At 55.5% G+C, this 57,671-nt stretch carries 37 protein-coding genes (1 of these 37 running past the window's edge); 14 read left to right on the top strand and 23 right to left on the bottom strand.

Features of this window, described 5'->3' with window-relative positions; translation table 11 throughout:
* From AABZ39_08150 to AABZ39_08090, 13 genes are all read right to left on the bottom strand, one after another.
* On the bottom strand, window positions 1–220 hold the 5' portion of the coding sequence (locus AABZ39_08150; protein MEK6794732.1) for a M55 family metallopeptidase. Its footprint begins 581 nt before the window's first position; 220 of the gene's 801 nt are visible here — the first part of the coding sequence; it begins with the start codon at window positions 218–220; its stop codon lies beyond the left edge, outside the window.
* Window positions 221–222: 2 nt separating this feature from the next.
* Window positions 223–1,536 carry a Gfo/Idh/MocA family oxidoreductase gene (locus AABZ39_08145; protein MEK6794731.1) on the bottom strand — a complete coding sequence of 438 codons (1,314 nt, stop codon included), beginning with the start codon at window positions 1,534–1,536 and terminating at the stop codon, window positions 223–225.
* 184 nt (window positions 1,537–1,720) lie between these two features.
* Window positions 1,721–1,933 (bottom strand): hypothetical protein, encoded by a 213-nt coding sequence (locus AABZ39_08140; GenBank protein MEK6794730.1) that lies wholly within the window; start codon window positions 1,931–1,933, stop codon window positions 1,721–1,723.
* Window positions 1,934–1,983: 50 nt separating this feature from the next.
* The gene (locus AABZ39_08135) at window positions 1,984–4,791 is read right to left on the bottom strand and encodes a DUF6259 domain-containing protein (GenBank protein ID MEK6794729.1); all 2,808 of its coding nucleotides are present in this window, start codon (window positions 4,789–4,791) and stop codon (window positions 1,984–1,986) included.
* Window positions 4,792–4,804: 13 nt separating this feature from the next.
* The gene (locus tag AABZ39_08130) at window positions 4,805–5,857 is read right to left on the bottom strand and encodes a beta-galactosidase (protein ID MEK6794728.1); all 1,053 of its coding nucleotides are present in this window, start codon (window positions 5,855–5,857) and stop codon (window positions 4,805–4,807) included.
* Window positions 5,854–6,657 carry an alpha/beta hydrolase gene (locus AABZ39_08125; protein ID MEK6794727.1) on the bottom strand — a complete coding sequence of 268 codons (804 nt, stop codon included), beginning with the start codon at window positions 6,655–6,657 and terminating at the stop codon, window positions 5,854–5,856. The genes AABZ39_08130 and AABZ39_08125 overlap by 4 nt, the downstream gene beginning before the upstream one ends.
* Window positions 6,658–6,664: 7 nt before the next feature.
* Window positions 6,665–9,289 (bottom strand): hypothetical protein, encoded by a 2,625-nt coding sequence (locus AABZ39_08120; protein MEK6794726.1) that lies wholly within the window; start codon window positions 9,287–9,289, stop codon window positions 6,665–6,667.
* A 24-nt stretch (window positions 9,290–9,313) separates the two neighbouring features.
* Entirely contained in the window at window positions 9,314–10,891 is a 1,578-nt protein-coding gene (locus AABZ39_08115) for a hypothetical protein (protein MEK6794725.1), read from the bottom strand.
* Between the two features lie 10 nt (window positions 10,892–10,901).
* Complete coding sequence (locus AABZ39_08110) at window positions 10,902–11,957, bottom strand: GntR family transcriptional regulator (GenBank protein ID MEK6794724.1); 1,056 nt, start codon at window positions 11,955–11,957, stop codon at window positions 10,902–10,904.
* A 355-nt stretch (window positions 11,958–12,312) separates the two neighbouring features.
* Window positions 12,313–14,682, bottom strand: a complete 2,370-nt coding sequence (locus AABZ39_08105) for a kelch repeat-containing protein (protein ID MEK6794723.1) — start codon at window positions 14,680–14,682, stop codon at window positions 12,313–12,315.
* Between the two features lie 2 nt (window positions 14,683–14,684).
* A complete protein-coding gene (locus AABZ39_08100; GenBank protein MEK6794722.1) occupies window positions 14,685–15,503 on the bottom strand; it encodes a zf-HC2 domain-containing protein in 819 nt (272 codons plus the stop codon).
* The gene (locus tag AABZ39_08095) at window positions 15,500–16,006 is read right to left on the bottom strand and encodes a sigma-70 family RNA polymerase sigma factor (GenBank protein MEK6794721.1); all 507 of its coding nucleotides are present in this window, start codon (window positions 16,004–16,006) and stop codon (window positions 15,500–15,502) included. The genes AABZ39_08100 and AABZ39_08095 overlap by 4 nt, the downstream gene beginning before the upstream one ends.
* 100 nt (window positions 16,007–16,106) lie before the next feature.
* On the bottom strand, window positions 16,107–16,736 hold the full coding sequence (locus AABZ39_08090; protein MEK6794720.1) for an HD domain-containing phosphohydrolase: 630 nt from the start codon (window positions 16,734–16,736) through the stop codon (window positions 16,107–16,109).
* Window positions 16,737–16,923: 187 nt separating this feature from the next.
* On the opposite strand from AABZ39_08090, the gene AABZ39_08085 reads away from it, so the two are divergent.
* The 12 genes from AABZ39_08085 (at window position 16,924) to AABZ39_08030 (ending at window position 38,284) form a co-directional block, all read left to right on the top strand.
* Window positions 16,924–19,830, top strand: coding sequence for a carbohydrate binding domain-containing protein (locus AABZ39_08085; protein MEK6794719.1), 2,907 nt, complete (start codon window positions 16,924–16,926; stop codon window positions 19,828–19,830).
* 2 nt (window positions 19,831–19,832) lie between these two features.
* Window positions 19,833–20,771, top strand: a complete 939-nt coding sequence (locus AABZ39_08080; protein ID MEK6794718.1) for a hypothetical protein — start codon at window positions 19,833–19,835, stop codon at window positions 20,769–20,771.
* On the top strand, window positions 20,768–21,817 hold the full coding sequence (locus AABZ39_08075; GenBank protein MEK6794717.1) for a substrate-binding domain-containing protein: 1,050 nt from the start codon (window positions 20,768–20,770) through the stop codon (window positions 21,815–21,817). Before AABZ39_08080 ends, AABZ39_08075 begins: the two co-directional genes overlap by 4 nt.
* 420 nt (window positions 21,818–22,237) lie before the next feature.
* The gene (locus AABZ39_08070; protein ID MEK6794716.1) at window positions 22,238–23,443 is read left to right on the top strand and encodes a hypothetical protein; all 1,206 of its coding nucleotides are present in this window, start codon (window positions 22,238–22,240) and stop codon (window positions 23,441–23,443) included.
* Window positions 23,444–23,490: 47 nt separating this feature from the next.
* Window positions 23,491–25,425, top strand: coding sequence for a glycoside hydrolase family 36 protein (locus AABZ39_08065; GenBank protein MEK6794715.1), 1,935 nt, complete (start codon window positions 23,491–23,493; stop codon window positions 25,423–25,425).
* A 24-nt stretch (window positions 25,426–25,449) separates the two neighbouring features.
* A complete protein-coding gene (locus AABZ39_08060) occupies window positions 25,450–26,241 on the top strand; it encodes an alpha/beta hydrolase (protein MEK6794714.1) in 792 nt (263 codons plus the stop codon).
* Between the two features lie 546 nt (window positions 26,242–26,787).
* Window positions 26,788–28,032, top strand: a complete 1,245-nt coding sequence (locus AABZ39_08055) for a transposase (GenBank protein ID MEK6794713.1) — start codon at window positions 26,788–26,790, stop codon at window positions 28,030–28,032.
* Between the two features lie 468 nt (window positions 28,033–28,500).
* Window positions 28,501–29,310 (top strand): AraC family transcriptional regulator, encoded by an 810-nt coding sequence (locus tag AABZ39_08050; GenBank protein ID MEK6794712.1) that lies wholly within the window; start codon window positions 28,501–28,503, stop codon window positions 29,308–29,310.
* 88 nt (window positions 29,311–29,398) lie between these two features.
* On the top strand, window positions 29,399–30,823 hold the full coding sequence (locus AABZ39_08045; GenBank protein MEK6794711.1) for a polysaccharide pyruvyl transferase family protein: 1,425 nt from the start codon (window positions 29,399–29,401) through the stop codon (window positions 30,821–30,823).
* A 95-nt stretch (window positions 30,824–30,918) separates the two neighbouring features.
* Window positions 30,919–33,915, top strand: coding sequence for a DUF4838 domain-containing protein (locus tag AABZ39_08040; protein MEK6794710.1), 2,997 nt, complete (start codon window positions 30,919–30,921; stop codon window positions 33,913–33,915).
* A 117-nt stretch (window positions 33,916–34,032) separates the two neighbouring features.
* Entirely contained in the window at window positions 34,033–35,262 is a 1,230-nt protein-coding gene (locus tag AABZ39_08035; GenBank protein MEK6794709.1) for a hypothetical protein, read from the top strand.
* A gap of 499 nt (window positions 35,263–35,761) precedes the next feature.
* Window positions 35,762–38,284, top strand: a complete 2,523-nt coding sequence (locus AABZ39_08030) for a hypothetical protein (GenBank protein ID MEK6794708.1) — start codon at window positions 35,762–35,764, stop codon at window positions 38,282–38,284.
* A 22-nt stretch (window positions 38,285–38,306) separates the two neighbouring features.
* On the opposite strand, the gene AABZ39_08025 is transcribed toward AABZ39_08030, so the two are convergent.
* From AABZ39_08025 to AABZ39_07980, 10 genes are all read right to left on the bottom strand, one after another.
* Window positions 38,307–39,137, bottom strand: a complete 831-nt coding sequence (locus AABZ39_08025; protein ID MEK6794707.1) for an AraC family transcriptional regulator — start codon at window positions 39,135–39,137, stop codon at window positions 38,307–38,309.
* A gap of 178 nt (window positions 39,138–39,315) precedes the next feature.
* Window positions 39,316–40,467 carry a Gfo/Idh/MocA family oxidoreductase gene (locus AABZ39_08020; GenBank protein ID MEK6794706.1) on the bottom strand — a complete coding sequence of 384 codons (1,152 nt, stop codon included), beginning with the start codon at window positions 40,465–40,467 and terminating at the stop codon, window positions 39,316–39,318.
* A 60-nt stretch (window positions 40,468–40,527) separates the two neighbouring features.
* A complete protein-coding gene (locus AABZ39_08015) occupies window positions 40,528–41,883 on the bottom strand; it encodes an enolase C-terminal domain-like protein (GenBank protein ID MEK6794705.1) in 1,356 nt (451 codons plus the stop codon).
* A gap of 220 nt (window positions 41,884–42,103) precedes the next feature.
* Window positions 42,104–43,042: a Gfo/Idh/MocA family oxidoreductase gene (locus tag AABZ39_08010; protein MEK6794704.1), complete on the bottom strand. Its 939-nt coding sequence runs from the start codon at window positions 43,040–43,042 to the stop codon at window positions 42,104–42,106.
* Window positions 43,043–43,180: 138 nt separating this feature from the next.
* Window positions 43,181–44,101, bottom strand: coding sequence for a sulfatase (locus AABZ39_08005; GenBank protein MEK6794703.1), 921 nt, complete (start codon window positions 44,099–44,101; stop codon window positions 43,181–43,183).
* 82 nt (window positions 44,102–44,183) lie between these two features.
* The gene (locus tag AABZ39_08000) at window positions 44,184–45,260 is read right to left on the bottom strand and encodes a uroporphyrinogen decarboxylase family protein (protein ID MEK6794702.1); all 1,077 of its coding nucleotides are present in this window, start codon (window positions 45,258–45,260) and stop codon (window positions 44,184–44,186) included.
* 25 nt (window positions 45,261–45,285) lie between these two features.
* Window positions 45,286–46,422: a Gfo/Idh/MocA family oxidoreductase gene (locus AABZ39_07995; GenBank protein MEK6794701.1), complete on the bottom strand. Its 1,137-nt coding sequence runs from the start codon at window positions 46,420–46,422 to the stop codon at window positions 45,286–45,288.
* 22 nt (window positions 46,423–46,444) lie between these two features.
* On the bottom strand, window positions 46,445–48,682 hold the full coding sequence (locus AABZ39_07990) for a right-handed parallel beta-helix repeat-containing protein (GenBank protein ID MEK6794700.1): 2,238 nt from the start codon (window positions 48,680–48,682) through the stop codon (window positions 46,445–46,447).
* Complete coding sequence (locus tag AABZ39_07985; GenBank protein ID MEK6794699.1) at window positions 48,679–49,686, bottom strand: Gfo/Idh/MocA family oxidoreductase; 1,008 nt, start codon at window positions 49,684–49,686, stop codon at window positions 48,679–48,681. The genes AABZ39_07990 and AABZ39_07985 overlap by 4 nt, the downstream gene beginning before the upstream one ends.
* A 105-nt stretch (window positions 49,687–49,791) precedes the next feature.
* The gene (locus AABZ39_07980) at window positions 49,792–50,781 is read right to left on the bottom strand and encodes a hypothetical protein (GenBank protein ID MEK6794698.1); all 990 of its coding nucleotides are present in this window, start codon (window positions 50,779–50,781) and stop codon (window positions 49,792–49,794) included.
* A 130-nt stretch (window positions 50,782–50,911) separates the two neighbouring features.
* Here AABZ39_07980 and AABZ39_07975 point away from each other — a divergent pair, with 130 nt between their 5' ends.
* On the top strand, window positions 50,912–53,809 hold the full coding sequence (locus AABZ39_07975) for an AAA family ATPase (GenBank protein ID MEK6794697.1): 2,898 nt from the start codon (window positions 50,912–50,914) through the stop codon (window positions 53,807–53,809).
* 98 nt (window positions 53,810–53,907) lie between these two features.
* Window positions 53,908–57,671, top strand: a 3,764-nt coding sequence (locus AABZ39_07970; GenBank protein ID MEK6794696.1) for a protein kinase, incomplete at its 3' end; no start/stop codon positions are given.

Below are 57,671 nucleotides of genomic sequence, written 5' to 3'. Positions count from 1 at the left end.
CCTCGATGAGTAGCGTGTTCCCTTTCCCGTGAGAATCCCAAATGACCACTTCATCCGCCCCGGCGGCAAATGCCCCGTTCGCAGCGGCGGAAACCTCGGCACTGGCTATTTTCATCATTCTGTGGGTACGTTCAAGCACCGTAGGTATGTTTCTGTCCTCTGTATCGCGAATAACAAAGCCGGCAATGCCTTCAAAATCGAACTGTATGTATGCTTTCATGCTTACCGTAGCGGCGGCATGGCTAGCTGTCGCTTCTCTTCCATCGATCTATCTGCGTAAAAACCCGTGAGATGTCCGTTGACGGAATCCTCGATGCCGGTATACGAGTAACTCGGCTTTTCGCCGTTCATGACGCGGACGAAGTCCATGATGAGCCGCGCGTCACCGCCGCCGTGCGCACCGGCAATGCCGCTGAAATCGCCGGCGATGTTCGTATCGACGAGTTCCTGCGAATATTCCTTATCGGAACGCGGATCGATGCGGTTGATCTCGAATTTTCCCGACTCGAAATCACCGCGTATCTCGCCCTTCGTCCCGATGATCTGTATGCTCCGTCCGCCCTTCGCGGCGCCGGAAACGAGGTTGTGGGTCGCGGTCGCGCCGTCGGCGAATTCGACGACGACGGACTGATGATCGATGATATCCGCTTCCGTTTTCCATACGCAGCGTCCGTAGGGGAATGACGGGTCCTTGAGCTTCTTTTCGCGCTCAGCGGCATCGGGCAGTTTCTGTCCCTGGAATTTATCGTTGATGTCCCAGACGTAGAACAGCCACCAGTTGTGATCGATGTAATGCTTTTTCGCCGAGTAAAGGCAATTCGATTCGACCGCCGCGGGGCAGTCTATCATGCAGTGTGTGCCGGATCCGGCAGGGGCCTTTTCCGGTTTGAAATACATGCGGCTTCCCATGCTGGACACGCGAACGGGCGGTATGCCGCTCTTCAGCCACGTTATCATATCGAGATCGTGGCAGCATTTCGCCATGAGGAAGGACGATCCCCCGTACTTCTTTGTCCCCCATTTTCCGCGTATGAACGCCGCGGCGACGTGATGATAGCTCACGTTCTCCGTCGTCTGCATGTTCATGATATCGCCGATGGCGCCGTCGAGTATCGTCTTCTTTATCCCGGCATAGAACGGCGCATAGCGAAGCACATGGCATATCGCGATGCGCCGCCCGAGCTTCTTCGCTGTCTTCACCAGTTCGAGCATCTCTTTCTCGTTCGTGGCGAACGGCTTCTCGAGGAGTATATCGTACCCCGCTTTCAGGAGCGCCATGGATGTCGGCACATGGAGCTTGTCCATGGTCCCGTTTATCGCGAAGTCGGCGAATTTCGGGACAGCGGCTAATTCCTCCGCGGTGCGGTAGCATCGGTCGGCGGGCACCGAGTGGACCTTCGCCGCATGCGCGCGCTTTTCGTCATCGGGCTCGGCAACGCCGACTATCGCAAGTTCATCCGGCTTTACCAAAGCGTGTTCGGCGTAGAGGAGCGAGCGATGCCCCGCCCCGATGATGACGGCTGTCGACTTTTTCACAAGTCCTCCGAGGTGCTTGAAGTATGCGAATATGATAGCGACAGGCGGCGGAAAGTGAATGTACTTTCCTGCAAAAATACTGGATATTTCAGCATGCCGAAATAATGCTCTGCTTGTCCGATCCAGCGCCGCAGACAGGTGCGGAAGCACATCGGCGCTTCCAGTATGGCACGCCTGCGTCCCATCAAAACGGCCCCTGTCGGCCGGGCAATGGGTCCATGGTGAAGATGCGCGCATCGAAACAGCGTCTGATCATGTCGTAGCGAACGTCGGCGAACGAGGGGTCGTCCCAGCGGTTCTCGAATTCGCCGGGATCATGTTCAAGATCATAGAGCTCTCCCATCGGCATGCCGTGATGCTCGGCGCATATCCAGAGTATGTTCGGCTGTGCTTTCATGTTGAGCTCCGTTGCATTACAGCGACCGGCATTCCCTTCAGCTGGGATCCCTATTTTCCCGCAATGAACGCGCGCAGAGAGAACGGCCTCATCGTGACCGTGCATTGACCGCTGTACGGTACCGTTCCCCCGTCGATGTCGGCGAGCGTTCCGCCTTGGATATCAGCGGACGCCAGTGTTACGGTGACCGCTTTGTCGCCGCTGTTCGAAACGAAAAACATCGCCTTTTTCCCGTCGAGCGAACGCCAGCACGATGCTTCAACGACAGGGCGAACCGCCTTCACCGTCTTCGTCCCCGACGCGTCCTGATAATAAGATACTTCATGCCAGGGGCTTCCTGTGACGACAGGGTCGGCGAGGCGTTCGCCGTAGCAGAACGTATCCATGGTGGCGAGCATGATCTTCACCGCCTGTTTGAAATACGGCAGCGCGAACCGCTCCTGCTCGGGCGAGATGAGCTTCAGATACGGTTCGAGCGTCGCAAAGCCGATCTTATATCCGTAGTGCAGCATGAGCGATACCGCCGCGGTCAGATCGTTCATGTTCGCGAACGAGGGCGGCGTTATATCCCACGCCATGTGCGAAATGTAACCGTGATACACCGTCTGGAAGAGCGGTATGAGCTTCGCGCGGTGGAATTCCGGCATCTGACAATGCGCTTCCTCGACGGCACCGATAAAATATTCGCAGATCGCTTCGCCCTTGAGCGCCTTGCCGCGGTTCTTCTCATGAATGCCCGTGAAGAAAGCGCGTGTACCATTGAGATGGTTCGTACCGAAACCCGGCGCATGCCCGTGATCGGTCGACCAGCAGGCGAACATGCCGCCCACCGATGACTGATCGAGATACTGTCCGTCCGTACCGTAACCCGTGAGGTTCTGCGACGCAAGTCCGATGAAGTATTCACGCCAGCGCACATCGGCGCGGCAGAGCGGTTTGAATTCGTTCTTCACCCGTATCGCATCGATGACAGACGCATCCCTGCCCCACGCATGGGTGAGCTTTTTCACGAGCGCTTCTTTCTCATACGAGTATATCGTCATCCAGTCCGAGCGTATCTGCGTAATGATGCTCTCGTCCACAGGGCCATTCCACGCGGTACGGAGCATCTGTTTGAGCTCCTCGGTCTTCTTTCCATCGCGTCCCCAGAACTCCTGATAGTTCACGTAATGGGGCACCGACGCCGCCGATTCGCTCGACATCAGCACGGCTGAACACGGCTGTGCGAACGACGCCTTGAATTTCGAGAGCGCATTGTTATTGGCGTCATGATCGAACGAATTATCGAACGCGATCATGTTCATGTACGGGAAGAAATGCATCCTGTTCTTCTGAAGCGAGATGAGTCGGCGATACCCCTCCTCGTTCTTCGGCGGGAAGTAATCGGGGTTGCCGGTATCGAAAGGCCAGCGCTGCCACTGCGTGAGAAATACGGAGAATTCGACACCAGGGAAAAGCTCCGTGTATTTCGCGAGCATGTCATAGGTGTTCTCATTGATGGCGATGAGCCAGAACGGATTATTCGCGAGCCACGCGGAAAGTTCGCCGCGTTTTACACGATCGAGAATGCCGCCGCCCGCGCACCACGTCTGCGTGAGGGCCCAGTCGCGGTATATCTTTGCGGCCCGCTGCCAGCCGTTATGATAGCGTGTTGTCACTACCGGATACGGCGACGTCCACGATGTCCTCGCGGCTCCGGTGTTGGCGGGATAGTGGTGCACGGATGCGCGTATGCCGTCCCCGGGATATGATGCGGCGATGTTCAACGATACTTCAAAATCCTTTATGTATCCCTCGCCGTCCTTCGCCCAAAGCATGATGCCGTCGGAGCCGTTCTCATAGAGCACGCACTGCATCGACTGCGCCGTCGTTCCGTAGGTCCCGTACCAGATATATTTCCCGAACCGATGCGGCGATCCGCGTCCGCTCTTTTCGGCACTGAACGGATCATCGATGATGACGCCGGACTGATTGGGCACGATGAGACGATCATGCGCTGCACCGGATATCGGTTTCAGCACGAGCAGAGGATATTCCACTTCGAAGACGCCGTATCCGGCATTCGGCGTTACCTTTATCTCATATGAAACATCATCGCCGTTTGTGCGTATGCGTACGGCCACTTCCGCTTCCGCATGTTTCCGCCGCCCGCCTGTCATCCCCGCGATGCCGCCCTCGACGGCGAAACGCCCGGCGATATCGCCGTTCTTCGTGAGCGTGATCCGGTAGAGGAGCCCGTCGTTGTCGATGATGTCACCGGAAAATCTCGGTGTTCGTACCGCAGGGGCATCGACATATTTCGTTGCATGCGCTTTCAGCGCTTCGCGGTGCACATCGTCGTCGCTCCTCGTGTCATAGTATACGGAGACGTTATCAAGAACGAGTTCGCTCTGCGCCTGCGAGAGCAAAAAATACGGCTTCATCATCACGCCCATGCTTCCGACGGAAAGCGCGATGGAATATTCTTTCCATTCGGGCGTAAGCGTGATAGAGAGCGGTGCTATCGTCATGATGCCCGGCGTGTTCACGCCTTTTTTTGCTGCGTCGAAAAGGAGCTGATAGAAATTGAGCGGTCCCTTTCCCTTCGCTCGGAACGTGACGACAAGACGCCGATGCGTGAGCGGTATCTCGGTGTTGTTATAGAAAAAATAGTTCGCCGCTGTCGTCTTCACTGAAAGACATGGCCCGCCGTCCTCTACCGTCGTCATCTCGCCGCGTTCGCTGTAGACAGCCGTCCACTCCTTGACGCCGTTGTCGAATCCGCCGTTCCTGACCGATGCTTCCGATAGATATGACGGTATGTCGGCTGCCAGGGAGCAAAATGCAAAGATCAGAAAGGCGATATAGTTCCGGAACATGTATGAGCGCTCCTTATCGTTTTTTCTGAGCATACGCTGCATCAATGGCATCGCGGAGCGATCGTGTCGTAGCCGTCGTAGCCCCGTCTATGTACCAGACCTCAAGATATTCCGCTTCGGCGTTCACGTAATTGCTTATCGTCTGCATCATATCCCCCTGACGTCCATCCGCTGTCGAACACGGCGGCGTGAGACAGGATACGTTCTGAAAACCGTTCTTCACGTCCTTGTATTCGCAGATGATGCGATACGTCGGATTGCGCGTATTGTCGTTCTTACCGCTCAGCTGATTGTTCTGCAGGGATATCGATGACGGATACCGCGTTACCGCATGTGCAATTGAATCCCTGAGGGCCTGTTCCATGCCGCTGAAGGGCACGGCGATCTCGTAGCAGAGCGCCTGCCGCGGGAACAGCGTCGCGAAAAGGTCCACGTAATAGATGAGCGACTCGCGCACCTTCGCTTCGACATTATCGTATTTTTTCCACTGCGCGACGTTCTTGGGCAGATGCGTCTCGCTGTAGCGATGCGAAACACCGGTTATCGCAGTTGCTGCGAATTTCTCATCGCTTCCATAGCGGTCAGCGATCGCACTGAGCACGCGAACGAAATTGGTCCGGAATATCGGGTCCCAGGGGAGGGGTATGCGGTCTTCGCGGTTCTGCTTCTTTCCCGGCTGCTTCGATTGTTCCTCGTCGGATATGACGAACGCGGTAGCCCCCTCGTCATACACATAGTCGGGGGTATCGACGCCCGGATCGAGGACAAGTTTGTAGAAACGGTCCGCTTTCCGTACACAGTCGATCACGCTGTCCAGGCGGTCCCATTTGTAGTCACCCTTCGTCGGCTCAAAGTCATCCCAGCGCAATGCGATGTACACGCCGTCGATGTACGTGTTCGATGCGAGCGTCCCGGTAACGAACGGCAGATGCCGCTCAAGGGACGTTGCATCGCCGAACCGGTCGGTGAAACCGGCAAGCCAGATGATGCCGTGAAGGCGGTGTGCGGGGACCTCGGCACACAAGGTGAAAACGGCCGTCAACGCTGCGACTATGACATGTCTCATGATAAGCCTCCGATGTAGCCAAGCATATCATGGAACACCTCTTTCTGCTGGCGGCGCGTCACATCATAGAAGAACCCGTGTTCCGTATTCGCATACGTTCTTATTTCGACATGCTTTCCGAACGATGTCATCTTTTCTTCGAAGCGCATGAGATTCTCGTACGGGAACATATGCTCGTTCTGTGCATGCGACACGAACACCGGCGGCGTATCTGCACCGACATACATTATCGGCGAGAAGCGTTCGTACCGCGCGGGGTCATCTGCGAATGAAGCACCGGCGATGTCCTGCATGCTCGCCCATATGCCGGGGAAAATATCGTCCCACGGCGTAAAGAACGGCGTGAACGCGGAAAGCATTGTCGCGGCGGGAGGTGTCCATGCATTGACGGGAGAATAGCCCCGGAACGAGAGTGATTCCCCGCATGCTCCCGGCTTGGCGAACGAGAGCAGTGCCGCAAGATGCGCACCTGCCGAACCGCCATAGGTGATGATGCACGGAGCGATGTTCATTCGCTTCAATTCGCTCACGAAAACATCATAGCCGTGACGGATATCGGTGAGCTGATCGATGAGCGTCACGCCGGACAATCGATAATCCGTACCCGCGCAGATGAAGCCTTCGGCGTTGAACGCACGCATGATCGCGTGATACCCGGAGCGCGAACCCGCGCGCCAGCCGCCGCCGTGCACGAAGAAGAGCGCGGCATTCCGCGACACCTTCTTCGGCATGAACACATCGATCGCGCGCAAGGGCTCTATCGGGTCGTCGAAATAGATCGAGGTGAACGGGTACGGCATCGTTCCCTCAGCGGTAATTGAGCGATCGTATCGCCTGAATGATAGCCGTGCGCTGTGCACCGAGATCGATGTATGCGCCATTGCCGAAGCGGCTTGTGACGTACTCATCGCCGTTGCCGGAATCGTTGAAGGCTTTGAGGATGCCGTCGAGCACACTTTGCGCGGCAGCAGCTTTTGCATCGTCTTTTGCATTTGCCGCAACAATGGCTTTTCTGAGCGTTGCGACATAACGCATGTCATCCATCCCCTCGCGATAGCCGATGAACGGTACGGTGTTCACCACACCGTCGGCGGTCGGATACGCGAACACATGGTCCTTGTACGTAAAATCGTCGAAATCATCCCAGATATTCCCGAAAGAATGCTGATACGCATAGTCCATCGCTCCGTCGATGCCGTACGCAGCGAGCATGATGCCGTAATTCTTCCGATAGATATACGGGTCTTCGACGCCTATCTGCGGGTCATTGTACGACACAAGTCGATTGCCGTTCTTGTGGAAAAGCGACACCTCATCGCGGTCAATGCCCGCGCCGGCAGCGAACGCGCTCACGCAGACATTCAATGCATGCGCGACGCCCTTCATGCCGCCCGGGTATCCGGCGACGAACACTTTTATCCCGAGCTTATTTAGCTCTTCCCATACCTTAAGCTGTTTCATCACGCGATCGCCGACGGCTTCATCAATGCCGTACACAAAGAATTCTTTGCATCCGTACTTAGCGGCTATTTCCCGTCCGCGTATCGCCCCCTCGATGATGGACTTGTCGCCCGCTTCGGTGCCCGCAGCGCCTGTCGTCACACCGAGCGAGAATATCACGGAGTTGTCGATGCCGGCCTTGGCGCGGAGCATGAGCGCCTTCTCGAATGGCGCGGGATCGGGCATGAATTTCTCGTACACGGTGGGGTTATCGATGCCGTACGCGGCCATATTGCTCATATCGATGAAGTACTGCTGCTCGCTTTTACTCTCGGAGGACACTGTCCCCTTGTCCGTCGGATCGAGCCGTGCGACATAGTAAGCGGAAGAGATAAAGTTCTCCTGCTTCACGAGCGAAAAGTCGAGCATGGTCAATGCTACGTTCAGTACTTTCTTCACGCTTCCCGCCGAGAGCGTGAGTGTTCCTTTGTACATGCCCGCAGGAGTATCGGCCGGGCGGAAGGTGATGATGAATTGCTGATTCTTTCCCTGTGGAATGGTCACCGGTTTCAGCACGGCGCTGTCGCGAACCGGGTACTCATCGACCGACGGCGTCCATCTCCCGAGCGCGCCGAATTTCCGTGTCGACACGAGCTGATAGTCACTTCCTATGCGCAGGTGATTGTTCGATGATACGGTATCGACCTTTACGAGCGCATCGTCGTTGAGGAGAAGCTCGGGATAGAGCGCCGCTGTCTTCGGGCGGGCACTTATCGGCGAGAGCGGGTCATAGGCCACCTGATACCAGCATTTCACGAGCTTGATATCCGCCTTCGATGCGGGATACACCGCAGGTCCGTTGAGATCGGATAGTGATACACTCAGGTCAGAAAGCTCATCGAGCGCAGTAACGACGAAACTCGCCGATTCAAATTCATTTTTGCACATGACAGCGCTTACCTGTGCGCTTATCGTGCCGTGAATGATCTTCGTGTCCGGAAGTACCATGTATTGGCCGGCAGGATCGACCATGTGTATCACCATGCCGGATGCCTCTTTCGCGGAAAGCCGCCTGAGATTTTCCTTTATCTCCGGTGCGGCGGTCATGAGAAAACGGATGCGCGGTTCAATATCGAACGATACCGTATCGCGCGCGATCATATCGGCAACGATGCCTGACACCGCGGCAAGCTCGCTGAGCACGGCAGCCTTATACGATTCGCCGTATCCCGGTTTGACCGGAACATCGAAGAGCGGCTTAAGCGCAGTAAGATCGGACTGCCAGCGCGCGGCACGTTCGCGCGATTCCACTTTCCCTGAGGCGATACGTGATTCATAGATCTTCTTGTATGCCGCTGGGTCGGGCACGGTACCATGCAGCTCCACCTCGTCGATGTACGCGATGATGCGTTTTCCGGGTGCCCCGCCGGTTATCATGATGCCGATGAGGTCTATCACTTTGCCGCCGGTATCAGGGTTAAGCCCGGGCGTATTCGCCTTGCGGAAGAACGAGAGCGAGCTTTTTTTTGCCCCACTGACTGCCCCCTCGTCGCGATAATGCATCCATGCATTCACCGTATCCTTTTCCTGGCAGCGGTACACGCCGGAATCCTTCGTCGGCGGGAATTGGAAATCGAGGCCGGGTATGGCGCGTACCGTGCTCGCTTTATCGATGTATAGTGAGCATTTGAAGACGATGTCGCCTTCGCAGGGAACATTGAGCGGCAGCGATACGTAGTAATATGAGCCGGAATTGAACGTGATATCGATCTTAAAGCTTTTTTTTCCGCCCGCTGATCTTTCATCGGTCACGCCCATGAAATTCACGGTGACATCGCTGTTCTTCGCCCATTGTTTGAACGATGCATCTTCCGCTTCCTCGAAACCGTTGTAGTAGCGGTAATGGATGAAGCCTTCTTTCGCCGCGGGCTTTTTCTCTTCAAGCCCGAAACACATTGCTGACAGAAGCATCATCAGAAATACGTTTCTCATTGCTGACTCCCGTGAATTTATTTTCTATAGACCGAACTGCTTGCGCAAACGTTTATCTTCATCATTCGAGCGCGGCGAAATGAAGAGCAGATCGGCACCTCCCGGTTCGACGGAAAGTGTCAGTGCGCCGTTACTGTCCGAGACGATCTCCCCCGTGCGAAGGTCAACACAGCCAAAGCTGTCGGCAGCGGCAGCGCGGATGGTCCGTGCTGCAGTATTCGGCGTATAGTCAATAACTTCCCCCTTCTCGTCGATCCGGAATGTATCGGCTGCTGACAATTGGTCGGGAGAACGCCCGCTGCACCAGGTCCCGACCGCGGTATTCACGATAATAATGACCTTTCCGGTGTATCCGCTCACGGTGAAAGAACGCCATACGACATCGGTTTCCTGCACCGTGATGACCGGGGACGTCGGTCGTTCCGTGGTCACCGTTTCATGCCCCGCAGGCGTACCGATGATGCGCGTCGTTTCCTTTTTCAAGGCACGTAACAGCGGTGCGTAGCGTTGTATCTCGCGGGCAAATGCACTGTACTCATTGAGCGCGGAAGTGCCGGACATATCCCATCCTGAGATGGGTGTAATATACTCACGCTGCTGTGATGCGTTCGAGCTCCGGTGCGCAAAATTCCGCATATCCTCGCGCAGCGGACCGTAGGACCACGACGATATCGAGCGTGCACCTTCCATTACGGAGAGCCATGCCATGGCACGAACACAGTTCTCCGGCGGGCGATAGTATTTCCAGTACCCGACGATATCTTCGCTTATCCGATAAAAGCCCTGATCCGTCGAATTCGCCAATTTCAGTACCCGTTCGAACAAAGTCTGTCTCGTGTCCTCTGCGATGGATGACGGATAGAACATCGTACGGACCTTGTTCGTCGTTCGGAATCCTTCAAGCGTATTTGCCGTGAATACCGCGTGGAATTCCGCGTTCTGTTGGGCGCTGCTCTGGTAGAACGCATCCATCTGCGTATGGAACCACCGAAGCGCTGAGCGGGGCGTGGCGCGGTTGCCTGCCGTACCCCATTCCCACCAGAAGCAGTAGCGGTCGGTTCCCGAGATGCGCGGATACGGCGGCTTCATCTGCTGTATCGCAGGAAGGGAGTTGTGCAGGAGCATGAGGGGAGCATCGGGCACTTCGCGAAGTACAATCGTATAGTACTCTTTGATAGCGGGAAGATAGTCCGGCGAGGGCTCTTCCTTCACGCTGAATGCAGCGACAGACGGATGATCCTTGTATTTTTTGATGAATTCTGCGGCCAATGCTGCACGTGCAGGCACTTTGCTCACATCCGGAGACGATATATATGCGAAGTCAAGCTGCGGGATAATGGATATCCTGTGGGCATCACATATTTCCAGCATGGTATTCCAAAGAGCATTATCCTTCACGCCGCCGAGATACACGTAGGTGAATCCGAGCGATGCGAGCTTTTTGACGGCGATAGAAAGGTCCTGCACCTGCGCATTGGTATTCTGCTCCCACACATAGGTGTAGAGATAGCAGCCGACCGGGAAGTGTGAATCCCAGTGCTTGCCGGCACCGAATATCGTCGAAACGACGAACATACCTGCGAGAATGGCATTTCGATACATGCTTCCTCCGTTATCGCGTGGTCTTTCTTGGTATGAATGACGATGATACCGTTCTTGTTATAACGTCGTTCCCGGAGATAAGCCCGACGACCATTTCGGCCGCCGCCGCGCCGCTTTCGAATGCCGGTGAGTTGATCGTGCTCACCATGCGCTCATGCTCCGGTATGCCCATTTTCTCCTCGACATTGCCGAAACCGATAATGCCGTATTCCGCCGTTCTCTTTTCCGAAGCCTCGCGGAGCACCGTGAAATGATACGCGACCTCATCGGTAGAGAAGAAATAGAGCGAGGGATGCGATGCCTTCGCCTTGAGATGATCAAGGACGTTCATTGCCGGTTTGATATGGGATACATTGTACCAGGGCATCGGCGGCAGCATGAAGGTGTGCTCTTCCGATATCGACCGTCCGTGTTCCGCGAGGAGTTCGTTGAAGCGCAGATAGCGCTCAGGATAGGTGCCGATGAAGCCGAACGAATCGTACCCTTTCGCGATGCAGTATTCCACGGCTTCTTTTGCGCCGGGGGCTTCGTCGGTAAGTACATAGGGGATATCGTCATAACGAGGCGTTGCTCCGCCGCTTACGCCGATGAGCGGGATGCCTTTCTCCGTAAGCAGGCGCTTCAACCGCGGCGATATCGTATTGCCGAGATCGAGCACGCCGTCCGGAGTCATGCGCTCCAGGTCGCAGTAATCATCATGCTCGCTGTCGACGACGATGAGCGATGCTGTATGCCCCGCTTTCGACAGCACGCTCCGCATTCCTTCCATGCGTGCATTGATGTATACATTGGTACCGATGAACGGCGCATCCCTCGGTCTGTCGAATATAAGACCGATCGTGTAGATTGAGCGCTTTCTTCTGCTTCCTTTCACGAAAGTCCCGCGTCCTTTCTCGCGGTAGATGATTCCGCTTTTCTCAAGGCTGTTATAGGCAAGCCGCACGGTAGAGCGTGAGATATCGTATTTCCCGCACAATTCCTCTTCCGTGGGAAGTACATCATCGGTATGATATTTCCCCGAGGAAATGGCCGCGGTTATCGTTTTTTCAAGGTCTTTATATTTCATAATACAAATATGATACAACAATTATAATACAATATGAACATATTGTCAAATACCCGAGAAACGCAGCATTCCTTTGATTGACGGCATCATCGAAGGCGTTATACTGACCGTAACCTGGTGGTGGAGCATGAAACTCGATATTCCGGCAGCAAACCCGAAGAAGGAATGTGCGCGCATCGAAGTCTTTATCCGGCAGACAATGAAAAGGCTCGGCAGGACCGGCATTGTCGTCGGTGTGAGCGGCGGTTTTGATTCATACTCTCGCTTATTTCGCTTTCAGCACCGATGCGCGAGGCGCCGTATATCCTGCGGTGATATTCCGCATTGTCCGATCACTGCCGTGTTCAACCGCGTTTTACTTCGACAAAGACCAGACATCATTGAGCGCTTCCTCGTACGAATCGTCGGTGACGCCGCCGATGACCCATATACTTCCATTGAATGCGACGGCTTCATGCAGGAATCTCCCGGTGAACGGAGGCGCCGCTTCCGCGGTCCAGGTAACGCCGTCGACAGACCGCCAGATATCGTTCATGCCGTTCTTCCCGTCGCATCCGCCGATGAGATACACGGCTGTGCCGATGACCACCGTGCGCGCCCCGAAGCGCGGTGAGAACGGCCCCGTCCCTCGCGTCCATTGCTTCCCGTCCCTCGTCTTCCATATATCGTTCATCGCATTTCCATCTTCTCCGATACCACCGGCGATATAGAGCGAATCGCCCAGGACGAACGAGGTGTGTTCATTGCGTGCCGAGAACGGCGCGTTGCTGTTTACGGTCAGCCAATTGCTGCCGCTGTCCGAGCGTATCACATCATTGACGTTCTCGCGGAAGGCGAAACCGCCGATAACCCAGAGCGCATTTTTGAACGGCACAAGCGTGTGCCCTTCGCGAACGGTAAATCCGGTACTGCGCATGAATTGGCTCCAGTTCGTACCGTCGGTCGAACGCCACACATCGTTCATCGAGCCGTTGAAGCCGCCGGAGTTCGCCTGGAAACCGCCGACTATCCAGAGCGCACTATTGAACACCGCTGACGCATGGCGGTTGCGGTCCCAGAAATTCGCTTTCCGGTTCGCGAGCTGCCAATTGGTCCCGTCCGATGTCGACCAGACATCACGGAGCGTTTTCTTCGTCGCAGGCTCGTATCCGCCGAAGAGCCAAATCCTTCCGTTCCATGCAAGTGCGGTGAAGCCGCTTCGTGCCGAGAACGGAGCGTTCTCCCGTGCGGCCGCCCACGCCGGCTGCACCGCGGCGACCGCTGTCGTACTTTCGGCATCGACCGCAAGCCGCTTCAACAGATCGGCGAGCACGGTCGTGCTCTCATCGAGCGACTTCATGCTCACGCGTTCGCTTTTCACGATGCGTGATGTTTCAACATCGATAATACCGGCGCTTACATAGTAGAGATTACCCATCTTCATGAGATTGCCGAAGAACATGTAATCAACGTTCAGTATCTTCCCTATCTGCACGGCGCAGGTATTCTCCGTGCAGCCGCTTTTCACGAATTCCTGCTCCTTGAGTATCATATCCATATTGTTGCGGTCAAGGACATCATAGCGCTTACCGTTCACCAGTTCCGTCCGGAACAGTTCCGTTATCACGTTCGCATCGGCACGTGCGGCATTCCCTTTCGATACAAAATCGAGCACCGCTACACGGTACACTGCCGGTCCGCCCTTCGCCGCAGCCGTGCGCACTCGTATCTGCCTGAACGCATTTCGCCCGAGCGTCGACGCCTTCGCTTTCGACACCTCGGACCTCGCCTCGTACCAGCGGCCGTCCTTTTCCAGGGTAATGACATACTTCCCGTCGGGAACGGCTATTGTCATTGCTTTTCCTTCCTGCTTCGTCATCTCCGCGATGAGCCTGCTGTTCTCACCGCGGACATAGGCATGGCCTGCAACATTATCCGCAAGCGAAATGGACGATGAAAGCTTGCCGAGCGCGGTCATGACCACATCACCGGAGCCTTTGACACGCATGCTGTAGCTTGGATGCTGCACGCCGCCGGTGGTATGCTCGGTCTTTTTGCGTGTTTCCTGCGATGCGAACTGCCGAAGTTCATCAAGCGTCACCCGTCCGTCGGCGACGGTATCCGCTGCCCCGCGAAGTCCCGAAATAAGCGCATGCGTGAAGAACGAACCACCGAGCGTGTCCGACTCCTGCGAATACTCGGTAGAACGAGAGGAGGTGAGAAAGGCATAGCCTTCCATATCGATGGTGCTGTCAAAAAGGAATGGCGGTCGCGCGCTCGATCCTTTGAGCGTCGTAAGCGTACCCGACATGCAGGAATCGAGAATAAGGATGCGCATATCGGCCGCTATCCCTTCGGTGTCCTTTTTGAGGTCCTCATAGCGATAGACCTCGTCACCGAGGAGAAGGCCCGTCTTATCGGAATGCCCCGAATAATAGAATATCATCTCAACACGGAATTTCTCTTTCTTCGCGGCGGCCACTTTTGCCTTGAGCGCAGCTATATCGTTCCTGAGATCGGCGAGTGTGGGATTGGCAAGCACGGTCGTATCACGCTCATCGAATCCGCCGAGCGTGACGAACACCTCGGAAAGCGACTTTGCATCGCTCAATGGATAGATGAGCTCAGGGAGCGTGCCCCCGCGGCTTGCGCCGGCGAATATGCCGAATCGCCGCATACCGCTCTCGGCCTGAGCGAAGCATGCGTACACAATGACGGTCAATGCGAGGGCTTTTTTCATGTTCATGGTTATTGCTTCCTCAGTGTGAACGTTGTAACGGAATAATTACTGAGCACGGACAGTACCGATGCATCGATATCATGCGTGCGGCGAGCCGCTATTTTCGCAGCATTGATGACCGATGCGCTATCCATCGCCCGTGGCGCAACGGCAAGGAAGAACTTTTCATACCGGGGCGCATCATCGAGCTCATTCGCACGGTCAAGGCAGGTCTCTCTGTTCCTGATGAGCTCGGTCGATCCGTCCGCCCTCGACGGATGATGGAGCGTTACACCGCCGCGACCATCGACCGAGAAAAGTACGCCGTGGGAACCATTGTTGGCGATGTAGCATATCTGAAAAATATCGCCTTTCTGCGCGAGCGATCCGTTCGTAAGACGGCTCTGTGAATCACCGTTCTTTCGGTAGATGAATATCGCATTCGTTCCCTTGATGCGTGTCGCGTCCGAGAGCCGCGGCAGCGAGCGATCGCCGATGCGGGACGGGAGCACTGCTATCGCGATGACCGCCGCCGCGACTGCAGCAGCTGCGGTCAGGTACTGCGGCATACGGAGCGTTGCAAGCCGTGTGCGTATCGTATCGAACGGTACACGCGGCTTCTTTTGCTGCAACGGCTCGGCCATAGATGTTCGAAGCTCAGGCAGTATGGACGGGGCCGCATCGGTGCGTGCCGAGGAGATGACGCCGCGAAGCGCATGTATGCCTGCAAGCCTCTTTGAACATTCGGCGCATCCGTTGAGGTGTGCCTCTACGAGCGAACGCTCTTTTACGGCGAGCTCATCCGTTGCGTACCGGTCGAGGAGAAGAGCGGTCTTTCGGCATGTCATACGGCACCTCCCGCGGGGAATATATGCGACAGCGTTTTCGAGAGCATTTCACGGGCGCGATAGAGACGGACGTCGAGCGCTGATACACTGACATGCAGAACTTCCGATATTTCTTTGCTCGACTTGCCCTCCATGTACCGCAGTATCACCGGCGCGCGATACTGTTCCGGCAAAGAGGCTATCGCCGTCTGTACCTCACGGCGCGTCTCCGCCGCCTCGGGACTTTCCGTATCCGCCGCGGACGCGTCGTCCATCTGCTCATGCCGGCGTTTGCGGTTCTTTCTCCAATGATCGCATGATGCGTTTATCGTCATGCGGTAGAACAATGAAGAGTACGCCCCTGATGGCTCGGCATCGCGGTAGCGCCTGAAGAATTTGATGAACACTTCCTGCATAACATCCTTTGCGTCATCGTCATTGCCGAGATAATTCGCCGCTACACGGAACACCATCGGGCCGAATTTTCCGGTCAGCTGTGCGAATACTGCCTCAGTACGGTCCATAGCTCCTCATTCTCTCACATGCTTCGCTTATGATGCGATACGACGATCATACCTTCGTCAGTATACGCATAGCACCCCTCCTGTCAACATCGGTACGCGGTCATGGCGCATCGAAATCGAAAGAAGGCCTGCTCCCGCTGTCGGTATTCGTCGATGCGACGTACTCATGCAGGGCCCCCACGACATCCTCGTCGAACTGTCTGCCGCTCGACCGGTGTATCTGATTAAGCGCTATCTCGGGCTTGAACGCGGGGCGATATGCGCGCTTCTCGGTGAGCGCCTCGTAGGCGTCCGCCACTGCAGCGATGCGCGGCAGGAGCGGAATGCTCGTGCCCCCGATACGGTACGGATATCCTTTTCCATCGATACGTTCGTGATGATATTTCACGATATCGATGACATCGGGGTTCTCGATGTGCCGGGAAACGAAGTAGTGCCCGAAATCCACATGGCGGTGTATCTTCACTTTTTCGTGCAGCGCGAGCGTTCGGGGCGACTGGAATATCGCTTTTGGCACCCAGAGATAGCCGATATCGTGGATAAGGCAGCCATGGAGCAATGACTTGCATTGATTCGCGGCAACGCCCATCGTCTTCCCGATATTGACCGCATAGGTCGCTACGCGCATGGAATGGCGCATGATATCCGTATTATGTGCGCTTATGTGTTTTATCATCGCTTTGATGCTGTTGTCGGATATCGCATCATGCGGGTCTTTCGTCTCGATCATTGGCCGCTCTCCTTGTCTTGTGTCATTTGAACTACATCTATGGAACGCACAGAAGGGAAAAATCTTACAGGGATCGTCCGCGGTTATTTCTGCTTCCTTGACAAACAACGGAGAATCGATTATATTGTACGTACATATAATCAAGTTATACGTATAACTTGATATTTCCCCGATACGAGGTTGTCATATGAAACAGTGCATCACCATCCTGATCTTTGCAGCAGCAACGGTATTTCCGCAGGCGAATATGTTGAAAAACCCCGGTTTTGAAGCACTTGATGGCGGTAAACCGGCCGGCTGGCAGTACACCGAGGCGTCCGGCGAAGAAGCCGCGGTTCTGGCCGACAATGCGCAATTCCGCACCGGAAAGAACGGCGTGCGTATCGCCCATAAGAACACTTCCAGCTATTCACAGATACGGCAGAACATCGAGCTGAAGCCGGATACCGATTATATCGCCAGTGTCTGGGTCAAAGGCGATACCGTAGTGCTTTCGGAAAAAGGCCTCGGCGTTAAGCTCTACCTCGGGCGTAAGGACGGCGGTACTCTGAAGGCATCGGAAACACTGAAGGGCACGTTCGCATGGAAGCGGATATCACTCCCGTTCAACTCCGGATCGCAGACGATGACAACGGTGATATTGTATCTCCACCAGGGATCGGGTACCGTGTGGTTCGATGATGTGGAGGTGCGCGAGGGGAAAGAAGTTCCCGTTGCCACCGCAGCGCCGACGGGAACAAAAGCCCTTTCCGGAGTGAACCTCGCGCTCGAAAAAAAATATACGATGTCGAAAAAACCGAACTATTCGCTGTGCATGGACGCCGACGACGACAAGCAGCTTACCGACGGCGCGTTCACGGAGGGATATTTCTGGACACAGAAGTCGACGGTCGGCTGGGTGAATGCCGGGCGGGTGGAGATCATCGTCGATCTCGGTACCACACAGCCGATACGCGAGCTTGCGGTCAACACTGCGGGCGGCGCGAAAGCGGCATCGGTAAATTTTCCCGACGCGGTATTTTTCGTGAGCGAGGACGGAAAGAATTTCTATCACGCGGGACGCCGGTTCGGAACGCTCATGCCTGATAAGAACGGCGAGTGGTATGCGGCACGGTATCATCTCAACGACTTGAGGACGAAAGGACGCTATATCGCCGTTTCGCTTGTCGCGAACGGCAGCTATATGTTCGCCGATGAGATTGAGGTCATCAAGGGCGATTTCCCTCCTTCGTCGGTAGCGCTTACCGGCACGACGTATACGACCGACATGCTCGGTTCGGCGATATTCGATATGCGCAAATCAGCGCGCGAGAAAGCGGCGCTGCTCGGTGAACTCAGGCCGCTCAAGGAATTCCTTGCAAAGAACGATGCCGCACTCGCCGAAGAGATCGGCGGTATCGAAAAGGAAGCACAGAACGCAGCCGATCGGGGAGCGCTCACGGCGCTTCGCGACAAAGCGGGCATCGTCAATGCAAAGGCGGCGGCGATACGTTTCCCGGGAAAATCGATGGTCGTGCATGCGGGGAGCGGATGGAACGATTTCGGCGCATTCGATCTTCCGCCGGAAGGGGCATCCGATTGCAAGTCACTTTCACTTGTCATGGGCGCCGATGAATATGAGTCGATATCGTTCGCCGTGTTCAATGCCGGTGATAGTGTCCGGAACGTTATGATCAACGCGACCGATCTGGCCGGCACGGGCGCATCGATACCGAAAAAGAACATTGTACTGCGGTTCGCTGAGAACGTTGAATGTAATGACGGGCTCCTCCGCCCCGATGCGCTTCCGCTTGCGGACGGAACTGTGCCGATAGCGCCGGGCAACAATCGTGCGTTCTGGGTGCAGGTGAAGACCGATAATACGCCGGCGGGGGAGTACAGCGGGACACTATCGCTCTCGACCGGGAAGGGCGCGTATACGATAGCCCTTTCGGTGAAAGTGCTCCCTGTCATGCTCCCGCGGCCGATACCGGTCTCGACCTATAACTGGGCATATATCAATTTTGCTCCGGTAGCCGCGGATGTGAAGGCAGCGGTGGCCGATCTAGCCGCGCATTACATCGATACGGCGGTCATTCATCCGGCACAGATGCCGAAATTCACCTTTGATGACGGCGGGAATGTCACGGCGGTCGATTTCTCAAAGCTGGATGACGTGATAAAACTTCATCGCGATGCCGGGATAAAAAAATTCTTTTTCTTCTGCTATTTCGGCGATATCGGGAACGGTATCAATAAACCGCTCGGTGATTTCACTGCCGGAAAGACGTTCAAGCTCGGCTCGGCGGAATGGAAATCGGCAATGAAGTCGCTTACGGCACAGGTGGTCTCGCATTGCGCATCGCTCGGGCTTACCTATGCGGATTATGCGATGTACCCCATCGATGAGCCGAATGACAAGCTCATCAATGCCGGCGGCCGAGAAATATGGGCGATGTTCAAAGAGGCCGATCCGAACCTGCGTATCTTCGTTGATCCGACGCAGGCGACCACGGTGGCGGCGAGCAGATCGATCGCGCCGCTCGTCGACGTCTGGTGCCCGCATCTTGTCGCCGGACGCCTCGATGAGGAACGCATCCGGTTCTTCACCGAAGAAAAGAACGCAGGCAAGCAGTTTTATACCTATAACTGCGAAGGACCGGACAAGACATTCCATCCCCTCGGGCATTACCGTCGTATGCTCTGGCAGTCATGGCAGTATGGCATCACCGGTGCCGGCCATTGGGATTACGCGGATACCGGCTGGACGAAAGGAGAGAACAGCGCATGGACGGATTTTGACGGCGCACGCATCGACTTTTCCATCATTTACGATGCAGCGACCGCACCGGCGCATGTGACGAAAAAAGAGGTTCAGATACCGAGCCGCCGCTGGGAAGCCTGGCGCGACGGCGTGGAAGAATACGCATATCTCTGGCTCCTCAAGGAATCAATAGTCAAAGCTCGCCGAGCGGGAAAAGAAGCGGCTGCCGTTTCCGCGGAAAAGGTGCTCAAGAACACGGTCGATGTCATCATATCGCAGACAAAGGATACCGGCGCGTTCGCATCGGCGCACAGGACCGTGCTTGAGACGATAGCGGCTTTGGGGAAATAGCGTTGCTGAGCATACCAGGACAATGGATCGGCGACCCGTGGTTCTTCATCGATGGCGCGCGCGCGCATTGTTTTTTCCTGACCGCATCGAGCGATAATCCGCCTGCCGCGCGGCATATGAATTGGGATATCGGTCATGCGGTGAGCGGAGATCTGCGGTCATGGACGTATGAAGGCATCGTTCTCAGAGCGGGGCCGGGCGATTGGGACGGTCATCATCTTGCCACCGGGTCGATCATCCGTTATAAAGACCGATTCTGGATGGCCTATACCGGTCATCCGCGCAATGAGGAATCGACGATACAGCGTGTCGGCCTCGCGGTTTCCGACGATCTGCATGTATGGGAAAAGCATGCGGGTAATCCAGTTACCGAAGTTGACGAACGCTACTATGAACGAACCACGAGCGGCCAGCGTCCGTTCATGCATTGGCGCGATCCCGCGATGTTCACAGCAGATGGAGCGGTCTATCACGTTGTGTGCGCGCGAAAACATGACGGCGACACTGCATCACGGGGAAGCGTCGGGGTCGCACGGACGAGTGATATGATCTCCTGGGAAGTACTTCCGCCACTCGAGATCGAGCCGTTCGCGGAGGAGCTTGAATGCCCATCCATCATCATGCTCAGCGGACGATGGTATCTCATATTCTCGACGCATCGACACCTCATTGCGCCGGCATGGCGTTCAAAAATAAGTGAACGCGATCTCCGATCGGGGACATACGCGATGGTGTCGGATTCCCCGTTCGGTCCGTACCGCTTCTGCGGCATGATAGAACGGTCACCATCGCCGGTCTATGCAGGACAGATCGTCGCGTGGAAAGGCGGGATATATCTCATGGGTACGTGCAGCGACAAGAAAGATACGGTATCCGATCCGATACCGGTGGAGGCCGATGAGAACGGCATCCATACGCGCCCGGCGGGAGAGCATCGATGAGAACACCGCATGCGAAAAAGAAGAATGCTGCGCCAGCATACCGTACGATCTTTGAATCCCTTACCTCCCGTGCGGACAGCGGCGATGTGAATGTGAGCGAGACATCGATAATGGAAGAATTCGATGTGAGCCGCGATACAGCGCGCAAGGCGCTCGATCTCCTCGAACGTGAAGGTTTCGCCCGGCGCATACGCGGGCGTGGCACCGTGCTCATGCACAAAAGCGAGGCTTCGGTCATGCGCGTGCAGGTGCTCGTCAATGAGAACTTCTTCCGCTCATCAGCCTCGATCACGCTTAGGCATAAATTCTACGGCATCATGGACGGCGTCATCGGTGCCCCGGGGGCTGCCGAGCGTTCAGTGTCGATAACGCTTGTGCGCAATGAGGATACGCTCTCGCAGAAAGTGAAGAAGATAGTAGCCGAGGGCGGCGGCGTGCTCATATTCTCAAGCTCGGGCATGGAGGATATCATACAAGCGCTCGCCTCCGAGCAGTTCCCGCACATGGTTCATGCGCCTGCCGACACGGACATGAATAGTGTGGCTACCGATGCACGGGCGAGCGTTCATAAAGCAGCGACCATCATGCTTCGTTCGCACAAGCGCATCCTTTTCCTCACCGAGGACAGTGCGTCGGCATGGGCGTGGCCGATGATAGAAGCGCTGCGGACTGCCTGTACTGAAGGAAAAGTCATATTCGATGATACCTCCGTCATAAGCTGCGGGAGCGACGGTACAGTACCCGACCGTGCGCGTGATGCGATCGCGTCGAATGCATACGACGGCGTCATCGTATCGACATCGGAACTTGCACGTGCCGTACAGCCGACCATCATGCACCGGACGCCGAAGGAGATATCGTTCCTCTCCTGCGAGGACCATCCCGACCTTGCGCGCATGACCCCCGCCGTATCCGCTATCCGCGTTCCCTATGCCGATATCGGGCGTTCGCTTGTTACCGAGCTCGCCGCGCAGATACGCTTTGGCTACCGTCCGGGCATGCGCATCATCCTGCCGGAAGAGCTCATTATCCGCGATACGCTGTGAAAGGAGATGCACGCATGAAGCACCTACTATTGGCCGTACTCGCCGCGGGGGTATTGTCGGCGGATAATATCGCGCGCGGGAAGAAGTACACGATGAGCGCGCTCCCGGCAAAGACCTGGGAGAAGAGTCTCAAGGCGATACCCGACTACGATACGATACTCACCGACGGTGAAACGGAAAGCGGCGCATTCTTCTGGGTGTCATCGAAGTGCGCGAATTTCATCGGCGTACAATTCATGGATATTGTTGTCGATCTCGGTTCGATAGAGCCGATCGGCGAGATTGCGGCGAATCACGGGGCGCGCACTGCATCCGGCGTGTTCTACCCGAGCCGTGAGGAATATTTCGTGAGCGATGACGGCGTCGTCTTCTTCAAAGCGGGCGAATACAGCAATGCCATGGATCCCGCGGGGCTTTACAATGCCGATGTTGCGAAGGGAACGTTCAGGCCGCACCGTGCTCAAGGAACGCATTACGAAGACGCTTGCCGAGGCGCATCATATCTATGCGAACTGGGAGCCCTACATGTTCCAGAAGCTCGGCTGTGTCTGCGACCGCTGCCGTGAGGAATACAAAGCGTTCACGAAGAAGAGCGAAAGCGAGATGGTGAACTGGACGGATGCCGTTACGAATAAAGAGAGCGATGAGCATAACCGCTTTTCATCATATCAGTACGCGAACATCATACGCCGCATTCAGTCGCTCACGCGCGAGGCAGGCGATGAGATGAAGCTCGACTACAAGCCGGACTTCGTCATCGCCTATGAACCGAGCTATGTGACACCGGGCCATTCCTGGGCGCGTGCGCATGACCATCAGGCGTTCTACAAGGATATCGAATCAGCGATCGCATGGTCGTATCCGAACACGGTGTATCTCACATCGTTCAGCCGCGCGGGTATCATCGGCAATACGCTCACGCCGCTCATTGCAGACTTCGCGAACATCAACCGCGTGCGACGCGAGTCGGGACATGCCGGGGGGCCTCGGATGCCGCGGACGCTTTTTATGGCGACAGAATATTTCGATGAGCAGGCGGTATTGCCGCGTGATTTCTATATGACGGCGCTCCTGTGTTTCTTTGACGGGTTGGAAGGATACGGGACATGGCAGTATCATTTCATGCAGGATGGACGGTATATCGCACTGAAGGCGAGAGCGAACGGGATCATCAGTGCGCTCGAAGATGCGGTGCTCGACGGACAGAGGACCGATGCCGCGAACGCGGTCATCGTCTCGCCTGTACCGAAGACCATCGGCGGAAAAGAAGTGACGCTGTCGATCACACGTTCGTTCCTGTACAAAGGGAACATGCTTGTTGCCGTTGCGAACGATTATCCGTATCCGATGTATCTCAATTGCATGATACAGGGCATTGCTGCGGGGAAGTATCGTCTCTATGATTCGATAGGGAAACGCGTCTACCAGAAGGATGACGGGAGCGGCTATTCGCCTGCCGAGCTTGCTGCCGGCGTTCTCATCCGCATTGACGGAAAGGAATGGGCGGCGTTCACGATACGTCCATCAGAGATCGGCGAGTTCGAGCCCATGACAAAAAGCATGACAGCGAAACAGCTGCACGATAGCTTGCCGCGATTGAACGCATTGCTTTCCGATATTCAATAATGCCCCGGCACCATTGCATGAACGCAATACTGCGATAGAATGTCGCCATGCCGGAGGTCCTATCGATGCATGCTTTTCATTTTGACCCGAAGAGCGGGTGTTTCACAGCGACTATCGGCGGTCTTCATCTTGCGCGATACTCCATCGCGGTCGCAACAGGAAGCGCTCTTGTCCGCGGCACCGATCTTCGCTGGCGCACGCAGAATAGCGGCGGCACCGCACATCATATCGGCACGGGCAAAGGCATCATCGTCTCGATCGCGGTCGCAGTGCATCATGACGGTGCTAGTGACGGCATAACGCTCAGCGGCGATGTGCAGTTCACCAAGGCGGCCTGCTGTGAACGCATCGATATCCTTCACCCGATCGGACCAGGCGTTATTGCCCCGCGGTCTCTCCTTGTTCACGGTCATGTCATGGGCGGCTGCGAGCTCGTTCGCTTCCCGATGAAGCAGGCAGGCAAGCCCTTCGAGAGCTGGCATTTCACCGCGCTGAAACTGGACGATGGCTTCGCGCTCATGGCTTTTGATCTGAAAGAAGATTTCCCCTCGCTCATTACCGGCACACCGACGGCGAAGGGCGTATCGCGACTGACCGCATCGATGCGTACCGAGGTCGATGTAAAGAAGGGTGATCGCATCGCTCTTACACCGCTTACTATTGTTTCCGGAAAAAGCGGGCATGCGCTCCTCGAACGCTACGGCGAACGCCAGTCTTCCGGAAAAAAGGATTTCTCGAAACGGCCCATCATGTGGAACAGCTGGGATTACTACCGCTGGAGCATCACGGAATCCGAGGTCATGGATAATGTCGATCTCATCGCGAACGATCCGGTGCTGTCAAAACATATCGAATACATCGTCGTCGATGACGGCTGGCAGCACGCCTACGGCGACTGGGAAGTGAACTATAAATTCCCGTCCGGTATGGATGGTCTCGCGCGGAAGATAAAGGAAAAAGGGATGAAGCCGGGGCTGTGGTTCGCGCCATTCATCGTTGAGGAACACAGCATGATAGCAGACTGGCATGCCGACATGCTCGCGACCGGCGATAAGAAATTGCCCGGTCTTCCCTTCCAGTGCATGAAACGCATGGGGTTCATTCTCGATGCCGCCGCGGAGAAGAGCAGGAAATTCCTTTCGGAACTGTTCTCCCGCTACCGCGCCATGGGCTATGAGTATTTCAAGCTCGATTTCCTCCGTCATCTGCAGAACGCGGTACATCACAACGGGGTGAAGGCGGCGAAGGGAAAGCTCATGCGCGATGCGCTCTCGCTCATCAGGGATGCCGCGGGGAAGGATGCGCATATACTCGGCTGCAATTTTCCCTTTGAGATCGGCGACGGCATCGTCAACAGCACGCGCGTGTCGTCCGATGTGGCCCCGCGCTGGCATAATGTCATGAGCAATGTGAAGTCGATGGCCGCACGCTACTGGATGAACCGCGTGCTCTGGTGGAGCGACCCGGATTTCGCTGTCTGCCGCGGCGATGATACGAGCACGGATGCGGACCTGCGCCGCATGAACCCGCTCAACGTGTTCCAGAACATGAAGGACCAGAATATCGAATGGAAGATGATGTGGGAGAATTTCGTAACGTATGATGAAGCATGCGTGCTCATGTCGCTTGCTGTGGTGACCGGCGGCGTCATAGCTCTTTCCGACAAACTTTCTCGGCTTAATGAGCGCGGGCTTGATCTCGTGCGAAGGACCGTTGCCGCTCTGGACCGCGGGCGCGGCGTGCCTATCGATCTTTTCGAGCATGTACACCCCGAGCGCTGGGTACAGATGAACGAGCACGGCAGGAGATATCTTTTCGTCAATTATGCCGATAGACCGAAAAAGTTCGCCATACGGGGAACGGATATCGATACATCGCTGCGCTACCGGGATTTCTGGACCGGCGAAGCACTGCTGTTCCCTGCGAAGGGAACGTCGAAAACGATATCCCGTCACGCATGTCTTTTCATTGAATCTTATTGAAGTTGCATGGAGCGAGGAGCGAACATGTCGACACCGGTGATAGTCCAGGCAAATCCTGCCATCGCAGAACGCGGGAATGTTCATATCTATCTGCCCGAGGGGAAAGGGCCGCATCCCTATGTGCTCGGCATTCATGGCGGCGGGTGGCAGAACGGCGACCAGTCATCGTACGCTTTCCTCTGGCCGCATCTGAAGCAGCGCGGCATTGCGCTTGTGCTCGTAAGCTACCGCCTTGCGCCAGCGCACCGCTTTCCTGCGCCATACGAGGACATGCTCGTATCGCTTGCGTGGCTCCGCAATAATAACGGACAGCACGGGCTTGATAATGAACGGTGTATGATATACGGCTCTTCTGCCGGCGGGCATTTGGCGATGCTGATCGGCGCACGCGCGACCGCTGAGAAACACGCCATGCCGAAGCTCTGCGGTGTCGTCTGCAATTGCGGCATCACCGATATGAACGCGCAGTACGATCACGAAGCGAAACGCAACGGCACCATGGTGACGACGTTCATGGGAACGACGCCGTCCGCCGATGTATCACTCTACCGCGATGCATCGCCGATAGCACATGTGCATGCCGCTATGGCGCCGGTGTGGATGGCTCACGGTTCGGGCGATACCGTGGTGCCGGTCGATCAGTCGCGCGCCATGGCGCAAGTGCTCCGCGCGAAAGGGCATTCGCCGATATATCTTGAGGCGGCGGGTCTGCCGCATACGCTCCGCGAGACGACCAATGACGGGAAGAACATCGAACCGATGGTGCTGCTGTTCGAGCATGATCTCATGCGATTTATTGAGCGTGTACTGCAGTGAGGGGACACTCACCCCTCGGCATTTATTATGTCGTGCAGGTGGGAACATATACGCCGCTCCGAAATAACCCCTAACCCCCAGCCCCTTTCCCCTTCAAAAGGGGAAAGGGGAGGCTGATAAAATACTTGGAGTGAGAAAAAATATTTTGACGGGAATAGGGGTTTAAGAAAAACATATCACGGGGCTCGTGATGCATTTCATACAAAAGCATCAGGCTGATATTCTATTTTTCGTCGCGAAGACAAACACTCACCCCTCGGCTATTATTGCGTTGCGCAGGAGAAGGCGTATATGCCGCTCCCCTCTCTCACAGGGAAGTGAGAGAGGGGAGAACATACCTGTATGCGGAAATGTATCAGGCTGAATTTTAATATTTACTGTGTTCAATACTATATGTGCAGGCGCAAGGGGTATATCGTCAACGCAGACCGGGGAGATCTCCGCTCTATAAGATCATGGAAGCGCATTATGATGCTTTCCGTGAAGAGTATAATGTCGTCTATGGTGAGCAGTATGGCTTTTTCCGCCCGGAGATAGACCGGGGAAATACAGAAGTACCGCAAATACGGTATTCCTAAATATGGATTTGCTCGAATACAATGCCAAGACAATGACTGCGAGCACGAGTATATTCTGCCGTTTTCTTGTAAATCGCGATGTGCGTGCCCTTCTTGCATGCAGAAGCACATGCTGGAAACTGGAGCATTCATAACCGAAACAATAGCGCTTGAAGTTCCACACCGTCATATAGTCTTTACCATTCCGAAGCTTATGCGTAAAAATTTCTATTGGCATAGACCGGCGCTCAATGACCTTTCACGGATGGCTTGGGATTGTATACATGCCTTCATGTGCAACACGCTTCAGCGGGACGGCTCGCGCAAATCGACATCCATGTCTCGCGCTCGCTCACGCGTCCCTGCGTACGGACGTCCGGGCGGAGTGATATCTATAGAAACCGCAGGGGAATATCAGGACCCAAACCCGCATATTCATTTGATCACGACAGACGGCATCTTTACGCCATCCGGTTCATTCTACTTCATGCCTCGATACGGGGATCTTGCTGAGAAATATCTGCGTTCTCTTTGGGAGGTGGCGATCACTAATTACGTGCTTGAAAAGGGATTTGTTACCGAGGAGACGATCGCCAAGGTTTCCGGTTATCGGCATAACGGGTTCTCTGTATACGCTCGGCGGCGTGTTGAATTCAAGAAATCCGATGAACGGAGTGTAGCTGAGTTCGAGCAATTAGCACGATATATTGTAAAGCCGCACTTTTCGCTTGAATCTATGGAGTACGTGCCGCAGACCGGGAAGGTTCTGTATCACGGAACTATGAACAAAGGAAAGCGGCGAAACTTTGAGATATTCGAAGCGAATGATTTTCTTGCTGCAGTAACATCTCATATACCGAAATATAGACAAAGGTATATCAATTATTACGGCGAGTACTCGAGCCGCGCGAGAGCGAAAGAAAAAGAGTATGACGAGATGCCAAGAGAAGGCGCGACGGTAGAGCAGCGAGAGTATAGGAAACGTTGGGCGATGCTGATCCGCAAAGTGTATGAGGTCGATCCCTTAAAATGCCCGAAGTGTGGGAAAGAGATGCAGATCGTTGAATATATCCGTGAAGGATATACGTTCCTGTATAAGCAATGGCTCGTTTCTATAGATGCTTGGCACCTTGAACCGCCGCGCGCTCCGCCGGTAAAACAGGAGGAATTGCCGTTAACATACTGCCCAATCTCGGAAGATGCACACTACGTGGACGAATTTGCCGATGCCTGAGACAAGCGGCATAGGAGAGCTGTTGTCGCAAGAAATAAAATATCGGTGAATTCGCGTGAAATGACAATGAGCGATGGGGGTGGGGCTGGGTTAGAACGGGGTAGGAGATGTGATACCGCTGAACAGGGTTGGATTTGACAGGAGAACGCCGGGTGGTATACTGCATATAAGCGGAGGAGGCGATGGCGGCTAATGAAAACTCCTATTCCTCTCTTAGTGCTGATGTCGACGTAAGCAGGTAAACGACCGGTGCTTTCATCGTGGTATACTGGGCTGTGTAAGCGTGCGCGTGTAAGGCGCTGCCTGGCGGCGTGGCCGCTACGGAGGCGGCGATGGTGGCAAATGAAAACTACTTATCCATTACGGTGAACTGCGTCTCGTATCTCCGGTTCTTACGGCTAAAAACCAGCGGCTGTTTTGATTATTGATGCGCTTGCGGACTATCTTGCATCATCATACAATGGGCAAATGATCGTGAGCGATATCGAGATATTCCGCACCGAAAGCCTGCGCGTCTACTTCACCCGGACGCGTATGAAAGCGCCCGATGGACCTGTTTCGCATGACCTCCATGAGGTCAATTATTATCTCTCCGGTGCTAACCGCTGGGAATTTCCCGATACCGGTGAAACGCTGCATGCGTCGACGAACAGTGTTGTGCTTATCGGACGCGGCGTACGTCACCGCTACGATGATTCCGACGGCGAGCGCTGTTCCATTCTCTTCGATGAGCGCTACATCGAGAACGCAATTGCCGAGGCAGCCGGGGATTTCTCGCTTGTGAAAGTGTTCGACCGACGGCATATCGATCTTGCCGGCGACGTACGACGTCACCGCATCGAAGCGGGGATACGTGCGATACTCAACGAGCCGAAGGATGACGGACGGTCGCTCACGCGTGTACGCATGGCAGTGTTCGATATTCTCATGACGCTTGCCGATGACCCTCCGCAGCATACTGTCGAAGACGAGATAGTCCGTTACATCAAAGAGAACTTTTTCCACCCGGAGCTCTCGCTCCGCGCGCTCGCCGATGAAACAGGCATGCAATACAACGCGCTCAGCAGGGCGATAAAGAGACGCACCGGCAAAACATTCATCGAACATCTTTCGGCATTGCGCATCGAGCGTGCCTGCCGCCTTCTCACGGAGACCGACATCCCGCTCACCGGCGTATCGTTCGACTGCGGCTTCGGCGACCTTTCGAATTTCTACCGTGTATTCAAGCGCCATTGCCGCATCTCACCCGGCGAATACCGCACGGAAAAACACGGCTAAATTCCGCGGCAGCTGAAATTCCGCAAAGAACAGCCGTCAAGTCATACGTATATTCATTTCATAATAAAAGCCCGCACGGAGGACAGCGATGGAACACTTGCTTATCGCGTATTCATGGAGCGTCAATAATATCGGCGATATGGCCATTACCCCGGGGCTCATCTCATCCGTAAAGCGCCTGTACCCGGGCACCCGGATCAGTCTGCTTTCGAACCTCACCGCAGGCTCGGATGATTTTCTGACGGCAAAAGCCTGGTATGCCGGCCATTATCCCGATATTGCCGTGTTCCCGAACCCGTTCGTTCCTCCTGCCGGCACCGATGCACCGTATCTATCGGCCATTGCCGCAAAGACGTGGGGAAAGGACGCCTCCGCGTACGAGCGCGGCGTACTGCCGTTCGAGCGTTCGGATGAGATCACCCATTGGATAATCGATGCCTTTGCGGATGCTGTTGAAGCTGAGCTCGGAACGTATCACGCGGACTTCTATGCATGCCTCGATACGGTCGATGCGGTGATGTACAACTCGGGCACCACGTTCAATTTCGGGCGCGGTGAACCGTTCCCGCCGAAGCCCGGTGAAGACGCTGCCGATAAGCGGAAATTCTGGGATATAACATTGGTCCGATCCATGCCGCTCGTTCTTGCTCGAAAGCACGGCATGCCCTACGCAGTGAACGGGCAATCATTCGAAGCGCTTGATCATCCCTCCGACTGCTTCTTTCGTACGCTGTTCACCGATGCACAGTTCGTCTCCGTGCGTGATCCGGATTCCGTCGATTATCTTTCCGGGAAGGGGATCGGTACCGGTAAACTGCGATTCGGCCCCGACAGCACATTCTTCTATCCAGGTGAAGATACTGCCTGGGCAAAGCGATTCCTTGCCGTACACTCGCTCGCCGATAAGGGGTTCATCTCGCTTATCATCCGTACGAGCGTGCAGGGATATATCACCGTCCAGCGTGAACAGTCGCATCTCTCGCTCCTCCGCGACTTCATCACGCAGTGGGTGACTGCGGCCGATATGCCCGTGCTGCTCTGTCCCGAGGTGCGCATCGAGATAGACGTCATGCGCAATGAGGTCTACGCGAAACTCCCGGAAGCGGTACGTGAACGCTGTGTGTTCATGGACAAGTTCTGGAGCACAGCGCAGGCAAAAGCAGTGTACCGCGCATCGCGCATTGTCGTGAGCATGGAGATGCATTCGGTGATCCTTGCCCTTGCCGCCGGCACGCCGGTACTGCATCCGCAGTTCGCGGAAGCGGGGCGCAAGGCGTCAATGCTCACTGAGCTCGGGCTCGGACGATGGCTCTTCGATATCGACCATACAACGCCCTACGCGCTTTTCCATGCTGCCATGGATATCAGCGGGTCGCTCGATGCGTGTGCGGCAGATATTGAACGCTCCCTTGCCCGACTTGCAGTGCTCGGGGAAGAGAATATACGCGCCCTTGCTGCGTCTGCGGACGAACGAAGGACCGCAGATGCTGCCGTATGTCTATCCGCTGTATAGCAATGTCAGTTCAGTGCATATACAAAACACCTCGGATTGAGTACAATGGAAAGCGATGGTATTGAGAACGATATCCCCTGCCGCGGAGTGATGGTATGATGCATGCAGCAAAATCCTTACAGTTCTTCCTGCTGATGACGCTTGGCGTATTCTCTGCGGAAGCAGCGACTGGCGTTGCAGATCCATGGACATCGAAGGCGCTTTCGCCCGTATCGCTCGAACTGAAAAAGGACATACCGCCGCTTACGCTGTGTGCCGATGGTAAAGCCGCCTGCGACATCGTCATACCGTCATCGGGGGAGAGATCGTCCTATTATAAAGAGGTAGCAGAACGTCTGAAATATTTCCTTGATAAAGCGATAGGAGCCGATGTCCCCATCATCACTGACCGGTCATTGCGCAAGGCCATCTATATCGGACCGTCGGAGCATGAATTCGTCAAAGCCGTGTATGCGAAATGCGATGCGCTCCCGCTGGAATCGCTTTCCATCGTGAGTTTTGAGAACGGCATCGTGCTCGCCGGTAGGGATGGACCTTCGCCGGTAAAGGATGCAGGAATACTAGCGCGCGATTCGCAGTATCACAGCCGCGGGACGTTCTTCGCTGTCGCCGATTTCCTTGAGCGCATGCTGGGTTTCCGTTTCTATTTTCCCGGCGATATGGGCATGCATATCCCCGATCTCACCGGGGCAACAGTGATCGTTCCCGCAGTAGCGTATAACGATCGTCCGGTCTTTGCACTGAGGAAATCGTCATACCCCGGGTATGAGACGCTCGATGCGCCGCTCCTGAAGGTGGACGCGAAAAGACGGGTGCTCTGGGACAGGATGCTCCGCTCAGGCGACGTGCTCTATGAGAATTTCGGACATACCGATGTGTATTGGCATGAATTCTATGCGAACGAACATCCGGAATACTTCGCTCTCCGCGATGACGGCACGCGGGCAACGGGCGATCGCGGCACGCATTCCTCGCAGCGCTGTTATGCGAGCGAGGAGGGCCTCAGGGAACATGTGCGGCAGATAGAGCGTTCGCTTGCCGGCGAAAGTAATGCGCGGCTTTTCAACGCCTCCTGGTATGCCCCCAACGGGAAATATATTTACTGGTGGCCGAATGACGGCTATAAAGGATGCGCCTGCGACGGATGTATGAAACGCACCGACTTGAACGCGCCGCCGTATGCGATCTATTCGAAGATAATATGGGATTACGCACTGCGCCTCTCTCGCGCTGTTGCAGCGAAGTGGCCGGATAAGGTGCTCAAGGTGCCCATTTATCCGTACTATGGCGCCATCCCCGAGGGCGTGGTCGTACCCGAGAACATTGCGCTTAATATCGTGAAGTTCGGCACCGGGCGGGCGCCTGCCGCCTACCTCAAGGAACCCGATTATTGGAATGATGCCGTTGAAGAGATAGATGCGCTCAACAAACGCTCGAAGCAGAAATTATGGATATGGGTGCATTACCCGCACAGCCCGCGCATCAGGGACTCGGTAATGATACCGTATCCAGTACCGCATTATATGCAGAAGTTCATGATGCTTAACCGCGAGAAGATATCCGGGCTCTATCTCAACGGACACTCCATGTCTTCCTACGCGTTCGACGGGCTTATGGTCTATCTCTGGCAAAAGCTCCTCTGGAATCCCGACATCGATGTCGATGCGCTTGTCGATGAATTCTCGCTCCTCTGGGGACCGGCTGCCGGCGAGATGAAGGAATTCCACAAGCTCCTTATCGACCGCTGGGAGAACGTGAAGTGGGAGAACATACCGGCACCCAAAGAATTCAATTTCAATATGCCGCGCTCCGTCGTCTGGGAACGCACCTATACGAAGGACGTGCGTGCGCGTCTTCTCTCGCTCCTCGATGCGGCGCTGGCGAAGACGAAAGCGGGTACGATATATGCCGCGCGTGCGGAGTACATGAAGAAAGGATATGAGCCGTTCTTTGAGCAGGGCGTGCGCCATGACGCGAATGTCGTGTTCAGCACGGACTGTCCGCGTTCTACGCCGGTCATCGACGGCGACCTCGGCGAATGGAATGAACCGATATCGCTCGTTGATAATCGCACCGGAAAGGCGGCCGATGAACGTACGCTCATCTACACCGCCCATGATGATGCGGCGCTCTATATCGCCGGGAGCGCGTTCCAGAAGACGCCGTTCAAGACGATCGTACCGGGCGCGCGCGATGCATCGCTCTGGAACAATGATTCCATCGAGATATTCATTTCAGCCGATCGCGAGGGTATCAAGGAGGCGGGCATGTCGGTCACCGCGCAGTATCATCATCTTGTCATCGACACGTCTGGTGCGGTGTACGATGCCTATCGCGGCATATCGCAGAAAAGCGAGGATAAAAAGGTCGATATCGAGCATGAGCTGAGAACGAAACGTTCGGACGGCAGATTCGACTTTGAGATGCGCATACCGTTCACATCGCTCGGGGCCATCACACCGTCGGCGGGCACCGAATGGGCCGTGAATTTCTACCGCACCAGGATCGGCGACAGGCCCGAGGAGAGCCGTGCATACGGCTGGTCGGCGACACTCAGCGGTTTCCATCAGCCGGAGAAATTCGGCATCCTTTCCTTCCCGAAGCGAAAGCTCTGGGAAAAACAATTCACTGCGGCCGCGGATACCTTCGTCGTTGAAAGCACGCCGGCGAACGCGGAGGTCCGCATCGATAACCGTGACGGGAGATGTTTTATCCATGTGACAACATCACCGGGCACCGTGCAGAAGGAATTCAAGATCGTACTTAAGGACATACCCGACCGCGCCGCGGAGGGTCACGCCGTCGTCGAATGGAAGTATGAATGCCAGGGCAGCGGGCTCAAGCGAATACGCTCCTACGGAGCCGACACGAAGGCGAAGCTCACCCTTGAGAATATCACCAGGGAATTCGGCGCGAATGACGGCGGCGTACCCATCACCGTGCGGCACGAGTTCACGAAGGATAAAAAAACGCTGCGAGCGGTGACATATTTCGCCGTCGGTATGCTCCCGCTTGCCGGTGCAGATTTCACGCTCATCGTCGACCATGTCAGGGCGTACGATGCGAAGTCGGCGGGAGCGACGGACAGATGATCGCCGGTACGGGCTCATCTGCGCGCACATGAGCCCCAAAAACAGTATGAATTTATACGTCATTCGGTCATAGTCGATCATCTATCCATACATACCTTTCATGATGAGAGGTAGAACATGGACACAATGAGCGTAGTGCGGAAGAACATCGGCTGGTTCAGGGATTCCGGCATCATGCACCCCGCCGACGGATACTGGGGTGTCGCTGAACGCATCATCACCGGTCTTTCCCCGGATGCTCGCGCGCAGGTGAACCGCTCCTTCCCGTTCCAGACGGAGCTCGGCGGCGGCGTTACCGTGCTCGAGCATCGCCGGCCCGACTGCAATTTCGAAACGGCATATGCCTTATCGCTCGCCTCGCGTTATCTTGGCGATCAAAGCCTCTCATCGGCCGCACATGCCATAGTGGATTTCTGCACGAAACGCAGCGGTCTTCGCTGCACCGATGATATCCCGCAGAAAGATCTCTGGGAATTCTATCAGCCGGTCAGAAAACCGACGTTCTATATCGACGACAATTCATGGGTCATCACCTTCCTGCTGCTCCTCGGCCGCACAGTGCCGGCGTATCGGGAGATGGGAATAGCCGCAGCGCGAAAGCTCCTGCTGCTGCTGGGGCCTTATACCGAATTCCTCCGCACGAACGGCGTACGCCTATTCCCGGATTCCGGAAAGATACTATCAGGATTGAGCACGAACCCGCACTGGATGGGACTTGTCACGATGGCATTTGCGCATGCGGCGGCGGTCGATCCGCAGACCGATTATGCCGGTTTTGTCGAGACCTATTATGAACGATACGCGCTCGCCGGTCCGCCGAAGGATGACCGCTATGCGGGTCTCTCGCGCCGCGGGCTCCCGTGGTCGCTTTCGGAATATGCCTATCTCACGCTCACCGCGTCGATATGCGCAAAGCATTTCAAGAGCGACCGCATACGTTCAGTTGCACGGACAGCGGCGGATATTCTCATCGGCGCGCAGCAGGAGGCAGGGAACTTTCCCGCGGAACACGGCGAATCGCCCGCCGGTGAACATCTTGTCGATCTTATCTATACGCAGAACTGGGCCACACTCGGGCTCTTGCACGCGGCGATACTGTTCAACGATGACCGGTATAAAACCGCGGCAGAGAAGTCGCTTGAACTCCTTGCGAGGATACAGGATACAAGCACTTCAAAACATTTCAACGGATGCTGGCGCGGGATGTACGACATTCAGAAAAGAACATGGGGTGGCGGCGACCACTATGAAGGGGGTGCGGGCAGTATATACTCGGGATGGACGAATGCACCGATCATGCTGGCCTTCCTTTTTTCGGTGACAGGGGAAACATTGTTCTCTGAATAGAAATACGGCGAATGGTCTGGGTATTCCAGCCGTCGCGGAGAGGCTATGGATACACGTATGGACGGAAGTTGGGTTTTTTTCCCATTTGCCGGGAGCGTTATTGCAGTGTATCATACTGTTTGACAGGATGGGAAAGGAGAGTACGCATGTTCACACTATCAGCAGGCACACAAAGAACGCTTAGTCTCGTTGCCGTCATTCTTTGCTGCTCTCTGTCCGTTGAGGCATCAAAAACTTATTGGCAGAATAATTTCGAAAATGAGGGATCGCTGAACTCTTTCGCCTACGGCCCCGCGTACGCAAGCGCCAACTGCGCCGGTGAGATTACCGCCGAAAAAAATTCGGCGACCCCGGAATATCGATCATCTATAAAGGCCTGTCTTCCGTAAATTATTTCGAAGGGAAAAAGGCGCTCCGCCTGTCGTTCCGGAACAACGGCGCATCCACATTCGTCTATTTTTACGAGCGCTTCCCCGCCGACATGGCGATTGAGCCTGGTATGAAGTTCGGCGGTTTCCTCAGGCGTTCCGGTAATGAAAAAATGCTGGTAAAAATAGCACCGCGCCTGCGCGCGAAACTCCTCGCAAGCGATACGACAAAAGAATTCGAACTTCGGCCCGGCGGCTACGCGGTATTCGGCGGTCTCGCAAAGCAGTCAAAAGAGGACTGGTATGCCATCAGCGTCTCGCTGTATGGCGAAGCGCTGAAGTCATGCCGGGAAATGAAATGCGACCCCGACACCGCCGTTGTGACGGGATATGCCGTGCTTGTCAATGATCCGCCTTCCGGAGAGACGGTTGATCTTTTTATCGATGATCTCAGCTTGTACAACAACATGGCGGAAAGCGGCCGCGGCGAGAAAAATATCGCGTTCGGTCGTTCGTACACATGGAACATCGCACCTGACGCGTTCAAGGACGGCTATCAGGGAAATCCGATGTGCCGCGATGCGAACGACGCGGTACAGCTCACCGACGGAGAGCTCGCCGAGCGGTGCTGGTGGGACCCGCGTACCGTCGGCTGGTGGCAGGAGGCACGCTATGTCAATATCTCCATCGATCTCGACGGGAACATGCCGGTTGACACGGTCGCCGTGCATCTCTCGAGCGAGGCATCGGGAATACGTGTGCCCGCCTTATGCAGGGTGTTCATCGGCAACACAACAAATGAATTCCGTCTCATCGGTGAACTCAACAAGGCACAGGCATTATCCCAGTGGCGCATGCGCGACAGCATCGGCATGCAGGACAATAACCCTCACGGCTGGATCACGCTCAGCGGTCTTCGCGGCAAAGGCAGATTCCTCACCGTATCACTTATCGCATCCACGTTATATCTTGATGAGATCTGCGTGTACGCGGGGACGAACGGCATATCCGCCGCGGACCAAAGGATCGCATACACATCACCGGATATCACCCCGTTCTACCGGCAGCCGCGTGCATACATCGCCCGCGAAGTGCTGACCCCTCTCGTATTGAACGAGGAGAAGAAAGGCGGGCAGCATCTGCTCTTCTATCTTCCGGAGGGTATAGCGATCGTTGCCCCGTACGCACGGACGAACGATGCGATAGTCGAGAACGGCCGTCGCATCACTCCGGTCGAAGTGAAGAATGCGGAGGAAGTGTTTCTCGTGTCGACATCTGCTCCCGGGACCGTTTCCGATATCCGCATCGTCGGCGGCGCATCATCTTTGCGCGCAGGCACCGAACAGCGGCTTATTGTTGAAACGATATCGATACCCGCTGTTGAACCGTTCAAAGACCTTTTACTGTCATCATCATTCGTCGATTTTGCTTTCTGGCAGCGATGGCCCGATGTCGTCAATAATTACCGGCGCATCGGATTGAATCTTTTCACCCCATTATCCGGCAATGACTACTATTACCGTCTCTGGAAAAGAACCGACCTTGCGGTGACGAACATGCTTGACGCTGCCCGGAATGCCGGGCTTGTCGTGGGCGGCAATTACAGCCCGTACTGCAACGTGCAGATAAACACGGTAAAGAACGGGCGCAAGGCATTGTATCTGGCGAACGGAAAGCCGAGCGCGGTAGGATGTCCGCGCGTATACCGCGACGAATACCTTGCGGATGCGGAGAACCAGGACCTCAACAGTGTCCGTGTCGCTGCAGAAGCAAAGCTTGACTTTCTCTTCCTCGATTCCGAACCCAGCTGGGGCGGCGATATCTGTTCATGCTCGGTATGCGAAGCGGCATGGAAAACATACTGCGGACAAAGGAACATCACCTTTCGGGCATCAACTGAATTACCATCCGCTGATGATGCTGCCAAAGCAGCCTATCAGGGTTTCTGGGATGAGTTCTATGTATCGCTTTGGGCACGCTTCAAGTCGCAAGCCCCCGCGACACGGCTCGGATGGTACGGTGTTGCCCCCGGCGGCAAACCGGATTTCGGGAACAGGACGCCGTTCATGCCGCTCTCCCGCTCGAATATTGCCGCGTTCGCCAATCCGACGCTGTATCATATCCCGACCGATGCGCTCGGACAGGAATTGCGGAAGATATACAAAGCGATGCCGGAAGGCATTCCAATGATCCCCTGGATGACATGCGGCGGCGGAACGGTAACGTTCGAACGCACCCCTGAGGATCTGAGGAATCGACTTGCTGTCGCATTCCTCTCCGGAGCGCGCGGGGTGATATTCTGGAGCGCACGCGGTGTGGATGCGCGTGAATATCAGGTGATGAACGAGGTCATTCGGTCGCTGCGCCCGTATGAGGATATTTTGACCGATGGGATACTTCGTGAGGGAACAAATGTGATCGCACCTGATGGGGTAGAAACAGCGTTGTGGACGCGCGGCAAAAGAATGCTCATGCTCATCGCACGTTATACGGAGGGAAACTCTGCCGCGAGCATCTCATCACCCCTCTTTGCCGGTGCACATGCGCAGACGATGATCGGAACACCGGTCCCGATCGAAAGCGGGGGCATGACGATACACTTCAGCGGCAGTGAAAAAGATTCCGTACAGCTGTTTTTCATCGCCAGGGAGTGATGCGGCAAGGAGCAGTAAGCACTCATTTCACCGCATGCCTCCTGCGATACTCCCGCGGCGACATCCCCGTATGCCGTTTGAACTGACGATTGAAGAGCCCAATATCGCTGAAGCCGGATTCATAGGCGGCATGACCGATGGGCATATCCGTACGTGTGAGGAGTTCGCGGCTTTTCTCGAGCCGGACATGGAGCAGATGTTCCCGTATGGAAAGCCCTGTCGCCTTCTTGAACCGCGCGGCGAGCGAGCGTTTCGGCAATCCGGACGCTGCGGCAAGCGCCTGCATGACATTGCGCTCGGCCCTGTGTTCCTCGATGAACACAATCGCCTGTTTGACCGCGACATCATCAATAGTACACAATCGCCCGGTAATGTCCGTCGGCGATGCGTTCGCCCTGTCAATGAGGAGCAGGAGTTTTCCGACATCAAGGCGTATCACCGAAGCGGCATGCTTCGCACGGCAGCTGAATTCCGCGTGCAGGGAATTGAAGAGCGGAAGGAACAATGTCTTTGCATCCGGGATAGAGATGCGGCTGCAGGACCCGAGCAGCTGCGCGATGCGGGAGGGTGTTATCCCGATACGCAATGACGCGATAAGGTCGGGATACACCGCAATGCTTATCTGCCGATGCGTGATGCCGCGGTCGCTCACGAATGAATGAACATCGGCGGGCGGCGTAACGATGATATCGTTGGATGTGAATCGGCCGCCGCCGAGACCGGTGCAATACCTGCCGCTCCCGGCGACGATATAGGTGAACTCAAAGAAATCATGCGAATGCGCATCGATACGTACGCTCTTTTCAGACGCATACGCGAAGAATGGAAGGTCGCGATGACGATGCGAGATCATGTTCGTTCCTTCGATCCTGAGCGGAGAAAATACCGCGCGAAGAGCGGCGCATACTATGATGTCTTTGTTATCATCCGCTTCATGACAATGCCGTTACGATCGATAGGGATCGCACTTTCCAGCGTACTATACCAGCTTCGTTCGAATTCGCAACCGAGAGGATCGATGATGCGGCGCCTTACGGAATATGCCAGTCCTGCGGGCTCACCGCTACCGGTAATCCCAGCCGTGCTGAATCGAGCGTCTTCAGTATCATCTGATTGACGGCGACCGCGCTTTCCACATCGCAGGGATTCTCGCCCTTGCCTTCCACGTGGGTGAGGAAGCGGTCGAGATGATCGTAATGACCTTTGATCACATTGAGCCATTTTCGCGGACCGCCCGCCGCTCTCTTCTGCTCTTCCGCGGACGCACGATAATATCCGCCAATGCCTTCACCGCCCCATTCGCTCCCTTCCGCGTAGGGGAAGAACTTCTGTACTGCTTCATCGGCCATGCCTATCTGGCGCACCTCGATGTGCTGCTCCATCGCCACCGTGATGAAATTCTTCGATGCCTCGAAAAGCTCCTTGGGGTAATCGAAATTGCCGACCATGGTATGCTTCATCGTGGTGAGCGACCCGTCCTGGAAGCGCACGAGTATCGTGAAATTCCCGCGCGGTGAGCCTTCCGCATATACGCGCACCGGCTTCGAGTCGTTCAGCCAGAGCGCAATGTCCATGAAATGCACCATCTCGGCATGCAGTATCCCCTCTTCGTCGCGGAACACCCACGGCTTCCAGCTCCTGCTGTCGTCGTTCACGCGCATGAGGAGCTGCATCGCATGTTCTTCGGGGATGAGCTCGCGTTCCGCCCGGCGGCTTACCGACGGCGCGGCGCCTTCCGGTGTCCGCTTTGCTTTATCGATGAGACGCTTGAACTCGAGCATGGCGGGGCTTGACCGGCGATTATGCCCGACACAGACGGGGCGCTTTGTCTTCCGAACGGCATCGATGATGCGGTGCATATCGGCGCGGCTGGGCGCGAGCGGTTTTTCCGTGTACACCGCTTTCCCCTTCTCGAGCGCCGGAACGATGAAATCGCCGCGGAGATTGGTGTGCGTGCAGAGAATGCAGATATCGATATCGTCGGCATCGACTATTTTCCGCCAGTCCGTTTCCGAACGCTCGGCGCCGAATTCCTTTCTGCAGAAGTCCGCCGTGTCAGCGTCCACATCGCAGACAGCGGCGAGCTGCATTCGCGGGTTCTTCTTTGCGCTGGGAAGATGTGCCCCCTGCGCGAGCGCTCCGCAGCCGACCACGGCAACGCGATGTATTTTCTGTGATGCCATATCCTCTCTCCTTTGGCTGTTCCTATTGATCACATTGTCGCGGAAAGGGGCTGGAAATCGTTATTCATACGCCAAGCCTTTCTTCCCGTGCAGGCATCCTGTCCGTATCACGCCGTCTTTGCGTGAAAATAATTCCGGCAGGCGCTTCGCATCGACGGCGCTCGTATGCGGAATGAACTGGAAGGCGTTCGACTCCACGCCCTTGACCGTACTGATGCGGGCGGCAAACCCGGCGCTTGCGATGAGCGATAACCCCGGGTTCGTGAGGTCCTGCACCGCATACGGGAGTTTTTTCGATCCGGCCATCGCGGCATAGATGAGCGCCGATGAAAGACCTTTGCACACCTTAAGCGCAAAGCCGCTCCATCCCTGTTCGAGCGCACAATTCATCGTTTCAATATCGAGCATGCCTTCGTCGACGAGGACGGGTTTTATCTTCGCGAGCGGCCGCATGTCATGCGCTGCTTTCGCTATATCGCGCGATGTCGGTTGTTCGATGTAGAGAAGCGCCGCGAACGCACGCGCATTCTTTTCTTTGAGCTTCTTTGCGTACTCGATATCGAATGCAGGGGTGTCGCACATCTCGTTCTGATCGATGGTGAGATAGTACTCATTGATACCGAGCCGTGCCGTCGTTCTCTCTATGCATTCGGCGACGGCAAGCGTACGCGCAACATCCTCTTCCACCGCTTTCCCTTTGAGCTTTACCTTGAAGCAGAAAAGCCGGTCCTGTTCTATCCATTCTTCGAGAGAAACGGGATAGCCGTCCGAAGGATCATCCTTCGTGACTTCGCTCCGGTAGAGCTTATCAACGCCGCCGACGAGATGGAACACCGGAAGTGACGGAAGATAATCCCTCTTCAGAAAATCGGCGATGTATCGTCCGCGGAGCGGTGCGCCGAGATACCGGGAAAGGTCATCGTCCATGGCGTCCTTGCCGTAGAGATCGTACGACGATACGCCGGCGGCAAGACCCATTGCATCATGCATCGCCATATCGATCGGCGAGGAGCAGACGAGAGCAGCGAGGAACGGGAATGCCTCTTTCAGCGAATGCTCGGCAGTCATCTCAGTACAGAGCTGCTTGAGATGCGGTTTGCTTTCCATGTACATATCAACGGGATGTCCGTAACCGACATAGCCCTTGATATAGGAGAGATACTTCCTGCACATGTCGCGCATGGCTGCGTCTTTCAACTCGTGCGGTATGCTGAGTACGGGGAAGGCCCAGAGATCGGAAAGGAGTATCTGCCCGCGCCCCGTCGCACGCTTTCCGGCCTTGTTCTCGACAGTGATGCTCGCGGTCGCTTTCGTTACCGCAGTGACTACGCCCCCGCCGAACATGAGCGGCGTGCGGAGTTTCTCGTCGGTGAACTCGATCGATGCATCTTTGACTGTGATATAGTTGGGCTTCATAAACGCACCCCTATCCCCCAGCCCCTTTCCACCCGTGGCGGCTTTGCCGCCAGCTGCGCCAAAGGCGCACGTCTGAGAGGAGAAAGGGGAGCGCTTGTTGCCGAGGAGAAAATATTTTGCGGAATGAATAAATAATTTTTGAATTCAGTTGCATTCAATTTTACTCCCTTTCCCCTTATAAAGGGAAAAGGGTCGGGGATAGGGGTTGTTCCTTGTTCCTTCATACATACATCTTCTTCGCCGCTGCGGCGTATTCCTTCTCGAATTGAGCACCGGAGTATCCGGGATCGTTCTCCGGAATGTCGGTGAGCGCAACTTCTTTGCCGCCGTTCTCCCGCGAAATGCGAGCGGCAAGCATTATCTTCACTGACTCGGTGATGACCGGCATCGGCGAGAGGACGTTCTTTTTCGTCTTCATGGAATCGATAATGCGCGTAAGGAGCGCGGCATATAACTTCGACGTATCGACACGGAAATGATGCGTTGTCTTTGTCGTCTGCACCACGACATCGAAGGGCTGCCAGGTGCCGCTGAACGTATTATACGCGGCCGTTACCCCGCTCGAAAATCGGATGAAGAACGTTTCGCACACCTTCCCCTCGGATGTCGAGCGCCCGACGAATTTGGCCGATACTGCGCCCGTACCGAGCATGCCGCCGAACGCTTCCACGATGTGCACCGCGTAATTGAATTCATCAACGCCGGATGTGCCGAACACATTGAGCACCTTTCCTTTGTCGGCTTCGCTTTTCCCCGCGAACTCGACGACTTCATCGCAGTACCGCGCTGACGATGAGCCGAGTATCACGGCACCTTCTTTCTCAAGCGCTTCTATCTTCCGGCAGTCCGCCAGATTTCCCACGATGGGCTTGTCGATGAATACCGGCTTCCCTTTTTTGATGACGGGGAGCGCATGGACAAGGTGTTTGTCCCAGTTGCAGTCATGTATGAATACGATATCGCATGCGTCAGCGAGTTCTTCCATGGAAGTGCAGCGCTTCTCAAGGCCGTTCTTTTTGACGAAGCCGTCCACTTCATCATCACCGCGGAAACCGTCGTTGAAGATGGCGACGTAGCGTGCGTCATCGCCTTTCGCGAGATACTCCGCGAACGCCTTGGGGTGCGAGGTGTCTATGTTGCATGCTCCGATGCGTATCATGTCGTGCTCCTGTGACTGAGATATGACAATAATATAGGCACAATGACGGTATTGAACATACCGGGAATTGACTAATTCTTACAGCGGATTGACCAGTCCAAAATACGCACCCGCTTGTCCGGATAGCCGGCGCCATGATCACTGCCCCGCGAGGATATCCTTCATTATGGTGCCCGTGCCGGTCGGCATGGCGACGGAAAGCAGATACGCGGCGGTCGCAGTGACATCGGTCTGATCATGCGGCGTATCGCTCACGATCCCGCGGCGTATATCCGGTCCTGCGGCGATGCAGAGGATATGGCGGCATCCTTCGCAGGTACAGGAGTGGCTCACGTACCCGTTCTTGACCCCGTCGAGGTGTCTGCCATGGTCATTCACGATGAAGAGCGTCGTTGTGTCACGAAGCACGCTATCCTTCTGCACTATACCCCAGATATGCACGGCATAGCGGTCGATCATCATTATAGCAGCGAGATAGTCTTCCCACTTGTTCTTGTGGCCGTAAGCATCAGGGTCCTTGAAATTGACGATCATGGCTGCCGGGCGATGATTCGTGAGCACGAAGCAGCTGTTGCTGAATGTGATCGCATCTTCGCGATACCCGCCGCCGCCGGCACCGTCCTTCCCGCAGTCGATCGCCGGGTTGAACGTATCCCATCCAGGAGCTGTGGTTCCAGAAAGCACATGAAGCTTGTCTTTGCTCGTGATCACCCATGCTGCTGTTCTCGGTAACGCATACTGCTTTCTAAGGTAATGGAATATGCCGGGATTCGCGGGGAGCTCTTTACCGCCATTATTGATGACCTGATCTGTCCCGGTGCAGAGCGCGGTATGACCTGCGGTCGTTTCCGTGTAGCCGGTATTGCTGCATGCGGTGAGCACCGCACCCTTCGGGGCTATCTGTGATGCGATCAGCGGTATGTATTTTTTCTCCGGCTCGCCCCACGTCTCCGTCCAGCGTGCACCGTCCATGACGAGAATGACGATGTGTTTTGTTCTCAGCGCACCGAATATCGGCAGCGTGAAGATGAGCACGGTAAAAAGAAAACGCAACAGCATAGATACTCCTTATCCATACTATACATCATGTGTGCCGATTTTACAGATACATGCCGGTGCGGGCAGGACCGAAAGGCAGCCCTTACGCGGATCGACTGCCGTATTTCATAACACATTCGATGAGAAAGCGATAATCGCTGAACGATACCGTCGGCGGCACCGAGTGATCGATATGATAGATATATCCGCCGCCAACCGCAGCTGTCGTCACTTTCGTTCGGACTTCCTCTTCGATGGCCGCGTGGTCGCCTGCTGCGACAATGTCGGCATCGATATTACCGAAGAACGTTATGTCACCGCCGTATGCGGCTTTGAATTTGCGTACATCATTGCCTGCGCGCGCTTCGAGCGGCTGTATCACATCGAATCCGGTCTCGATGAGGAGCGGGATGAATTCACGGACATCACCGTCGCAGTGGAGTATCATCGCAAGGCCGTGCTCATCGCAGAATGCGCGGAAGCGGCGGTGTACGGGCTGAACAATACTGCGGTAGACAGCGGGCGAGAAAAGCATGCCGTTCTTGAAGCAGAGATCGGAATAGAACCAGAGCGCATCCGCGTGCGGCTTTTCTATCCGCATGATGTCGCTGAGCACAGCGAGCATAAGGTCGGCATACTCGTGCATGATACGTGCGGCGGCTTCCGGTTCGCACATGAGCGCAGTAAGCCCTTCTTCGAATCCAAGCAGATATTCGATGAACACCCATGCCGGATCGCGAGGGACAAGCGCCACAAAGTCGCCGCGTGTGACTGCGGCAGTAAAGTCGCTTGTGAGCGCATTGCCGAGTCGTTTCGCGTGATCGACCACTATGTGCTTTCTGATGATGCTCCAGTCGGCGATCGACTTCATCGGATGCGTAAGCGTGACCGGTGTCGACGATGAATTCTTCCATGCTTGTATCGTCCTTCCGCAGCTGTCGGTATATATCCTATGCTCGTTATTCTCTTCAATGGTCGTTTCAGGGAAGCCGAAGCCGCAGTCGAAATAGATGTGTTTGATGCGGTCAAGCCCGAGCAGCGCCCGCACATCGGATCCCGGGGCAAGACCTTCGTGCTCCCAGCGTGCTATCGTCTCAGGCCAGTATGATGTGTCTACCATCGGAATTCGATCTATCGGTGTGCGGTGTATCGCTCCGAGTATACGTTCACGGGATGTCATGTACTGCTCCTTGCGTGCGAAACAACTACCGCAGCGAGATGATCCCGTCCGTCCTGCTCCGTATCGCCGCCTGCGCAAGCGCACTCGCGGTAAGCGCGTCCGCCGCCGTTGCCGCGCCATCCGGTTTTTTCCCGTCAACGATGCACCGTGCGAAATGTTCGAGACAGGCGCGCCATCCCTTGTCCACCATATAATTCCAATTCGGTGCACGGTCCATGAACGCTTTCGCTTCAGCGAGATCATGCTCGTTCATACTGCCGCCGGCTATTTTCTCGCGCAATTCCCATGCCATGCGGCGTATCGCGCGGAGCGCATCCGCCCCCTCTGCGGCAAGCAGGAATTTGTGCATATACTCTTTCAACGGGTGCGTATGCCCCGCGAAGGTGTAGCGATGGTCGGTATCGGAAAATCCGTACGCGGTGAGTTCGGAAAAATCCTCGATGAATACCCCGCCCTTATCCGCGATGATCTCCAGATGCTCCTTTGGCATATCCATGGTCGCGTAGCCGCTGTTCATTATCGTCGCAACGGCACCATTGGCGAATGTGAGCGTGTATATTTCATCGTCCGCACGCGCGGTCGCTGTGTATAGTGATACCACATTGCTACCGGTGAACCACCGCAGGATATCGAACACATGGCATACTTCGTGGATGACGCGGACACCCGGGGGATTGTTCTTTCCCCATGACCAGTATTCATCCGAGATGCGGTAGTAGATGTTTTTCGCCCCGCCGTGCGCATCGATGAGATTTTTTGCCTGCAGATATGCGGGCGCGAAGCGACGGTTGAAACCGACAACGACATGCCTGCCGGTCTCGCGCTCAGCTGCGACCACCTCGGCGCATCGCTCCGGTGATTCTGCGAGCGGTTTTTCCACATAGACGTGTTTTCCCGCGCGCAGTGCCTCTATCGTGAGCGGGACCTGCGCATCCTCTTTTGATGCGATGACGACGGCATCGATCTCCTTATCTTCGAGTATGCGCTTGTGCTCCGTGACAGCGTTCTCGACAGCGTATGTCTTCTGCATCGCCTCGACGACATCCCTGCGCAGGTCGCATATCGTTTTGAGACGTATGTTCGGCGCGCGGGTGAGATTGGGCAGATGCTGCGACTGCGCTATGCCGCCGGTGCCGATGAGACCGAATGTTGCTTTTTTCATGGCATGTTCTCCGATGTTCCATTTATTTCCGTATTTCGATAAGCGGGTCCCATTCGGTCGCATCGCTCGCATTATTCTTTCCGCAGTGTACTGTAAAGTTGATGATGTCCCCGGGTGACACGTCGCATGCTATGTCATGCTTGACCGGGGTGCCGACGGGGACCTGCTCTGTCCAGATGACGGTGTCGTTCTTCAGTATGGAACAGATCACTCCGTCGCTGCCCTTGCCGCTTCCTGCTATCGCCGCTGTCCCGGTGATGCGAAGACGCGCGGCAGCGTCCGCCATATATGAGCGTACCGCATCGAGCGTACTCCCGGGGTGCATCACGGTCGCATAGATAACGCAGTAGGGCTCGGGGCCTTCCCACATCTTTTTCGCGGCGGTATAGGTCATGTCGGAAGACCCGCTGGCTCCGCGGTATCGATAATGCCAGCCGCCTTTGCCCTGCTCGGCGCTGAACGCGGATGATGCGCTTCGGCGTATGGAGCGGGTCACCGAAACACCCTGAATATCCGAAATATCGGTCGATCCGCTGACGAATGATGATCCGAATTCGCCCATACTCGTGACGGTATTCGCATCAAATCGAACAGAGCGCACACGGTCAAGCCAGACCACCGACCGAGTATCGATGCCGCGGCTTTCACCTCTCGGCCAGAGGTCGGCATGCGTGTCCCGGAAATGATTGCCCCGTACCGATATGTCGCTCGCGGATGTGATGAGCAGATTCACGCCAAGGCATCGCTCTATCGTATTCCCTTCTATTGTGATAGCGCTCTGCGTCCCGGCGGCGGCGTATGAGGATTGTCCGTATGCGGTTATGCTGATAATACCTGCTTGGAATGACCCGGGGGTAGCCTTTTCATACCCGCAGTTGCGTATGGTATTATTGCGTATCATCACATTGTGCGATCTTCCGGATTCGAGGTAACCGGTTATCTCAGGGCTTAAGACAATAGCCGCCATTGAGGAACCATCGATGGTATTGTTCTCAATAACACCCTCGGATGCCTTGATGAGCATGCCGCGTGCGCGGTGATCCTTTATCGTATTGCCCCGTATGGTGAAATGATCACCATTGAGCGCCGGCACATCGAGGAGATCGCCTGCTGTTACCGTAATGTCACGGTCGAAGGTCAGCGTGTAGAACGTTTTCATTTGACCGCGCGTGTAGGGGACAATATAATTCGGCAATTTATCGATGGCCCCCTGCAGTGTCGTGCATTCATCGGCGCTCATCGGCGTAACACCGGTGACCTTCAGGCGCGCGTATTCAGTGCCGTCGCTCCCGCGCATGAATGCAACGGTGCTGTCCGCGGTGAACGGATAGGGCTCCCGCTGCGCTGCGACTACGGCCGTTCGCCCTCCCCCGGACATGATGAGTGAGTAATACCCGTGCAGTGCGATGCCGTCATCGCCGATACCTTCGATACGACAGTTCTCTATATGCGGTCCCGGCGAGGTGTTGAACACATGTATGCCGTCCCTGCATATCGATTTGAGCCGCGATTCCTGTGCGCCGGGGGGTGTAGGTCCATAGGTGACACGGCAGTTGCGGTAGCTGTTGCCGCCGCCCTGATGATCGAGCACGGCGAAGTTGTGGGTGTTGAAGATGGTGACAGAATCGAGCGTGCAGCCGCGCGAGCCTTTGAGGCTGAACCCATGGCCGCCTTTTGTCCTCAGCCTGAACGCAATGAGGTCACCGGGTGCTATGCCGCTCAAGCTTGACCAGTTGACCTTTGTGCCGCGCCATACGCCGCTCTTCGGTCCGGTGAACGTCACCACTATGCCGTGCGTCGGCATATTCGTTTTCCACAGCCGCGTCTCTTTGTCATACACCTGTATATCAGCGTGGATGTCCCCGCCCTGCGGAACGGGGTACCCTGCATGCACGGCGTACTCGAACCACGCCCCTGCGGGATCGATATTGATCACCGTTCCCTGAGAGAAATTCAGCGGATCGCAATCGATGGTAAGTCCCCGTATCGTGACATTGCTGCAGTCTATCATCTGAACGATGTCCGTAGAATCCAAAGCGATGATGGTCACGCCGTCGGCATTGACCGTGAAGTTCGAAACAGCGATGATCGACAGATGCGCTGTCGGGGACGACGCCATGCGGTATACGCCCTTCGGGATGGTCACTTCCTTCTTGCCGGCAGCATAGGCATCACGTATGAGATCGTTCACGTTCATCACCCCTTCACCGGCGAGAAATGCCGCAGCCGTACAGAGCACCATGAGGGTACGGTGCATCATAACGTATATTCCCGTGCATCGATCGCCACCGGTTTTCCCGACGCTATCGACTCGTTCACTTTATAGCTTATCACCGCAGCGCGCGCCGCTTTTATCGGTCCGTTGGGCGCTTGTGTGTCATTCAGTATCGCATCAGCAAGCTGATCGATCTCTGAGACCTGTCCCTTGTCCTGTTTGGGGAGCGTCTCCGTCTGTTTGCCCTGCCCGCTGAACCCGTAATGGTCCATCGAGGTGAAATCGTGTATCATGATTGCTTTTGCCGCACACACGATCTCCGTCGATTCCTTCGGGAATGCCGGACAGCCGTCGCTCGCGATGAGCGTAGTTCCGACCGAGCCGTCCGCGAACGTTATCGTCACGATGCCGCTGTCGGGTATTTTCACGATGGATGGATCGAGGAACGTACCGCCGGATGCGAATACCGAAACGGGCGGGGCTTCGACAAGTTCGCAGAGGAGGTCGAAGATGTGACAGCCTTCACCGACGAAACGTCCGCCGCCGACCGACGGATCATGCGTCCAATGCGCTGCCGGGAACGGTCCCTGGATCCGGTGATAGATGAGCTTTTTACCCTTTACCGTATCGAGCATGCCGCGTGCCTTGACGATAAGCGGCGCCATACCGCGATTGTATCCGACCGTGTATTTGACCCCGTTCGCTTTTACTGCGGCCGCTATCTCGCGGCATTCCGCGGCGTTCATAGCCATGGGCTTTTCACAGAACACATGCTTGCCGGCGTTCGCCGCCTGTATCGAGAGCGGGGCGTGCGAATCGTGGCGTGTCGTGATGAACACGGCATCAACGGCGCCGTCGCTGATCACCCGGGCGATATCCGTTGTGGCGTACGAAGCTTTCGTCGTTGCCGCCATATCGTCCGCTGCCTTCGCATTGATGTCGGTGCAGGCATGGATGCGGTATTTCGGGTTCGCGAGGAGATTGGGTACATGCATGACGCGGGCGAACATGCCGCAGCCGATAAGTCCGACAGAGATAGGTTCGTTCATGGGCGTCCTCCGTGCGTTGATGCAGATAGTGTACGAACGGAAGGTCGTTCCTGCTATAATGCCGATTGACATTAATTTACAGCGGATTGACCTCGGGAAGAACGCTTATTTCAATATCATGAAATAGAGGAGCGTGGCGAGCGCCGAAAGGAAAAGCAGTCCACCGAGCGCCCATATCATGATGCGGACAAGGGGTGTTTCCTTGTCGCGTGTTTTCACCGGGGAGAGCGTACCGAGTTCGGAGGGCGCGTCGCCCCGCTTGATCTTAACCGCTTCCGTTTCGAGGACCTTCGTATAGATGTTCTCCGCGAGTTTTATCAGAAGTGCGCATTCACCCTTTTCGCCGACGCGTTTCTCTACCACCCGTCCGCTCACCGGAAGCACCTTGCCGTCGACAATGGCGTTCAGCCGCATATTGACGGCCTTCTCCCGGTCGGTATTGTTGTTCACTCTGACCATTATCTCATTACCCGTCATGACATCGTATACGGGCACACCGCTGACCGGTGCGAGCACAAGCGACGCCGTAACATAGGCGGCTTCTCCCTCGGGGGCTTTCAGGTCGGAAAGGAGCGATGTCGCCCCGCCGCCGCCGGCACCGGGGCTGGCGAAATTCTCGACAGGTGCCGCAGCACTACCGCTTGAAAGCTCGGCCGTCGTCGTTGTCTCAAATGCGGCATCGAAGAGGACGTTCTTATCCCCGACCGCCTGCGTGACATGCTCGGAAATGAGGGGGATGAGCTGCGACGGCTCATTGTTCTCTTCATTCGTCAATATCTCATCCGCCGCATCCTCATCGATGGACAGCAGAAGATTGTTCTCTATCGTCTTTGACAGCGTGGTATTAAGCTCGTTCTTCGACCGCTTGGAGGCGGCCTGCGCCGCTATTTCGGACCACCCTGCGAGGGGATTGATATCGTCAAAGAACGAGGCATAGTGGGAGAATGCGCAGACGTCGGACTGGAACTTCCGAAGCCGCTTGTTTATCATGATACCGATGATGCCGTACGTACTCGTCGCTATGGAGCGCACGCGCACCTTGAGAATGACTATCGGGTCGCCGCCCGCAGCCGTTGATTTTTCCGAATCACCCATCGCTTGATCCTGTGATGCATTCCTGCTTTTCACGGACATTCTATACGGAGAGTATCATCGCGTCAATACCCCGAATGATTTACTTTTTTGCCCGGTATGATAGAATACGCCCCCTTGCAGGAAGCCGCAGATGAACGCATGCGGCGTAGAGCGATCAAGGACGATTCTCATCATGCTCATACAGCGCCTCAACATGTTCGGCTTCAAGACCTTTGCCGATGAAACGCTCATCGATTTCGAGCAGGGCGTCACGGTCGTGCTCGGTCCCAACGGCACCGGGAAAAGCAATATCGTCGAGGCGTTCCTCTGGATACTCGGCGAACAGAGCCACTCGAACCTGCGCGTCGACCGCAATGAGGGTATGGAAGGCCTCATCTTCCGGGGCACCGAAGAGAAGAAACGTTCCGGCTACGCTTCGGTCGCACTCACCTTCGATAATGCGGATCACTGGCTCCCCTATGATACGCCCGATGTGAGCGTCAAGCGGGAGTTCTTCCGTTCCGGCGAAAGCAATGTCTTCATCAACGATACACCGGTACGGCTCAAGGACCTCACCGACCTGTTTCTCGGCACCGGCCTCGGCAAGAACGCCTATTCCGTCATCAAGCAGGGGACGGTCGACAAGATAGTCGAGCAGACGCCCGAGGAGCGCCGCTACCTCATCGAAGAGGCGGCGGGCATAAGCAAGTATATCGAGAAGCGCAAGGAAGCGCTCCACAGGCTCGAGGAATCGGACAATAATCTCACGACGACGCGTACGACGCTGCGCGAAGTGGAAAAGCAGTACCGGTCCCTCAAGGAGCAGGCCGAACGGACGGAACGGTACTATCGCCTGAAGGACGAGATGAAGAAGGCGATGATAGACATCAATCTCTGGCACATCGTCCGCGCCCGGGAGATGGAAAAGTCGCTCGCTGCGGACATCACCGCGCTCAATGAAAAACGCACGATGATAGAATCCGAATTCGCTGCGCTCGGCGAACGGAAGAAAGACGAGCTCATGCGTTTTGAACAGGTCAATGCCGAGGTGCTGCGGCTGGACAAACAGGTATTCCAGGCGTATACCGATATCACGCATATACAGCAGAACGTCAACTCACTCTCCGGACAGCGCGCCAACACCGCGTCCGATCTTGCCGATGCCAAGCAGCGCAAAGGCAAATTCGAGGAGAAATTCGCCGCCTGCAACGGCGAGCTTACGCGCCTTGAGCAGGAACGCAATACCATACACGATACCGTCAACACGCTCTCCGCGGAGCAGGACACGCATATCGTGCACATCGAAGAGGAGAAGCGGCGCATCGAATCTGCAACGGCGCGCCGCACGGAGATCGGATCGTCGATAGCAGCGCTCAACGAGCGCATACAAAGCGCACGGGTGAAGCAGAAAGAGCTCATCGACAAGATAATATCCGAGATCGACACGAAAAAGCGCGATGTGGAAAAGCTCTCGATCTATCAGAACAGGGACAAGCTTGAGAACGACATCGAGATAGGGTTCTCGAACATACTGTCATCGCTCGACGGGAAAATGGGGCGCATCGCGGAGTTCGAATCGCTCGGTGTGCTCACTACGTACAGCGAGACCAATTTCAAGCGGCTGACGGAGTTCGTCGCGCTCCTCAGGGAAAAGCTCGATATCGAACGCAAAGAGACGAATTTCCTCAAGCAGATATTCGAGGAATACAACAAGATAAAGGACCCGTTCCTCGAGCTCCTCTTCGCGAAGGAAGGGACCTATCGCCAGAAGGAGACCATAGACCAGGAAATAGCGGTCTGCGAATTCGATATCGTCCGTTTCAACCGCGATGTCGAGGCGCTCGTCCGCGAGATAACCGAGGCGCGCGAGGCCATCGAACGTGCGAACGCCCGCATCGCCGCGATAAGCGTGGAAAGCGCGCGGCTCACCGAGCAGTTCTCGGGCATCGAAGCGAACATACTCCGGGTGACCGGCGAACGCACCGAGGTGGAGCAGGAGCTTTCGCAGTCCGCCGCCCGCATCGAGAAGCTCGAGCATTTCCTCAAGAACATCGAGACCGAACACACCTCCGGCAATACGCGGCTCACGGAGCTCCGCGAACGGCACAGCGCGCTCGAGAAGGAATTCAAGCAGAAGAGCCGCGAGCAGAAAGAGGCGCAGGAGAACATAAGCGGTTTCGAGGAGAACATCACCCGTCAATTCGCCAAGCTCGAAGAGATAAAGGAGCAGGGCAATCGCCTCCAGCAGCGCTTCATCGACACGCAGGGACGCATCGAGAATATCTACACCAATTTCTACGAGAATCATGCCACCGATCTCCGCGAATTCGAGAAGCAGGCGCAGGAAAAAAAGATAGACGAAGAGAAGCTGCGCGAGAAGATAGAGAAGCTCAAAGAGCAGATAAAAGAGCTCGGCAGCATCAATGAGATGGCGCTCGATGAGTTCTACGAATCAAAGGAACGTTTCGAATTCCTCACGGCGCAGAAAGACGACCTCGAGAAGGCGCATGCGGAGATAGTCAAAGTAATAGAAGAAAGCAATCGTGAAGCGACGACGCTTTTCCGAAAGGCGTTCGACGAGATAAACGCCAATTTCGAGGAGATATTCGGTCTGCTCTTCGCCGGCGGACGTGCGGGGCTTACGCTCACCAACGAGGAGAACATCCTTGAGACCGGCATAGAGATATTCGTGCAGCAGACCGGCAAGAAGCGGGAGAACATCGTCTCCAATTCCGGCGGCGAACGCTCGATGATCGGCCTCGCCCTCATCTTCGCCATATTCAAGGCGCGCCCGTCGCCCTTCTGCATACTCGACGAGGTGGACGCGGCCCTCGATGCAGCGAACGTGATACGCTTCAAGGAAATGGTCGCGCGCTTCTCCGAGAAGACGCAATTCCTCATCATCACCCACAATGAGATAACCGCGACGATAGCGAACACCTATTACGGCGTCACCCAGGCGCAGAAGGGCGTATCGTCGATATTCACCGTGCGCGTGAACAGCGACGGATCGATCAATGACAGCGGGAACGTACGGATAGTGCAATAATCTCTTGACGTTGCCCTCGAAGCAGATATACTGTCCTCACTGAAAGACGACCATGTCGTCCGTGACCATATACAAGGACATGTATTCGGGGGCGTTTCGTGCCGGAAGAGATATCATTCGTTGTCAACACGATGATGCTCCACGTCAGCCGCGAGGGCTTCGTCGATTACTGCAACAATGCGTTCATAAAATTCGTCGGCATTCCCAAAGAGCAGGTGATCGGCGCTGCGTTCGAGTCGATAGTACGCCTTCCTGGCGGTGAGATATTCAAAAACGTAGAACTCCCGGGACCGAAGGAAAAGAAACAGTTCTCCGGAACGAACAGCGCCGGCCGAACATTCGAGATAAAGGCGGTAGGGGTCGGCGGCGGCGCTGATATAACGATGACCGAGAAGACCGAGCTTGAGCAGCTTCGCGCCTATGTCGGCAGATATATCCTCAAAGGCATGGACGATCTCACCGATGACGAGAAGTCCACGTTCGCCATACCCGAAAGGCGATTCATGTCGGTATCGTTCACCGACCTCCGCGGGTTCACCGCCATGAGCGAGAAGATGCGCCCCGAGGAAGTGCGCGAAACGATAAACGCATATCTCGAAGCGGTGATGAAAGCGGTGGAGGACAACAACGGCACCATCGATAAAATTGTCGGCGATGAAGTAATGGCTTTGTTCGGCGCACCGCGTCATTACAAGGATCATGCGTTGCGTGCGGTGAAGACCGCGCTCGATCAGAAAATGAATCTCCGAAAACTTCAGGAAGAATACCGCAGGCAGGGTAAAGTGATGCCCGAATGCGGCATCGGCGTCAATACGGGAGAGATGGTGGTCGGGAATATCGGCAGCGAAACTCGGATGAATTATACCGTGCTCGGCTCGAGCGTGAACATCGCGGCGCGTTTGTGCGGTGCTGCGCAGAGCGGGCAGGTCATTTGCACGCCGGCGACGCTTAAGGAGATACTGGAGAATCTGCCGGAAGGGTGGGAATCGAAAAAAGAGAACCCCCAACCCCAGCCCTTCCCCCTCAAAGAAGGGGAAGGGAGCGCTCCCCCTTTCCCTTTACAAAGGGGAAAGGGGGCTGGGGGGTTAGGGGTTCCCCTCCACGGCAAAACCGAAGGCATTTTTGAACTGCCGGAAGAACTGCGCGGCGTTGTCGTGAGCGTCGGCCCGAAAGATAACCCCCTGTATAAATTCACCTATCTCTATTCCATAAAAGTGAAAGGCGTCGACGAGCCGCTCCCGGTCATTGAAGTGTCCGGCATTGAGGACGAGAAGGCGCTTGCGTTCACCGCGGGGGATCTCTCGAAGACGATACTCTCGGACGCGACGGACACCGGAGAGAAGGAAAAAGTGTTCGGCCGCTATCGGCTGTTCGGCCTCCTCGGCAAAGGCGGCATGGCGCAGGTATATCGTGCGCGTGACAACTTCGGCAACGATGTCGCGGTGAAAATGCTCCTCGCCGGCGAAGGCGCGACTCCGGAGCAATTGCTCCGCTTCATGCGAGAGGCGGAAGTGATGAAGATGCTCGATCACCGCAACCTCTGCCGCGTCATGGATGTGGGACAGTACGAAGGCATAAGCTATATCGCGATGGAACTGCTCCCCGGCGTGACGCTCGGTGACCTCATGTCCGCATCCGGCGTATCGACGAAAGACAATACGATCAATGAACTTGTTTCGATAGCGGAAGCGGGCGTGGCGGCGAAAAGACACTCACCCCCACCCCCACCCCCGGCCCCTCCCCCTCTCTCACAGGGAAGTGAGAGAGGGGGAGGGGTGAGCGTAAAAGCTGTCCATGGTCTATCCGAATCGCATGCGCTCGCACTTTTTGACGGCGTACTCGCAGGTGTTGCCTGTGCGCATGAAAAAGGAATCATTCACCGCGATCTGAAGCCCGGGAACGTGATGATAAAAAGGAACGGCGATCCTGTCGTCATGGATTTCGGGCTTGCGCGATTTGAACAGAGCGAGGGTGATCTCACCGTTACGCAGCAGGTGGTGGGCACCATCGATTTCATGGCGCCGGAGCAGGCAACGCTCTCGAAAAAGGCCGACGAACGGTCGGATATCTTCTCGCTCGGTGCGATCCTATATTATATGCTTACGGGGCAAAAGTGGTTCGTATCGAGCGGCAATCTCCTCTCCGATGTCGAGGCGATACGCGACAAGAACGTCATCGCTCCGCATACGTGGAACGGCAGGATATCGAAAGACCTTGAGACGATAGTGCTCAAGGCATTGGAGAAAGAGCCGGAACGGCGCTACCAGGACGTGAATGAATTCCGCGCGGATATAGCACGCTACCGTGCGAACGAGCCGATACATGCGCGGCCGCCGAGCATCATGTATGTGCTCTCGAAGAAAGTGCAGAAGCACAGGAAGATAGTCATTCCTTCCGCGGCCGCCGTTCTGCTTGCGTTCATTTCGCTTTTCTTTTTCTACGGCGAACGCTTGAAGGAAGCGGTCACCTGGCGGCTTATCTACACGGATGATTTCTCATACCCGACATCGCAGTTATCGAACAATTGGACGGCGTATTTTTTATCTGATTACAGTACTACCGAAGTTATCCCATTCGGGGATACAACACATTGGCACATCATCTCGAACAGTATCGTCGGATCGAACAAGATCCGTTTCGACAATCTTACGTTCCGTCATCTATTCCATGGTGACATGCGTGTCGAATGGGATGTCCGCGGGTTGTTCCGGAACAATGATTACAATGCCTATATCGCCGGAAGGACGCGTCGCGATGCGTATATGTTCCATGTGGGCGGTTGGGGTTTTGCCAATATTATTACCATGACAAAGGGCAAAAATATTGACAAGATCGCCTATGCCTACCTGCCGGCAAAACTGGTAACGAATAGGACGTACCGATTCCGCATGGAAAAAGAGGGCGAACATATTCGTTTCTTTGTCGACGGGAAGAAATGCATCGATATTGTCGATTACGATATGCTCACGGGAGATGAGCACCGGCAGTTCGGATTCGAGAACAATAACATGAACATACTCGCTATCGATAATGTACGCGTCTATGATCAGCCGCCGGCGAGGAAGATATCGCCGATGGCGGTGGCGAATTCGCTTTATGCGCTCGGCGATTATTCGAATGCCCTCACACGATATACCGAGCTCATTGATGTCTACCCGCGTGAACCGTTCATTGCGAACGCCTTGTTCAAAGCGGCACGCATCTGCATTCGGCTGGGTGATGCGAAGAAAGCCGACAAGTACTTTGAGGACATAGTCAAGCAGGGGCGTTCGAAGGTCCTTGTACCGTACGCTCAAATCGAACGAGCGAAGATATGTCTTGATGTGGATGACACTACGGGAGCCGATGCGCTGTTCAAAAAGTTAGCTGAGCAATATTCGTCTGACAAAACCGTTGCGCAGACGGCGCTTTTCTCGCTCGATGCCTATTGGAATCGGAAACTCACCGCAATAACAGGCATCGGGGATGTGCTGTATGGCGAACAATTAAGAATTTCAGGGGGGACGAATGAGCTCCTCTCGCTCATCACCGCCGGACGTGAGAGCATGCATCGATGGGCTCGGGTGTTCGGGTTTTCACTCACCAACAGCTCATTCCTGCAATACTCGGCCAGCAAGCTCTCCGCGCTCGGCCGTTATGATCTGGTCATCTCTCAATATCCCGAGATAGAGGTGAGTTACCTCGCCTCCCAAATTCGCATGGGAATGTACGACGAAGTGCTCACGAATTCATTCGGCAATCGCTACTATATGTCCGTGGCGGCCCGTAATCTCGGCCGCTTCGACGAAGTACTCTCGAATTTCACCGATCAGCCGCATTCATGCGCAGGAGCATTGATCGACAGCGGCCGTTTTGAGGAATT

It is taken from the genome of Spirochaetota bacterium, from assembly GCA_038043445.1.
Lineage (GTDB): Bacteria > Spirochaetota > Brachyspiria > Brachyspirales > JACRPF01 > JBBTBY01.
The sequence above is the reverse complement of the archived record's forward strand: the minus strand, read 5'-3'. Positions and strand labels throughout refer to the sequence as shown.

Coding starts and splice junctions, on each gene's coding strand:
- AABZ39_08140 (MEK6794730.1), bottom strand. CDS start 1,933: ATGAAAGCACAGCCGAACATACTCTGGATATGCGCCGAGCATCACGGC.
- AABZ39_08135 (MEK6794729.1), bottom strand. CDS start 4,791: ATGTTCCGGAACTATATCGCCTTTCTGATCTTTGCATTTTGCTCCCTG.
- AABZ39_08130 (MEK6794728.1), bottom strand. CDS start 5,857: ATGAGACATGTCATAGTCGCAGCGTTGACGGCCGTTTTCACCTTGTGT.
- AABZ39_08125 (MEK6794727.1), bottom strand. CDS start 6,657: ATGCCGTACCCGTTCACCTCGATCTATTTCGACGACCCGATAGAGCCC.
- AABZ39_08120 (MEK6794726.1), bottom strand. CDS start 9,289: ATGAGAAACGTATTTCTGATGATGCTTCTGTCAGCAATGTGTTTCGGG.
- AABZ39_08115 (MEK6794725.1), bottom strand. CDS start 10,891: ATGTATCGAAATGCCATTCTCGCAGGTATGTTCGTCGTTTCGACGATA.
- AABZ39_08110 (MEK6794724.1), bottom strand. CDS start 11,957: ATGAAATATAAAGACCTTGAAAAAACGATAACCGCGGCCATTTCCTCG.
- AABZ39_08105 (MEK6794723.1), bottom strand. CDS start 14,682: ATGAACATGAAAAAAGCCCTCGCATTGACCGTCATTGTGTACGCATGC.
- AABZ39_08100 (MEK6794722.1), bottom strand. CDS start 15,503: ATGACATGCCGAAAGACCGCTCTTCTCCTCGACCGGTACGCAACGGAT.
- AABZ39_08095 (MEK6794721.1), bottom strand. CDS start 16,006: ATGGACCGTACTGAGGCAGTATTCGCACAGCTGACCGGAAAATTCGGC.
- AABZ39_08090 (MEK6794720.1), bottom strand. CDS start 16,736: ATGATCGAGACGAAAGACCCGCATGATGCGATATCCGACAACAGCATC.
- AABZ39_08085 (MEK6794719.1), top strand. CDS start 16,924: ATGAAACAGTGCATCACCATCCTGATCTTTGCAGCAGCAACGGTATTT.
- AABZ39_08075 (MEK6794717.1), top strand. CDS start 20,768: ATGAGAACACCGCATGCGAAAAAGAAGAATGCTGCGCCAGCATACCGT.
- AABZ39_08070 (MEK6794716.1), top strand. CDS start 22,238: ATGCCGATGTTGCGAAGGGAACGTTCAGGCCGCACCGTGCTCAAGGAA.
- AABZ39_08065 (MEK6794715.1), top strand. CDS start 23,491: ATGCCGGAGGTCCTATCGATGCATGCTTTTCATTTTGACCCGAAGAGC.
- AABZ39_08060 (MEK6794714.1), top strand. CDS start 25,450: ATGTCGACACCGGTGATAGTCCAGGCAAATCCTGCCATCGCAGAACGC.
- AABZ39_08050 (MEK6794712.1), top strand. CDS start 28,501: ATGATCGTGAGCGATATCGAGATATTCCGCACCGAAAGCCTGCGCGTC.
- AABZ39_08045 (MEK6794711.1), top strand. CDS start 29,399: ATGGAACACTTGCTTATCGCGTATTCATGGAGCGTCAATAATATCGGC.
- AABZ39_08040 (MEK6794710.1), top strand. CDS start 30,919: ATGATGCATGCAGCAAAATCCTTACAGTTCTTCCTGCTGATGACGCTT.
- AABZ39_08035 (MEK6794709.1), top strand. CDS start 34,033: ATGGACACAATGAGCGTAGTGCGGAAGAACATCGGCTGGTTCAGGGAT.
- AABZ39_08030 (MEK6794708.1), top strand. CDS start 35,762: ATGAAGTTCGGCGGTTTCCTCAGGCGTTCCGGTAATGAAAAAATGCTG.
- AABZ39_08025 (MEK6794707.1), bottom strand. CDS start 39,137: ATGATCTCGCATCGTCATCGCGACCTTCCATTCTTCGCGTATGCGTCT.
- AABZ39_08020 (MEK6794706.1), bottom strand. CDS start 40,467: ATGGCATCACAGAAAATACATCGCGTTGCCGTGGTCGGCTGCGGAGCG.
- AABZ39_08015 (MEK6794705.1), bottom strand. CDS start 41,883: ATGAAGCCCAACTATATCACAGTCAAAGATGCATCGATCGAGTTCACC.
- AABZ39_08010 (MEK6794704.1), bottom strand. CDS start 43,042: ATGATACGCATCGGAGCATGCAACATAGACACCTCGCACCCCAAGGCG.
- AABZ39_08005 (MEK6794703.1), bottom strand. CDS start 44,101: ATGCTGTTGCGTTTTCTTTTTACCGTGCTCATCTTCACGCTGCCGATA.
- AABZ39_08000 (MEK6794702.1), bottom strand. CDS start 45,260: ATGACATCCCGTGAACGTATACTCGGAGCGATACACCGCACACCGATA.
- AABZ39_07995 (MEK6794701.1), bottom strand. CDS start 46,422: ATGAAAAAAGCAACATTCGGTCTCATCGGCACCGGCGGCATAGCGCAG.
- AABZ39_07990 (MEK6794700.1), bottom strand. CDS start 48,682: ATGATGCACCGTACCCTCATGGTGCTCTGTACGGCTGCGGCATTTCTC.
- AABZ39_07985 (MEK6794699.1), bottom strand. CDS start 49,686: ATGAACGAACCTATCTCTGTCGGACTTATCGGCTGCGGCATGTTCGCC.
- AABZ39_07980 (MEK6794698.1), bottom strand. CDS start 50,781: ATGGGTGATTCGGAAAAATCAACGGCTGCGGGCGGCGACCCGATAGTC.
- AABZ39_07975 (MEK6794697.1), top strand. CDS start 50,912: ATGAACGCATGCGGCGTAGAGCGATCAAGGACGATTCTCATCATGCTC.